Source organism: Microbacterium sp. ARD31 (assembly GCF_031844425.1).
This window is the reverse complement of record NZ_JAUZVE010000032.1, coordinates 1-57671: the sequence shown is the minus strand read 5'-3', so window position 1 is coordinate 57671 and position 57671 is coordinate 1. Positions and strand designations below refer to the sequence as shown.

Genomic DNA, 57671 nt, shown 5'->3' with positions numbered 1-57671 from the left:
CCGACGTTGTCGCCGCCCGCCAGGATCAGGCCCTCCCCGGGCAGTGCGTCGAGCTCCTCGTCGAACATCGTCGCGAGGAACGACGCCCCGCCGACGCGGGCGTTGATGCCGTTGTCGTAGGCCCGGGTGGTCGGGTCGAGCTGGCCGTGGAAGTCGTTGAGCCCGATGATCGGCACGGGCGTCCAGCTCCTGCCCCCGTCGACGACCTCGAGCATGACCGTGCCCTGGCTGTGCTGCGGCTCCGGGATGCCGAGCAGGAACGCCAGCGTCGGGGCGAGGTCGATGGAACGTGCCGTCACCCGGCGGTGCGCGATGCCCTCACCGCCGGCCAGGAACGTCGCGCGCATGTTGATGTTCGCGGCCAGGTCCTGGACGTCGGGGACGTAGCCGTGCTGCCCGAAGAAGTGCGACGGCGCCACGAGGGTGCCGGGGGTCGCCGCGTCGAACTGGTAGGGCGGGAACGAGAAGACGACGAGGTCGCCCGTCCGGGTCGGGTGCGCCATGTCTGCGGTGCTCCCCGGCCCGTTGGGGATGTGTCTCGCGTCGGCCTTGGTGAACGCGCGGTCGATCATCCGCCAGCCCTCGGGGCCGCCGTCGCGGGTCCAGTCGTTGGGGTCGGTCAGGCCGAGGTACGTCGCCCTGATGGCCGCGACCGTGGCCGCCTCGTCGGCGGCGGCCACCTGCTGGAAGCCCCCGCCGGCCGGGTCGCGCCCGGCGAGGTTGAGGTAGACCTGCAGCGTGCCGCCGGCCCAGCAGGCCTTGGCCTTGCCGATCGTCTCGCCCGCCGCGGTGCGGCAGTTCGAGGTCTGCGGCGTCGAGAGCAGGCCCATGTCGACGAGCGGCTTGCTCGCGTCGATCGCGAGGAACTGCGGGGCGAAGCCGTGGTCGGAGCCGACGAACGTCGTCGGGTCCTTGCCGAGCAACGACCGCGCCAGCCGCAGCGTGCGGTCCGACTCCTCGTAGGCCTCGCGGATGAACGCGGCCCGCTCCTTGACGCGGCCGTCCTTCACGCCGTCGAGGTCCACGTCGTCGTACGCCGGGTTGGGCGCGCCGCCCGGCAGCCGCTTGCTCACCAGGCCGAGGAACTGGTGCTGGAACTCGTCGGTGGTCGGCATGCCGACCATCAGCAGGTCGGGCTGGTAGGTCTCGGCGACGTACTCCAACATCGGCCAGTGACCGGTGGACCAGTACAGGCCCTGCTCGACGTAGGTCTCCTCGCTGGTGACACCGGCCTCGAGGATGGCGAAGTCGGCGGCGGTGGAGGTCGGGAACTCCGCGGCGAGGTACTCGTCGAACTCGGTGTAGCCCGGCTCACCGGGCCACGTGGGCCAGCTCGCGATCGCGCGGGTCACCGACGTGTGGAACAGCCGCACGCGCGACAGGTCGGGGGAGAGGGTCTCGACCTTGACCAGCATGCCGGCGGTCTTCCCGTCGAGCGCGCCGCCGTCGACGGTCACCTTCACGTCGGCCCACTCGCCCTGCCGCAGGTCGCCGACCGCGTCGGCACCGTCCTTGGTGGGGGAGAAGAGCACCCGGTCGTACCGCGTGCGGCCGTCGTCGCGGCTGTCGTAGAGGTAGGCGTTCAGGCCGTACTTGTCGACGCCGGCGTCGAGCACCCGCATGCGCATCTCCTGTGCCGGGCTGTACGACGTCGGCACGGCGGTCCAGCCGGTGGCGGGGGTGGGCGCCGCAGCGGCGAACGGGGCGCGTCCGGCGTACCCGGCGGGGTGGTCGAACTGGAGCCCGAAGGAGGCGATGAACGGGGCGTCGTCGAAGAGCGGCTCACCGTCCTGCCCGATGAAGTTGGTCGTCACGCCGCGACCGGAGAGGAAGCTCTGGTAGTCGATCGTGGGGCCCTGGATCGACGCGCCGCGCCCGCCGGCCCACTCGACCTGCGCGACCTTGAGGCCGCCGCGCTCGGCGGCCTGCGCGAGGGACTCGGCCTGCAGCACGCCGGGGTCGAACGCCGCGGTGCGGTTGGCGAAGGGGTCGCCGTTCTTGTGGAACGTGTTGTTGGTGCTGCCGGTCACGGCCGGCCACGCGCCGGTCGCCATCGTGTACCAGCCGGCGCCCGTGTTGGGCGGCGCCTGGGTCAGCATGCCGTTCCCGCGGGCCTTCACGCCGTTGCGGAGGAACTTCTTCATCGTCGGCATCACGCCCTGGTCGGCGTACTTCTCGACGAGGTCCTGCCGCAGGCCGTCGCTGGCGAAGAAGACCGCCTGGTCCGTCGGCGCGGAGTGCGACGGTGGATGGTGCCCGCCCCCGCCACCCTTGTGGGCGGATGCGGCCGTCGTGCCGACGGTGAGGGCTGCGACGGCGGCCGGGGCCACGAGGGCCAGGGCGGCGAGGACGACGACGGGTCGGCGGTCAGTGCGGTTCACGGCACCCTCCAGGACGGGGTGGGAGCCCGGTCCTGGAGGTCAGAGCGGCGCCCGGGCGCGGCTCCCCCGGGGATGGATCGAACCTCCACCCGTGCCCCGGCGGCGTCAAGGCCCCCGGTTGGGTATGTGCCCCGCTCAGGCGGGACGGGCCCGGCCCGGTCCAGACCGCGCGCACGAGCCCGGGCACCACCGGGCCCGGGCTCGTGCGCGCTGCGCGGGGACGACGCGCGTCAGGCGTTCTTGATGGCCGAGACGTCGAGCTCGAGCTTGATCTTCTCGGAGACCAGCACGCCGCCGGTCTCGAGGGCCGCGTTCCAGGAGAGGTCCCAGTCCTTGCGGTTGATCGTGGTCGCGCCCTCGAAGCCGACGCGGGTGTTGCCGAACGGGTCGACGGCGGTGCCGGTCTCCTCGAAGGGGATCGTGACAGACCTGGTCACGCCCTTGATGGTCAGGTCGCCGGTGATGGTCCACTCGGCACCGTCGCGCTCGACGCGGGTGGAGACGAAGGTGAGGGCGGGGTGGTTCTCGACGTCGAAGAAGTCGGCCGAGACCAGGTGGCCGTCGCGGTCGGCGGAGCCGGTGGCGATGCTGGCGGGACGGATGTCGATCGACACGGTCGAGGCGGCGGGGTTCTCCGCGTCGACGTGGGCGGAGCCCTCGAAGTCCTGGAACTGGCCGCGCACGGTGGTCACCATCGCGTGGCGGGCGGAGAAGCCGAGGCGGCTGTGGCTGGCGTCGACGACGTAGTCGCCGGTGATCGACTCGCGCTCGAGGACCGCGACGGGCGCGGGGGCGGCGACGGGTGCGGGGGCGGCGGTGCTCTTGGTGCGGCGGAAGAACGACATGGGGTGCTCCTGAGGGATCGGGTGACGTCAGGTAGTTGACGATTCAATCAGTCCAACGAGGTGGGGGCCGACTTCATTTCCGTTCGGGTGTGATCCAGGACTCACCGCAACGACCCGCCCTCCTGCAGCGGAGGACGGGTCGTGGCGAGGGACGTCCCTCAGGCGATGGACGAGGGGTGCTTCGCCAGTGGTGTGACCGAGATGTCCATGTAGGGGAAGAGCGGCAGGCCGGAGAGCAGCTCGTGGAGGGCGTCGTTGGACTCGACGTCGAAGACCGAGACGTTGGCGTACTCCCCGACGATGCGCCACAGGTGCGGCCAGCGGCCGGAGCGCTGCACGTCCTGGGCGTACGCCTTCTCGCGGGCGACGAGGTCGGCCCTGACCTCGGGATCCATGTCCTGCGGGATCCGGACGTCCATGCGCACGTGGTAGAGCACCGGCGCTCAGCCCTTCGCGGGGTCGAGCACGAAGCCGTAGGACACCGTGGCGGTGCCGTCGGCCTGCTGCTGCGGGTCGAGGATGAGCTCGGGCTTCACCGCCGAGGCGATGTCGTCGTCGTTGTGGGCGTCGCCGGGGAAGTAGAGCTGGGCGGTGAGCAGCTCGTGGCCCGGGGCCGAGACCTTGACGTGCAGGTGGGCCGGGCGCCACGCGTGCCAGCCGGCGGCGGCGATGAGCTTGCCGCAGGAGCCGTCGGTGGGGATCTGGTACGGCGCGGGCTGGACGGTGCTGATCTCGAAGCGGCCGTCGGCGCCGGTCGTGAAGGAGCCGCGCAGGTTCCACTCCGGGATGCCGGGGGCGAACTGCGAGTAGAAGCCGTCGGCGTCGGCGTGCCAGAGCTCGACCTTGGCGCCGGCGAGCGCGGAGCCGTCGGTCGAGGTGACCTGGCCGCTCCACACGAGCGGCGTGCCGCCCTCGTCCTCGCGCATCGGGATGGTGCCCTTCGCGCCCTGCTCCGGGGCGTCGGGGACGTAGTAGGGGCCCTCGATGGAGCCCTTGTTGCCCTCGCGGTGCTCGGTGGCGACCTCCTCGACCACGTGCTCGAGCCACACGTCGAGGAAGAGCGGCCACTCGCCGTCCTCGCCGACGTTGATCAGCCACGCCTTGAGGGCGTTGAACTCGTCGTAGGTGACCTTGTGCTTGCGCACGGTGGCGTGGACCGCCTCGAGCACCTCGCGGGCGAGGGTGTCGACGCGCTCGGCGGGGACGTCCTTGACGGCGTCGAAGGGCGACTTGTCGGCGTGGAAGCGCTCGGTGGCGCTGGCGCCGGAGGCGGCGGCAGAGGCCTGCGGGACCTCGATCTCGTTGATGGCGGTGCTCATGGTGGTGCTCCTTGCTGGCGGGTGTGCGGTGCGGTGGGTGCGGGATGGGTGGTGTACGACCGGGGTGGCGGCGGTGCCCTCCGGTCAGTCCTGGCGGTAGCGCGCGAGCTTGTCGGGGTCGATGACGGCGCCGAGGCCGGGACCGGACCGGGCGACGAGCTCGCCGCCACGGATCTCGAGCGGCTCGGCGAGGAGGTCGTCGGTCATGTCGAGGAAGTTGGACAGCTCGCCGGCGCGGCGTGACGTCAGCTCGAATGCCGACCCGAAGGCGACCGAGCAGAGGGAGCCGAGCTGGCCGTCGATCTGGTTGCCCATGACGAGCTCGACGCCGAGCCCCTCGGCGAGGTGGTGGACCCGGCGGCTGGTGGTGAAGCCGGTGCGGGCGGTCTTGATGCTGGCGGCGGTGGCCGATCCGCCGAGGATCTCGCGGGTGACCTCGGCGGGGGTCACCACGGACTCGTCGGCGATGAACGGTACGTCGAGCTGCTGGACGAGCCAGCGTCGTCCGACGACGTCGTCGGCCGGGCAGAGCTCCTCGGCGAAGGTCAGCCCGAGGTCGGCCATCTCCTTCATCGCCTGCGCGGACTCCGAGGCCGACCAGCCGCGGTTGCCGTCGACGTACAGCTCGACGTCGTCGCCCAGGCCGACGCGCAGGGCGCGGACGACCTCGGTGTCGAGGCGGACCGGGTGGCGCCCGACCTTCACCTTGAACGTGGTGATGCCGTAGGTGTCGCGCATCCGCTCGGCCTCCGCGACCATCGCGGCCGGCTCGTCGAAGCCGAGCATGTGGGACACGCGCATCCGGTCGGTGTAGCCGCCGAGCAGCTCGGTGACGCTGTAGCCCAACGACTGGCCGAGGGCGTCCCAGATCGCCATGTCGAGCGCGGACTTGGCGGTGGGGTTGCCGACGGTGCGGGACAGGCGGGCGTGGATCTGCTCGCGCTCCATCACGTCGAGGCCGACGACCTGGCCGGCGAAGATCGAGTCCACCACGGCCACGATCCCGGCCTGCGTCTCGCCGTAGGTGAAGGGGCGCGGCGGCGCCTCGGCGACGCCGACGACGCCCTCGTCGGTGGTGACGCGGACGAGCACGTGCTCGGCGACGTGCACCTCGCCGCTCGCGAACTTCAGCGGCTTGCGGTAGGGGATGGCGAACGGGATCGCCTCGACCTGGGTGATCTTCACGGGGTGACCTCGTCGAGCTCAGGGACAGGGGAGAAGAGGCCCGCGCGCTCGAGCACCTCGAGGACGGCGAGCAGGGCGGGGTCGGTGTCGTCGGTGCGCCACGCGAGGGCGAGGTCGAGCGACGCGGCGTCGGGGACGTCGCGGAAGACCACGCCGGCGAGCGGGGCCGCGCGGACGGAGGCGGGCACCAGCGCGACGCCGAGACCGGCCGCGACGAGCGGCAGCATGACCGCGGTGCCGGGCGCCTCGTGGGCGACCGTTGGGGTGAAGCCGGCCTCCCGGCAGCTGCGCAGCACCGCGTCGTTGACCACGGAGGCGGCGCCGGTGAAGACGATGAAGTCCTCGGTGCGCAGGTCGACCATGGAGACCACCGGCTCGCCCGCGAGGCGGTGGTCGGCGGCGGCCGCGAGGACGAGCGGTTCGCTGGCGATCGTGCGCACGGTGAGGGCGTCGCCGGTCGTGGGCGGGCGCAGCACGCCGAGGTCGAGGCTGCCGTCGGTGAGCCCGGCGACCTGGGCGGCGGTCAGCAGGTCGGCGTGGATCTCCAGGGCCAGGCCAGGGAGGTCGCGCTTGACGGCGCGGGCGATCCGCGGCAGCTGCGTGTGGGCGGCCGTGCCGGTGAAGGCGATGCGGAGCAGGCCCTGGCGACCCTCGGCGATCCGGCGTACGCCGCGGACGCTGTCGTCGATCGCGCCGAGGATGCGAGCAGTCTCCTCGCGGAGGAACTCCCCGGCGGGGGTGAGGTTGACCTGCCTGGTGGTGCGCACGAAGAGCGGCGTGCCGAGCTCGGCCTCGAGCTGGCGGATGGCCTGGGAGAGGGCGGGCTGGGCGAGGTGCAGCCGCTCGGCGGCGCGCCCGAAGTGCCTGGTCTCCGCGACGGCGGCGAAGTAGCGCAGGTGGCGCAGCTCCACGGGTCCCTCCTCTCTCGCGGCTGTGGTGACGACGCTCACGTCGTCGGCGATTGATTCACGGTAGGACTGGATATTCATCGAGGACAAGGACTTGTTTGGCGGCCATTGATACGTCGCGACGATCAATACCTGCCTAGGTCAGCCCTAGGCACTTGGCTCGTGTGACGGCCGACACGTCGTGGAACCGTCGGGGCACCACCCAGCGCAACCAGCTCCGAACCAGTTCCTGGAGGCCCCCATGACCGAGACGCTCTCCCACGTCGAGTCGGTGCTCGCCGACGCGGTGATCGACGACCGCGAGGCCGGCACCTACCGCGCCAACCGCCGGATCTTCACCGACGAGGAGGTCTTCGAGCTCGAGATGAAGCACATCTTCGAGGGCAACTGGATCTACCTCGCCCACGAGAGCCAGGTGCCCGAGAAGGGTGACTACGTCACGACCTACATGGGCCGGCAGCCCGTGGTGATCACCCGCGGCCAGGACGGTGAGCTCAACCTGCTGATCAACGCCTGCGCGCACCGCGGCGCGATGATCTGCCGCCGCAAGACCGACAACCGGACGACGCTGACGTGCCCCTTCCACGGCTGGACGTTCCGCAACGACGGCACGCTGCTCAAGGTCAAGGACCCCGACGGCGCCGGCTACCCCGCGACGTTCGACACCGACGGCTCGCACGACATGACCCGGGTCGCGCGGTTCGACAGCTACCGCGGCTTCCTCTTCGGGTCGCTCAACCCCGACGTGACCAGCCTCGAGGAGCACCTCGGCGACACCACGAAGGTCATCGACATGCTGGTCGACCAGTCGCCGGACGGGCTGGAGGTGCTGCGCGGCTCGTCGACGTACACCTATGACGGCAACTGGAAGGTCCAGGCCGAGAACGGGGCCGACGGCTACCACGTCACCGCGACGCACTGGAACTACGCCGCCACCACCTCGCGTCGCAGCACCGGCGACTCGGCCAACACCACCAAGACGCTCGACGCCGGGAGCTGGGGCAAGTCCGGCGGGGGCTACTGGTCCTACCCCAACGGCCACCTGTGCCTGTGGACCTGGGCCGGCAACCCCGAGGACCGCCCCCTGTGGGACCGCCTCGACGAGCTCAAGGAGGCCTACGGCGAGGCCAAGGGCGAGTTCATGGTCAAGGGCAGCCGGAACCTGTGCCTCTATCCCAACGTGTACGTGATGGACCAGTTCTCCACGCAGATCCGGCACTTCCGGCCGATCTCGCCGCACCAGACCGAGGTCACCATCTACTGCATCGCCCCCAAGGGCGAGTCGCCCGAGTCGCGCGCGTGGCGGATCCGCCAGTACGAGGACTTCTTCAACGCCTCCGGCATGGCCACCCCCGACGACCTGGAGGAGTTCCGCTCCTGCCAGCTCACCTTCCAGGCCACCGCGGCGCCGTGGAACGACATGAGCCGCGGCGCCGAGCACTGGCTCGACGGCCCGGACGAGGTGGCCCTCGCGCTCGACATGCCGGGGGTGATCTCGGCCGGGGTGAAGAACGAGGACGAGGGGCTCTACCCCGTCCAGCACGGCTACTGGCTGGAGACGATGCGCGCTGCGGTGGCCCGCGAGAACGGCACGACGAACGGCACGGAGGTCCAGGCATGAGCGCGACCAGGCAGACCAGTCCCGTCGAGGCGGGCACCCGCCTCATCACCCAGAACGACCTCGAGCAGTTCCTCTACCGCGAGGCGCGCTTCCTCGACGACCGCGAGTTCGAGAAGTGGCTGGAGTGCTACGCCGACGACTGCGAGTACTGGATGCCGGCGTGGACCGACGACGACGAGCTCGTCCAGGACCCGCAGACCGAGATCTCGCTCATCTACTACCCGAACAAGGGTGGCTTGGAGGACCGGGTCTTCCGGATCCGCACCGAGCGGTCGAGCGCGACGTCGATCCCCGAGCCGCGCACCAGCCACAACATCAGCAACGTCGAGGTCATCGAGCGCCGGGGCGACCTCGTGGACGTGCGCTTCAACTGGCACACCATGTACTTCCGCTACAAGACGATCGACCCCTACTACGGGACGTCCTTCTACACGATCGACTTCTCCGGCGAGAGCCCGCTGATCCGGCGCAAGACCGTGGTGCTGAAGAACGACTACATCCACCACGTGGTGGACGTCTACCACTTCTGAGCACCACGACCGAGCCCGGACCACGACCCCCACGACCCCCAGGAGCAGCCATGAGCAGCCACCAGGTCGCCCTCGCCTTCGAGGACGGTGTCACCCGCTTCATCACCTGCGCGGAGGACCAGACCGTCGCGGACGCGTCCTACCGCGCCCGCATCAACATCCCGCTCGACTGCCGTGACGGCGCCTGCGGCACGTGCAAGGCGCTGTGCGAGTCGGGAGACTACGACGGCGGCACCTACATCGAGGACGCGCTGTCCGCCGACGAGGCCGCGGCCGGCCTGGTCCTGCCCTGCAGCATGCGGCCACGCTCGGACCTGGTGCTCCAGATCGCCAGCACCTCGGCGGTCGCCAAGACCAGCGCGGCGACGTACAAGGCCACGGTGACCGGGATCGAGCGGCTCTCCCCGACGACGATGTCGCTCACCCTCGAGACCGAGGAGCGCGACCACCTCGCCTTCCTCCCCGGCCAGTACGTCAACATCGAGGTGCCGGGCACGGGGGAGAGCAGGTCGTACTCCTTCAGCACGGCCACCGACGACCGCTCGCTGGGCTTCCTCGTCAAGCTCACCCCCGGCGGCGTGATGTCGACCTGGCTGTCGGAGCAGGCGGCGATCGGGGACGAGGTCGGGTTCACCGGCCCGCACGGCAGCTTCTTCCTGCGCGAGGCCGAGCGTGCGCTGCTGCTCGTCGCCGGCGGCACCGGGCTCGCCCCGATCCTGTCGATCCTGCGCACCATGCGAGCCGGCGGCAGCACCCGGCAGGTCCACCTCGTGTACGGCGTGAGCACCGACGACGACCTCGTCGAGCTGGCCGCGCTCGAGGAGCTCGCCGCCGCGATGCCGTCGCTCACGTGGGACCACTGCGTGTCGGACCCGGCCACCACGGCCGCCCACCAGGGCTACGTCATGGGGCTGATCCGCGACGAGCACCTGTGCGACGGCGACGTCGCGGTCTACCTGTGCGGGCCGCCGCCGATGGTCGAGGCCGTCCGGGGCGACTTCGCCGAGCGGGGGGTCGAGCCGACCGGCTTCTACTACGAGAAGTTCGCGCTGTCCGGCACGGGCACCCCCGCCGCCGGAACGGTCGCGGGGCCGGTGCCGGAGGCCGCCGAGGAGGCGCCGCCCGCGGTCGAGGAGCAGGAGCACGAGGCGCCGCTCGCCGTGCCGGCGCCCCGGGTCGCGGAGGACGCGGACGAGCCGCTCTTCGTCGGGCACGCCGGCCGCGCCGTGGCCGGGCAGGAGCTGTTCCCTGCCCGGGAGCTGACCGGGCTCCGCGGCGGGGCCACCCCCGACCCCGCCGCGGTCGCCGCGACCGCCCGCACGCTCGCGGGCCGGGAGGCCTTCCCCTCGCGCGAGGTCGCCGCGCTGGTGGCACCCGAACCCACCCCGGTGTCCATCCCCGTTTCCAGCCCCGTGCCCGCGACCTCCGACGGCTACGAGATCGGCGAGGAGCACCCCTCGGTGCACGCCTCAGACGCGATCTTCGAGGCACGGATGGCGCTCGAGCTCGGTGCCCTCGACCTGGTCCTCGGCCGGATCAGCTCGCGCCAGGTCGCGGGCTACCGGCTGCTCGCGGAGGGATGCGTCCCCCACGTCGACGGCAGCCGCTTCGTGGACGCCGCGGCGTACACCGAGACCAATGCGGCCTTCCACGACTACCTCTTCACCCTCACCGGCAACGAGCACCTGCTGCGCGCCTACCAGGCCCTCGGGGTGAAGGGACGCATGGAGGAGGTGCTGCGCACCGCGACGTGGTGCCACCCGCTGTGCGCCCAGGACCACCTCGACATCGTCGACGCGATCGAGCGCGGCGACCGTGCCGCGGCGCGCGAGCTCGTGAGCGCGCACGCCGACCGCTCGAAGACCACCATGCGCCGGGCGATGGACGACAGCCGGACCGGCGAACGACCCCGGTTCACCACGCCCGGCCGGTTCGCCGGCACGGTCGTCGTCGTCACCGGCGCCGCCCAAGGTATCGGTGAGGCCGTCGCCCGGCGGGTCAGCGCCGAGGACGGCCTGCTCGTCCTGGCCGACCGCTCCGACCTGGTCCACGACCTGGCGTCCGAGCTCGCCGCCACCGGACGGGGCGCGCTGGCCGTGGTCGCCGACCTCGAGTCCTACGACGGCGCCGCGGCGGTCGTCGAGCAGGCCGTCGCCCGGTTCGGCCGGGTCGACGTGCTCGTCAACAACGTCGGTGGGGCGATCAACTTCAAGCCGTTCACCGAGTTCACCGATGCCGAGATCACGGCCGAGGTGCAGCGCTCGCTGATGACCACCCTGTTCGCCTGCCGGGCCGTGCTGCCCGGGATGGTGGAGCGCGGCCGCGGCGTCGTCGTCAACGTCTCGTCGGCAGCCACCCGTGGCATCCACCGGATTCCCTACTCCGCGGCCAAGGGCGGCATCAACGCGATCACCGCCTCGCTCGCGCTGGAGTACGCCGAGCACGGCATCCGCGTCGTCGCCACCGCCCCCGGCGGGACCGAGGCCCCGCCGCGGCGGATCTCCCGCGGCACCCCGGCACCGCGCGACGAGCGCGAGCAGCAGTGGTTCCAGGCGCACATCGACCAGACCCTCGCCCACTCCCTGATGCACCGCTACGGCTCGCTCGACGAGCAGGCGGCGGCGATCACCTTCCTCGCGAGCGAGGAAGCCTCCTACATCACCGGCACGGTCCTTCCCGTCGCCGGCGGTGACCTGGGCTGACGTCCCCGTCAGCCCGCACCACACCCACCTCACCTCTCGGAGCACCCTCATGCCCGACACACCCGCCTCGGCGACCCCAGAGCAGGACGCGCGACGCCGTCGCACGACCTCCTGGGTCGTCTTCCTCTCCGCCGCCGCACTCGTCTTCGACGGCTACGACCTCGTGGTCTACGGCACCGTGGTCCCGGTGCTGCTGGCCGATCCCTCCCACCTCGGCACCGTCACCCCCGGCCAGGCCGGCACGCTCGGCAGCTATGCGCTGGTCGGCGTCCTCGTGGGCGCCCTCGCCGCCGGTGCGGTCGGCGACCGCGTCGGGCGCCGCAAGGTGATGCTGGTCAACCTCGCCTGGTTCTCCATCGGCATGGCCGTCACCGCCACGACCCAGTCGGTCGCCGCCTTCGGCCTGTTCCGCTTCCTCACCGGCATCGGCGTCGGCGCGCTCGTCGCGACGGTCGGAGCGCTGGTCGCTGAGTTCGCGCCACCCGGCCAGCGCAACCGCTACAACGCGATCGTCTACAGCGGCGTCCCGGCCGGCGGCGTGCTCGCCGCCCTGACCGCGATCGCCCTCGGTGACAGCATCGGCTGGCGCGGCCTGTTCTGGATCGGCGCGCTGCCGATCGTGCTGCTCCTCCCGCTGGCGGTGTGGTTCCTCCCCGAGTCGCCGAAGTGGCTCGTCGCCCACGGCCGAACCGCCGAGGCCGAGGCCGTGTCCGTCCGCACCGGCATCCCGGTCCCCGCGCCCGAGCCGGAGGTCGCCGACAAGGTCGGCTTCCCGGCGCTGGCCAGCCGGCGCTTCGCCTACCCGACGGCGTTGCTCGGGCTGATGAGCTTCGCAGGGCTCCTGCTGACCTACGGCCTCAACACCTGGCTCCCGCAGATCATGGGGGAGCAGGGCTACGGCAAGAACCACGCGCTGACCTTCCTGCTGGTGCTCAACCTCGCGGCCATCGTCGGCGGGCTCGTGGCGTCGTACGTCGCCGACCGGGTCGGTGCCAAGCGCGTGGTCACGGCCACCTTCGTGCTCGCCGCCTTCTCCCTGGCGATCCTGCCGCTGTCCCTGCCGGCCGGCGTCCTGTTCCTGGCCGTCGGACTGGCCGGCGTCGGGACGATCGGCACCCAGGTGCTGATCTACGGGTTGGTCTCGAACTACTACCCGACCAGGGCCCGTGCCGCCGGTGTGGCGTGGTGCGCCGGCTTCGGCCGGCTCGGCGGCATCGTCGGACCGATCATCGGGGGTGTCCTCGTCGGGGCGGGCGTGGGCGGTTCGACCGCGTTCCAGCTCTTCGCGGTGGTCTCGCTGGCCGGAGCCGTGGTGGCGCTGGCCGTCCCCCGACCGGCGCACGCCGAGTCGCGACGTCGCGACCTCCGCCCGGGGGAGGTCGGGTCTACCGTGACTGCGTGACCCACGCCGACGCGACGCCCGCGCTCGTGGCTCGCGACGCCCACCTCGCCGACCTGCAGCAACGCCTGCTGCGGGTCGGCGAGGTCGGTCCCGGCCTCGTCCTCGTGACCGGGCCGGGCGGCACCGGCACCTCGGCGCTCGTACGCCGGTTCGCGGCGGGGCACGTCGCCGCGGGTGGTCGCTGCCTCCGCGCCGAGGGCGCCCCGTGGGAGCGCGACGTGGAGCTCGGGGTGCTCTCGCAGCTGATCGGTGCCCCGGTGACCGCACCGACGTCATCCGCTGCCGGCGACCAGCTCGCCGACACGGTCGCCGGGCTTCCCGGCGAGGGGGCCGCGCTCGTGCTCGTCGACGACGCCGGCCACGCCGACGCGGCCTCGCTGCAGGCGCTGTGGAGCGCCGTGCACCACCGTGCCGACGTCCCCGTGCTCGTGGTGCTGGCCGCGACGACCCCGGCGCCGTCGCCCGACGCGGCCGCGGTGCTCGACCGCGTGGCCGACCGGGTCGTGCTGCCGCCGCTCGGGCCCGGCGACGTGCAGCAGCTCGCCGCCCGGGCGGGGGTGGCGCTGCGGCCCACGCTGGCCGACCGGCTGTGCCGGTTCACCGCCGGGCGGCCGGGCCCGGTCCTCGCGCTGCTCGCCGAGCAGCCTCCGGAGCTGTGGTCCGACGTCGACCCCGCCCTCCCGGCGCCCGCCGCCGTGGCGGCCGACGTCGCCGGGAGGCTGGCCGCCGCGACGGCTCCCGCCAGGGCGCTGGCCGAGGCGGTCGCGGTGCTCGGCCGGGCGCCCGTGCCGCTGGCCGCCGCTCTCGCCGGCGTGCCCGACCCGCTCGGGCCGGCCGACGAGCTCCTCGGGGCGCGGCTGGTGCGGTGGGTCGAGCACCTCGGCGCCGTGCTGGTCGAGCCGAGCGACCCGATGGTGGCGGCCGCCGTCCTGGGCTCGGTGGGGCGGGTGCGCCTCGCCGACCTGCACCGCTCCGCAGCCAGCCTGGTCGACGACCCGGTGGTGCGCCTCGACCACCTGGTCAGCGCGAGTCCGATGGCCGACGCCGGTCTGGCCGACGAGCTCGAGGAGCTCGCCGCCGAACGGGCCGCGACGGGGGAGTGGGCGGCCGTCGCGCGCCTGCTGTCCCACGCCGCGCGGATCACCGCCGATCGTGGGCTCCGCGAGGACCGGCTGTCCCGGTCCTTCGACGCACTCGTCGGCTCCGGTGACACCCTCGGCGCCGCCGCGGCCGTGGCAGAGGTCGAGAGCCTGCGCGAGACGCCGCTGCGCAACGCCGCGCTCGGCTACCTCGCGATCGTGCGCGGCCGGTCGGCCGAGGCGGAGAGCCGGCTCGGGCGCGCGTGGGACCTGGTCAACGTCGAGCGCGATCCCGACGTCGCCGCCCTCGTCTGCCACCGCCGGGTGCTGCACAGCCTGGCCCGTTGCCGCGGCCGGGAGCTCGTCGAGTGGGCCGACCGCGCGCTCGCGCTCGCGGCGCCTGGCTCCCCGGCCGCGGTGGAGTCGTCGGCGATCCGCGGGCTCGGGGTCGCTGGCACGGGAGGTGGTCAGCAGGCCCTCGCCGACTACGCCGTCCTCGCCACGCAGGTCGGGCACGGCGCACAGGCGCAGCGGGTCGCGATGGGGCGCGGCTGGACCGCGCTCGCCCTCGACGAGGTCGACGTCGCCCGGGAGGCACTGTCGTCGGCCACCTCCACCGACTTCCTCGGCGGGTCGACACGGATCTCGCTGTGGGCGCACGCGTGGCTGGCCCGTGCCCACTTCGTGAGCGGTGAGTGGGACGACGCGCTCCGCACGGCCGAGGACGGCATGCGGCTGGCCGAGCGCACCGGCATGCGCCTGATCGAGCCGCTGCTGGCCTGGACCCGGGCGCAGGTGCACGGCCTGCGCGGCGAGTGGGAGCTGGCGGACCGCGCGGTCGGCGAGGCGGCGGCCGGGCCGCGCGACTACGAGATCATGCGCGTGGCCGGGGCGCTGGCCCGGGCGGGCGTCGCCGAGGCGCGCGCCGACTACGCCGGGGTGCTGCGCGCGCTCGAGCCGCTGCGCCAGCCGTGGGCCGGCGGGAGCATCGACGAGCCGGGTGCCTGGCCGTGGGCCGACGTGTGCGCCAACGCCCTGGTCGTCGAGGGGCGCCACGACGAGGCCGACGCGTTCCTGCGTCCCCACGAGGAGCGCGCAGCGGACCGCGGCCACCGGTCCGCGCAGGCCCGGCTGAGGTATGCCCGCGGCCGGCTGCTCGGCGCCACCGGCGACCTCGACGCGGCTCGCACCGCCTTCCAGGAGTCGGCGGACCTGCTCGAGGACCTGCCGCTGCCCTACGACCGGGCGCGCACCCACTTCGCGTGGGGGCAGACGCTGCGTCGCGCCGGCAAGCGGCGCGAGGCGGACCCGGTGCTGCAGACCGCCCGCGACCTCTACGCCCGCCTGGGCGCGACGACGTACGTCGAGCGCTGCGACCGCGAGCTGCGGGCGGGCGGGGTCCATGCCGGCCGCCCCGCCGGCGACCGCGACGCCGTGGCGCTGACGCCCCAGGAGGAGCTGGTCGCCGACCTCGTGGCGCGCGGGATGACCAACAAGGAGGTGGGCACCGAGCTGTTCGTCTCGACCAAGACCGTGCAGTACCACCTCACCCGGATCTACGCGAAGCTCGGCATCCGCTCGCGCGGCGAGCTCGCCGCGCTCCGGGCGGGTGCGGCCTCGGACGCTTGACGGGGCCTGACGGTCTTCCGTGCCGGCCGGGATCGGCGCATCCTGAGCCCATGGCCGACCACGCGGGATCACGCCCTCGGCGGAGCACGGCCGTCCCGCTCGCCGCGTTCGCTGCGGGTGCGGTGGTGGCGGTGCTGCTCGGCGTCGTCGGGCGGGTGCACGACCCGACCCTGGCCGGCACGACCGACCTCGGCTTCCGCACCGTCATCGAGATGAAGGTCGCGCTGTCGACGGTGATCGGCGTGCTGGTCGTGCTGCAGCTGGTGAGCACGCTGTGGCTCTACGGCCGCATCGGCCGCCGCGCGCCGCCCTGGCTCGGCACCGCCCACCGGGTCTCGGGCACCCTTGCGCTCCTGCTCGCGGTGTTCGTCGGCTACAGCTGCCTGTGGGCACTCGGCCTCGAGGTCGGCACCCTGCACACCGGCGAGGAGGTCCCGTTGCGCGCGGTCGTGCACGGCGTGCTCGGCTGCGCGGTCTTCGGCGCAGTGGTGGTCAAGCTGGTCGCCGTGCGCGCCCACCGGTCGCCCGGCTGGTTCCTCCCGGTGGCCGGCGGGGTGCTGTTCTCGCTGCTGCTCGCCGTCGTGCTGACGTCCGCCGGGTGGTACGTCGCCGCCCGGGGATGGCCCAGCCACCCCGGCTACTGACGCGGGCTGTCCGACAGGCTGCCGCGGAATGTCTCGGGGGCCAGCAACGCCGAGACGAAGGTGATGCCGGCCAGCACGACGACGTACAACCCCACGGGCCAGGAGGCGCCGTTCGCGGAGGCGGCCAGGCTCACCGCGATCAGTGGCGCGAAGCCGCCGAAGAGGATCGCGGCGAGCTCGCGGCTCACCGCAGCACCGCTGTAGCGGCTCGCGGTGCTGAAGAGCTCGGAGAGCACCACGCCCTGAACGCCGAACATGACGCCGACGCTGCCGCCTTGGGCGAGGGCGAGCGCGAGGACGGCGAGCAGCGGCCGGCCGCTGTCGACGAGCATGAAGAACGGGAACGCGAACGCGATGGCGTAGAGGGCGCCGAACATGAGCACCGGGCGGCGCCCGAACCGGTCGGAGGCGATGCCGGCGAGGGGTGCGGTGCCCATCACGACGAGCCCGGCGACGAGCAGGCCGGTCGTGCCGGTGACGCGGTCGTAGCCGTGGTCGGCCATGTAGGAGAGGGCGAAGACCTGGTAGAGGTGGCTGAACGAGAGCGGGGCCGCGACGAGGCCCATCACGAGCAGCAGGCTGCGCCACTGCGTCCGGACCAGCGTCAGCAGGGGCGCCTTGGTGGGTGCGGCGTCCTCGACGACCTCCTCGAAGGCGGGGGTCTCCTCCAGGCGCAGGCGGATCCAGAGGCCGAGGGCGATCAGCAGCAGGCTCGCCAGGAACGGCAGCCGCCAGCCCCACGAGGCGAACTGTGCGTCACTGGTGAGCGAGGTGGTCAGCAGCAGCGCACCGGACGACAGCACCAGCCCGAGGTAGACGCCGGCGGCGGAGAACGAGCCGAACAGGCCGCGACGTCCGGGCGGCGCGTACTCGACGGCGTACACCGAGGCGCCGCTGTACTCCGCGCCCGAGCCCATGCCCTGCAGCAGTCGCAGCACCACCAGCAGGACCGGTGCCGCGATGCCGATCATGGCGTGCGAGGGGATCAGGGCCATCGCCGTCGTCGAGAGACCCATCAGCATGAGGGTGGCGATGAGGGCCGGGCGGCGGCCGTGCTTGTCCCCGATGTGCCCGAAGACCATCGCCCCGACGGGGCGCGCGACGAAGCCGACGCCGAAGGTGGCCAGCGAGAGCAGCAGCGAGGTGGAGTCCGAGGCCGTGGGGAAGAAGACCTGGCCGAAGACGAGCGCGGCCGCGGCGCCGTAGAGGAAGTAGTCGTACCACTCGAGTGCCGAGCCGAGCAGCACGGCGGTGCAGACGCGGGTGAGCGTACGACGGTCGGCGACCGGGCCCGCCCCGGTCGGACCGGCGGGTGTCGGCGGCGAGGCAGGCGAGCTGAGGGTGTGCGTCATGGGGGTCTCCGGATCGGGTGTCGGGCGCACGGGGGCGCACTCGGGTGGCGCCGGCACGCCGTCGTGCCGGGCAGGGGTGGGACGTCGTCCGCGCGATGGGGTGCGGGCGTCAGGCGTCGGCGGGCAGCCGTTCGAGGGTGCGGGGATCAGCCGCGGCCCGGGCGGGCGCCCAGCCGTAGCGGCCGGGGGCCCAGTCCTCGTCCCCGGGCACCCAGAAGAAGAACGTCACGCGACGCTCGGCGAACCGCCACCGGCCGTCGTCACCTCGGACCATCCGGTCCTGGTAGCGGCCGGCGGCGACGTGGGCGCGACCGTCGACGACGCACGGCTGGTCGAGCCACGTCGTCCCGGTCGCGTGGCGGGCGGGTGTGCCCACCAGGTCGATGGTCTCGTTGGACGAGAAGTGCCACCAGGCCGACAGCGGGCCGTCCTGGAGGTCGGCGAAGAAGGTGCGCAGCTCGTCGTGGCCGCGCGCCGTCGAGAGCCCGACGAACGCGCCGTCGGGCGTGAAGAGGTCGACCAGGTCGTCCCAGCGGCCGTCGTCGAGGGCCTGGCAGTAGTGCGCGCGGAGCTGCCCGATGGCGTGCAGGTCCTCCAGGCGGCGCACGCGGGCGGCCAGGTCGTGCGCCAGGTCGTGCGCCAGGTCCTCGGCGACGGGCTGGACGGCCATGTCAGACGCCGACCGGCACCCGGACCGGCGCACCGGTCCGCTCGGTGATCTCCTCGACCGTGACGCCCGGCGCGAGCTCGACGAGCTCGAAGCTGTCGCCCGCGACGTCGAGGACGCCGAGGTCGCTGATGATGCGGTCCACCACGCGGCGACCGGTCAGCGGGAGGTCGCAGGCCGCGACGAGCTTGTGCCGGCCGTTGCGCGCGACGTGCTCCATCAGGACGATGACCCGGCGGGCGCCGCTGACGAGGTCCATCGCCCCGCCCATGCCCTTGACCATCGAGCCGGGCACCATCCAGTTGGCCAGGTCTCCGGTCATCGAGACCTGCATCCCGCCCAGGACGGCGGTGTCGATGTGGCTGCCGCGGATCATCGCGAAGCTGAGCGAGGAGTCGAAGAACGACGCGCCCGGCAGGACGGTGACGGTCTGCTTGCCGGCGTTGATCAGGTCGGGGTCGACCTCGTCCTCGTAGGGGAACGGTCCCACGCCGAGGATGCCGTTCTCGGCGTGCAGCGTGACCGTGGAGCCCGCCGGCAGGTGGTTGGGGATCATGGTCGGCAGTCCGATGCCGAGGTTGACGTACTCCCCGTCGTGCAGCTCGAGCGCCGCACGGGCGGCCATCTCGTCTCGGGTCCAGCTCATGCCGGCACCTCCTCGTGTGCGCCCCGGGGGCGGGTGGTGAGCTTCTCGATGTCCTTCTCGTGGGCCTGCTCGGGCGTCAGCTCGACGATGCGCTGGACGAAGACGCCGGGGAGGTGCACGTCGTCGGGCGCGATCTCGCCGATCTCGACGACCTGCTCCGCCTCGACGATCGTGAGGCGCCCGGCCATCGCGGCGGGGATGTTGAAGTTGCGCGCCGAGGCGTGGAAGACGCAGTTGCCGGCGCGGTCGACCTTCGCGGCGCGGACGAGGGCGACGTCGGTGACGATCGACTCCTCGAGCACCATGTCGACGCCGTGGAAGGTGCGCACCTCCTTGGGCTCGGACGCCAGGGCGACGGTGCCGTCGGGGTGGTAGCGCCAGGGCAGGCCGCCCTCGGACACCATGGTGCCGACGCCGGTCGGGGTGAAGAACGCCCCGATGCCCGCGCCGCCGGCGCGCATCCGCTCGGCGAGCGTGCCCTGCGGGGTGAGCTCCACGGTCAGCTCGCCGGCGAGGTACTGGCGGCCGAACTCCTTGTTCTCACCGACGTAGGACGCGATGACGCGGGTGATCCGCCGGGCCTCGAGCAGCAGCCCGAGCCCGGCGCCGTCGACGCCGCAGTTGTTGGAGACCACGGTGAGGTCGTCGGCGCCCTGGTCGAGGAGCGCGCCGATGAGGGTCCACGGGATGCCGACGAGACCGAACCCGCCGACCGCGAGGCTCGAGCCGGCCGCGACGTCGGCGACCGCGTGCTCGGCGCTCGGCACGACCTTGTCGATGCCCGTGGCAGGCGTGCCGGTGCTCATGCTGCTCCGTCCTTCAGGTGCGCGATGATCGCGGGGGTGATGGCCTGCGGTTGCTCGGCGTTGGCGAGGTGGGCCGACCCCGGCACGACCAGCAGACGGCCGTCCTGGACGCTGTCTGCGATCGCCTCGAGGTGCGGGGGAGGGGTCGCCGGGTCGTCGGCGCCGGCGATCGCCAGGGTCGGGGCGACGATGCCGGGCAGGTCGTCGCGCAGGTCCATCGCGGCGATGACCTCGCAGCACGAGGCGTAGCCCTCGGCCGGGGTCGCGGCCACGATGCGCTCGGACTCGGCCCGCACGTCGGGGTTCTCCGCCAGGAAGCGCGGGGTGAACCACCGTGCGACGACGGCCTCGGCCACGGCCCGGCTGCCGCCCTCGCGGACCGTCGCGGCCCGGTCGTGCCAGGCGCTCGACGGCTCGAGGCGCGCGCCGGTGCACAGCACCACGAGGCGGTCGACGCGCTCGGGGTCGCGGGCGGCGAGGCGCATGCCGGTCATGCCGCCCAGCGAGAGGCCGACGAAGTGGGCCTTCTCGATGCCGAGGCGGTCGAGCAGGGCGACGACGTCGTCGGCGAGGTCGTCGATGTCGTAGGGGCCCTCCGGCACGGGGGAGCCGCCGTGGCCGCGGGTGTCGTAGCGCACGACGCGGAAGTGCTCGGCGAGCTCGTCGGCCTGGGCGTCCCACATCGACGTCGTCGAGCCGAGGGAGTTGGAGAGGACGACGACGGGTGCGTCCTCGGGACCGCTGACGACGTGGTGGACCTCGACGGCACTCATGAAGGGACCCGCTCGAAGACCGCCGCGAGGCCTTGGCCACCGCCGATGCACATGGTCTCCAGGGCGTAGCGCGACTCGCGCCGCCGCAGCTCGTAGGCCATCGTCGCCAGGATGCGGGCGCCGGTGGCGCCGACGGGGTGGCCGAGCGAGATGCCCGAGCCGTTGGGGTTGAGCCGCTCGTCGGTCGGGTCGACCTTCCACTCGCGCAGGCAGGCGAGCACCTGCGCGGCGAAGGCCTCGTTGAGCTCGATCAGGTCGATCTCGTCGAGGGTCAGCCCGGCGCGGTCGAGGGCGGCCGCGGTCGCCGGGACCGGGCCGATGCCCATCACCTCCGGGCCGACGCCGGCGACGGCCCACGACCTCAGCGCGAGCAGCGGCCGCAGGCCGCGGCGCTCCGCCTCCTCGCGCGTGGTCACGACGCACATCGCGGCGCCGTCGTTCTGGCCGCTGGCGTTGCCGGCGGTCACGGTGGACGCGGGGTCGATCCTCTCGCGCACCGGTCGCAGGCCGGCCAGCTGCTCGAGGGTGGTGTCGGGGCGCGGGTGCTCGTCGCGGTCGACGACGACGTCGGGTCTGCCGCGACGACCCGGGACGGTGACCGGGACGAGCTCCTCGGCGAACCGGCCGGCATCGTGGGCGGCGCCGGCCCGCTGCTGCGAGCGGACGGACAGCTCGTCCTGCTCCTCGCGGGAGATGCCGTACTCCTTGCGGAGGTTCTCGGCCGTCTCGAGCATGCCGCCGGGGACGGGGTGGTCCCTGCCTCCGGCCGTCTCGCGGGCCCGCACCAGGCGGTCCATGAGCTCGACCGAGCCGCCCTTGACGCCGGTGCGCAGGCCGAGGGCGTAGTGCTCGACGTTGGACATCGACTCGGCGCCGCCCGCCACGATGAGCGTGCCGCCACCGCTCGCGATCTGCGCGGCGGCGTAGAGCACGGCCTGCAGGCCCGAGCCGCAGCGCCGGTCCAGCTGGAGCCCGGGCACGCCGGTGCCCAGTCCGGCGTCGAGCGCGGCGATGCGGCCGATGGCCGGGTTCTCGCCGCTGGGGTAGCAGTTGCCCAGGATCACGTCGTCGACGTCGCCCTCCTGCAGGCCGGTCCGGCGGACCAGCTCGGCGAGGGTGGTGGAGGCGAGGTCCACGGCGGACAGCGAGGCGAAGGCGCCGCCGTACCGGCCCACGGGGGTGCGCACGGGCTCACAGATCACGATGTCGGGCATGGATCGAACCTAATCGTGACGTTCGATACAGTGAAGTATCCGTTTGGCCACGACTGAGACGCCAGGCGTCCTAAACGTCGGACCGCTCGTCGAACCGCGGCAGCGTCGGCCACCGCTGGCTCGCCCAGTGGAGCCAGCTGTCGGATCCGGCCGGCGGGTCGGGCGGCGGCGCGTCGGCGAGCTCCTCGTCCGTGGGCGGGTGGTACGACGCCAGCCACCGGTCGTGGTCCTCGTCGGTCATCGGGAACGTCGTCTCCGGCGCCGTCTCCCACCGGGCTCCGGCCCGGGCGCGTCGCTCCTGCTCGTCGAGCGTGACGTGGTGCAGCACGAAGCGACCATCGGCCGACTCGGCGACCGCGCGGATGGCGTACCTCTCCTCGGGCGACCAGCACCCGAAGTCCAGCACCACTCCCGCCCCGCTGCGGAGCACCTCGTGGGCGACCCAGATCATCCGCCCCTCGAGGATGTCGCGACGTCCGCCCGCGTCGTTGTCTCCGAAGAGCGGCGCCATCCAGTCGTCCCCGGCGTGAGCCGCACGATCCGCTCGGCCTCGGCGATCCGCCGGGCGAGGGTGGTCTTGCCCACCCCTGGCAGGCCGACCGTCAGGTGGAGCACCGGCTGCGACGTCGCGCGCCGGATCACCTCGGTCGTCGACAGCCCGCTGGTGCGGGGGACGGCGACGTACCGGCCGGACGCCACCGCCGGTCCGTAGACGGCGGCGGCGCCCTCCGGCGACAGGTCGTCGCCATGGACCACCGTCGTGATGCCGTGCTCGTCGAGGAACTCCTCGGTCACCTCGAACGGGGCGTCCGCGACCACCTCGTCGACCCAGCGGCAGGCCTCGATCACTGCCACCCGCTCGGCGAGCGTCATGACCGGCCGCCGCTTGTACGACGCCGCGGTCTCGTCGGACAGCACGCCGACGACGAGCCGGTCGCCGTGGCGACGTGCCTCGCGGAGCAGCGCGACGTGACCGGCGTGGAACAGGTCGCCGACCATGTCGACGTACACGCGGGTGGTGGTCCGGTCGTCCGACATGGCGGCGAACCTACCGCCGACCCTTGCGGAGGGCGGCGACGCGGCGCGACCATGGGGGGAGGGGGAGGGAGCGTCATGGACGTACGCAGAGCAGGTGCTCGAGCACTCGTCGCGGGCGCGGTCGTCGCGGCGCTGGCGGTGCCGGGGACGGCGCACGCGGACACGGGGTCGATCGACGACCCGGCGGGCGACGCGACGTCCGTCGACATCACCCGGGTGCGGGTCGTCCACCGGGACGCGGTGAAGGTGACCGTGCGGTCCGACGTGCCGCTGGCCGTGTCCCAGGTCTACTCCTTCTGGATCGACACCGGACGCGGGCCCCGGCCGACCTTCCGCGTGTCCTTCGTCGCCAACGCCGGCTTCGACGACTCGCTCGGGGTCGTGGAGTCCTTCGGCCAGCGCCCGTCGCGGTTCGTGAGGTGCCCCGGCATGCGGGCACGCGCGGACATCTTCGAGGACGCGCCGGTGTCGCTCCGGGTCCCGCGTCGCTGTCTGGGCGACCCGAAGCGGGTGCGGGTGGCCGTGAAGTTCCTCGACGAGGCCACCGGCTCGGTGGACTGGGCGCCGGAGAGGCGCACGTTCGGCCCGTGGGTGGCCCGGTAGCACTGATACGCGATCGGCGTCGCGCCACGCTGACTGGGACTCTGCCAGTATGAGTGGATGGAACTGCGCCACCTCCGCTACTTCGTCGCCGTGGCCGAGCAGCGGCACTTCGGCCGGGCAGCCGAGCGCCTCCACATGGCGCAGCCGCCGCTCTCCCAGCAGATCCGGCAGCTCGAGACCGAGCTCGGCGTCACGTTGCTCACCCGCACCACCCGGCGCGTCGACCTGACGCCTGCCGGCGCCGCCTACCTCGACCGCGCCCGCGAGATCCTCGCCGCCGTCGACGAGGCCGGTGCCGCCGCGGCCAGCATCGCCGCGGGTCGCACCGGGCGCCTGATGGTGGGCTGCGTCGGGTCGGCGACGTACTCGCTGCTGCCCGCGCTGGCGAAGCGGATGCGCAGCGAGCTGCCCGACGTCGACTTCGGGTTCCGCGGCGAGATGCTCTCGCCCGACCAGGTGGCCGCCCTGCACGACGGGTCGCTCGACCTCGCCCTGCTGCGCCGGCTGCCCGACACCTCGGGCCTCACCGTGGCCGACGTGCGGCACGAGCGCCTGATCGTGGCGCTGCCGCAGGACCACCGGTACGCCGATCGCAGGCGGCTGCGGGTCGGCGACCTCGCGGAGGAGGGGCTGGTCGTCCACGCCGGCAACGGCCGCTCGGCGATGCACACGCTGGTCCACGACCTCTTCGCCGATGCCGGCCTGGAGCCCCACGTGGTGCACGAGGTGGCGGAGACCTCGACACTGGTCACCTTCGTGGCGGCGGGCCTGGGGGTCGCGATCGTCCCCGAGCCGACCTCGGACCTCAAGGTCCCCGGCGTGGTCCACGTGCCGCTCGTCGGCACCCCTGGGGTCGACCTCGTCGTGGCCACCCGTGAGGGTGACGCGAACCCGGTGCTGGCCCGGGCACTGGCCCGGTTGGCGGAGATCGCTGCCACCTGACGCGGACCCGACCGGTCCGGTCGACAACCAGGACGGCTCCGGCTGCGTCCCACCGCCGTCAGCACGACCCGTCCGAACCGAAGGTCCGCCATGCCAGCCCGTCCGCCAGCCCGCACGCACGCCCGCCGCCTCCTCCTGGGCGGCCTCGCCCTGCTCGTCCCCAGCGCCCTCCTCACCTGGCCGGTGCCCGGCGCCGCCGGCGACGAGGCGCAGGAGACGCCCCCGCACGTGTCGGTACGCGTCGTCGGGGGCCAGAAGATCCGCCTCGAGGCGCTGCCGCAGGTCGTGCAGTTCGGCGGGAAGGTCGCCGACCCCGACCACGCGGCCGCGGCCGTCGTGGCCACGATCCGCCCGGTCCGGGTGGGCCGCCGGGTGCAGCTGCAGGCCCGGACCGGCGAGGTGTGGGAGACCGTCGCCACCCGGCGGCAGGACGGGCGCGGGCGCGCCGAGTTCGCCGCCGCGGCCGCGGTCGACGGGAAGGCGGCGACCTACCGGGTCAAGGCGATGGCCTTCGGCGGCCTGAGGGCCCGGACCGGCACACCCGTGAGCACCGCACGGTGGCTCGAGCCGACGTGGACCGACGAGTTCTCCGGCGGCGAGCTCGGCCGTGCGTGGAGCACCCGCGGCCGCGAGCACGGCCACGGCAACCGCCGGACCTGCTCCAAGGGCGACCCGCGGGCCGTCAGCGTCGACGGGGGAGCGGTGCGCCTCAGCGTCGTCAAGGACCCGGACGCGACCACCCGGTGCCGCATCAAGGGCCGCGACGCGACCGGGGGGCGCTTCGCCTACCGGCTCAGCGGCCACATCGGCACGCAGGGCGAGTTCTCCTTCCGGTACGGCGTCGCCGCCGCGCGCGTGAAGTTCCACCGGCTGCGCGGCCAGCACGGCGCCTTCTGGCTGCAGCCCAGCGGCGGGATGTACCCCGGCGCGCTCGGCAGCGAGATCGACGTCGTGGAGTACTTCGGCGACCACCACCCGCAGGGCGGACTCGCCACGTTCATGCACCGCTACGACGGTCGCCGCAGGGTGTCCACCGGCGGCTGGGTCAGCAACTCGGCGTCGTACCTGCGCAGCCGCCGCGACGGCTGGTCGAGGAACTACCACGTCTTCTCGGTCGAGTGGACGCCGCGCCTGCTCGTGTTCCGCATCGACGGCCGCGAGACCGGACGGATGACCCGCGGCATCTCGGCCGAGCGGCAGTTCCCCATCCTCAGCCTGATCGCGGCCGACTACGAGGTCCCGAAGATCAAGGAGAAGCACCTGCCCCAGCACATGTACGTCGACTGGGTCCGGGTCTGGGAGACCGGCACCGACCTGCCCCAGGACTGAGGGGACGAGCCGCGGCGACCCGGGACCTGCGACCCCCGCAGGACCGGCAGGTCGGCCCTGCCGCGCGGGGCCGCGCCGGGCCACGCTGGAGCCAGTCGAGGGAGGTGGCGGCATGATCCCCGGTGGTGCACCAGGACGCAGGCGGAACGTCCCGCACCCTGCGCTGACGTTCCTCGGCGCGGTCGGCACCGTGACGGGCAGCCGTTTCGTCCTCGAGGGACCGGAGAGCACGGTGCTCGTCGACGCCGGGCTCTACCAGGGGCTCGCGGTCCACCGCCGCCGCAACTGGGACCCGTTCCCCGGCGACCCCGCCGGCCTCGACCACGTCGTCCTCACGCACGCGCACCTCGACCACGTCGGCTACTTGCCGCGCCTGGTCAAGGACGGCTACCGGGGCCCGGTGACCTGCACGCGCGAGACGGCCGAGCTGGCCGCGATCGTGCTGCGCGACAGCGCGCACCTGCAGGAGGAGGACGCGCGCTACGCCAACGCCGAGGGCTTCTCCAAGCACGACCCGGCCCTGCCGCTCTACGACAGCCGCGACGTCGAGCGGGCGCTCACGCTGCTCGAGCCGGTGGACTACGACCATCCCGTGCAGGTCGGGCCCGACGCCGTCGTCACGCTGCGCCCGGCCGGGCACATCCTGGGCTCGGCGACCGTCGAGGTCGCGATCCAGCGCCACCACGTGGCCTTCAGCGGCGACCTCGGCCGCGGACACCACCCGCTGCTCCGCCCGCCGGCCGACCCGCCGGGCGTGGACACGCTCGTCGTCGAGTCGACGTACGGCGACCGCACCCACCCGGCTCCCGACCCGCAGGTGCTCGCGGACGCGATCACCCGCACGGTGGAGCGCGGCGGCACCGTGCTGGTCCCGGCCTTCGCCGTCGACCGCACGGAGCTGGTGCTGCTGGAGATCCGGCGGCTCGTCGAGCAGGGGCTGGTGCCGGACGTCCCGGTGCACGTCGACAGCCCGATGGCGCTCGCGAGCCTGGACGTCTACCGCAGCGCCGCTGCCCGGGGCGGCACCCAGTTCCGCGACGGCGCCCGCCGCCTGATGGCCGACCTCGACGTGCGCAGCGTGCACGCGGTGCACGACGCCGCCGGCTCCGAGCGGCTCAACCGGCCCGGCCGGCCGTGCATCGTGATCTCCGCGTCGGGGATGGCCAGCGGCGGGCGCGTCGTGCACCACCTCGCCCACCAGCTGCCGGACCGGCGCAACTGCGTCGTGCTCACCGGCTACCAGGCCGAGGGCACCCGCGGTCGCGCGCTCGCCGAGGGGGCGCGCCAGGTCAAGATCCACGGCCGCTACGTGCCCGTGCGTGCCGAGGTCGTCGAGGTGCCCGACTTCTCCGTGCACTCCGACGCCGACGAGACACTGCAGTGGCTGGGCCGCGCACCGCACGCACCCCGGACGGTGTACGTCGTCCACGGCGAGCCGCGCTCCGCCGAGGCCCTCGCCGCGCGGGTCGCCGCCGAGCTGGGCTGGACCGCGGTCGTGCCGTCGTACGCCGAGCGGGTGCTGCTCGACTGAGGTGTCGCGGGTGGGCACTTGGTCCCGCCGGCCGGGTCCCTCCGACCCTGCCCCGCGCGCGCTCGCGGGCAGAGGGTGGAGGTGGGAAGAGAACCAGCAGGAGGTCAGTCAGATGTCCACCAACGCCCAGCCCGTCCGTCGTACCCGCGACGTGCTCGTCGGCGTGGACGGCTCGTCCGGCAGCGCCAACGCCATCCGCTACGCGACGGCCGAGGCGGCCCGCAGCGGCGGCGCCGTCGACGTGGTCCACGTGGTCCCCGACGTCGCGCCGGTGAGCGGCTTCTACCCGGTGCCGCCCGACCAGCTGATGGAGGCCGGCGCCGCAGCGCTGGAGGCCTCGCTCGCGACGGTCGAGCACGACGAGCCGGACGAGCAGCACGCCCGCGTCGTGCTCCGCCCGCACGTGCGCCGCGGCCACGTCGTGGCCACCCTGGCCGAGCTCGGGCGCAGGTCGCGGGTGGTCGTGGTCGGCAGCGACCGGCGCCCGGTCTCCATGCGCCTGCTCACCGGCAACGTGTCGACGGGCGTCTCCGCGCGCTCCGCCGTGCCGGCCGTCTCCGTCCCGGACACGTGGTCGCCCGAGCGCAGCACCGGCGTCGTCCTGGCGGGGGTCAAGCACCCCGACCACGCCGAGGCCGTGCTCGCGGAGGCCTTCGAGGTCGCCCGCCAGCGTCGCAGCCGGCTGGTCGTCCTGCACGCCTGGCGGCTCCCGATCGCCTACGACGACCTGCTCGTCGCCGACGCGGGCACCCTGCAGGACTGGGCCGCGCGCGCCGAGCGCGAGCTCGAGGAGGTCGTCGCCCCGTGGCGGGCGAGCCACCCCGACGTCGAGGTCGAGGTGCGCTGCGTGCACGACCAGGCGGCCCATGCACTGGTCCTCGCCTCGGAGGAGGCGGACGAGCTCGTCGTCGTACGTCGCAGCCACGGCGTGCCCGCGGCGGCGCACCTCGGCTCGACGGCTCGCTCGGTCCTGCTCTACGCCCACTGCCCGGTCCGCGTCGTGCCGGCGACGCCGGTGCCGATGGAGCTCGACCTGGAGCTCGAGTCGGCCGGCGCTCCCCTGGCCCGCGCGGGCTCGTGACCGCACCCGCCCGAAGGAGGACACGATGAACACCGAGACAGCTGCCGAGACCGGCACCGCGACAGTCACCGACACCAGCACGGAGCCCGGTCGACCGCGGATCGTCGTCGGCGTCACCGGGCCCGGGCACGAGCGCGCCGCCCTGCGGTACGCCGCCGAGTGCGCCCGCCGCGACGGCGCGGAGGTCGTGCTCGTGCACGCCGTCCACCCGCCCTACCCCGCCCCGCCGCCGAGCGTCCTGCTGACCCTCGACGCCGCCGCCGATGTGGGGCCCTGGGTGGCGCAGGAGGTGGGTCGCGAATTCAAGGAGCTGACGGACGGCGCGGTCGCGTTCCGCTCCGTCTGGCGCGAGGGACCGCCCGCACGGGTGCTGGCCGAGCTCAGCCACGACGCGCGCCTCGTCGTGGTCCAGCACCGGCACCCGCACGGGCTCGGCCGGCTGCTCACCTGGTCGACGGCGAACGGCCTGGCCGCGCACGCCCACTGCCCGGTGGTCTCGGTGCCCCCGTCGTGGGAGCCCGGGGCCGCGCCCAACGAGGTGGTGGTCGGCGTCCACGAGGAGGGCGGTCCGCGCGAGGTCCTCGAGGCGGCCTTCGCCTGGGCCGACGCCACCGGCGCCTCCCTGCGGGTGGTGCACGCCTGGCGGCTCGACGCCGTCTACGACGACATCATCACCCGACGGGTCACCGCCCAGTGGCGTGAGGAGGAGAAGACCCTCCTGGACGAGGCCGTCGCCGGACTGCGTGAGCGCCACCCGGAGGTGCACATCGTGCTGGAGGTCCGCCACCAGTGGCCGAGCGACGTGCTCGTCGACGACTCGCAGGCGGCAGCGCTCGTGGTCGTCGGCCGGCACGGACCGCGGCCGTGGGAGCCCCACCACCTCGGGTCGATCGCCCGGACGGTGCTGCGCGAGGCGAGGTCGCCGGTGATGGTGGTCCCGCTCGGCTGAGGTGCGGCAGCGCCGACGTCACACCTCGACGACGCTGGTCTCCGGCTCGAGCACCCGGTCGGGTCCGACCGCGCGCTCCGCGCCGGCGAGGTTCACCTCCAGCACCGCCTCGTGGTCGGCGCTGGACCGGCCGACCCGGAGCTCGACGCGGCCCGGCTCCACGATGCGGGCCAGCGCGCGCCCGGTGAACGCGGTCAGGTCCGCGTGCAGGCCGATGCGTGCCCGGCGGCGTGCGCCCGCGGGCAGGTCGACGCGTACGGCGGCCACCAGCCGCTGCTCGGGGCGGACCACCGAGGCGGCGCGGTCGTGGAGGTAGACCTGGACGACCTCGCTGACCTCGCGGCCGGACTCGTTGACGAGGTCGACCTCGACCTCGGCGACCCCGTCGGTCGGCCACGTGCCGCCCGACCGCAGCTCGACCCGCTCCCACGTCGCGCGGGCGTAGCCGAGCCCGTGGCCGAACGGGTAGAGCGCCGTCGGGTCGACGCTGGTGACGTCGGTGCGCTGGGCGAGGGGAGCGCCGAGGTAGGTGGCAGGCTGTGCGCCCCCGGAGCCGGGGAAGCTCACCGGCAGCCGGCCCGAGGGCTCGCACCGACCGAGCAGCACGTCGGCGACGGCGCCGGCACCCTCCTCGCCGAGGAAGAAGCCGCACACGACCGCGGCGAGCCGGTCGGCCTGGCGGCTGAGGTCGTAGGGACGACCCACCAGCAGCACCGCGACGACGGGGGTGCCGGTGGCCAGCAGGCGCTCGAGCAGCTCCTCCTGCCGTCCCGGCAGGCGGAGGTCGGCGACGTCGCAGCCCTCGCCGGAGGTGCCGCGGCCGAAGAGCCCGGCCCGGTCCCCGAGCACCGCGACGCACACGTCCGCCGCAGCGGCCGCGGCGACCGCGGCGTCGAGGGCCGCGTCGGCGTCCTCCGGCTCGGCCTCGCCGGGCACCCCGACGGCGCACCCGCGCTCGTGCACGAGGTCGACGTGGTCCGCGAGGACCTCCCGCAGGGTGGGGATCGCCAGGCCCGGGTCGTGCCCCGGGTGGTGGGCCAGGACGTGCATCGGGAAGGTGTAGCAGCCGAGCATCGCGTCGGCGGTGTCGGCGTTGGGACCGACGAGCGCCACGCGCCGCCCCGGCGCGAGCGGCAGGGTGCCGTCGTTGTCGAGGAGCACGACCGCCCGGCGCGCCAGGTCCCGGGCGAGGGACCGGGCCTCCGGCGGGTCGAGGTCGACCGGCGCGGGCTCGACGGGCGTCCAGCCGGGGTCGAGGAGCCCGAGCTCGCACTTGTGCTGCAGGACGCGGCGAAGGGCCCGGTCGACGACCTTCTCGTCGAGCCGGCCGCTGGTCACCTCCTCCAGCAGCGGGGCGCCGTACGCGTCCTCGGACGGGAGCTCGACGTCGATGCCCGCCTCCAGCGAGAGGCGCGCCGCCTCGCCGAGGTCGGCGGCCATGCGGTGCAGGCTGTGGAGGAAGGCGACGGAGAAGTAGTCGGCGACGACGGTCCCCTCGAAGCCGAGGGTGTCGCGCAGCAGCGTGGTGAGGAGCGCCTCGTCGGCGGCCGAGGGCACCCCGTCGATGTCGGTGTAGGCGTTCATCACCGACCGGGCGCCCGCGCGCAGCGCCATCTCGAACGGCGGCAGCATCACGTCGGCGAGCTCGCGGGTGCCCATGGAGACGGGCGCGAGGTTGCGGCCGGCGCGCGAGGCGGAGTAGCCGAGGAAGTGCTTGAGGGTCGCCGCGACGCCGCTCGCCTGGAGGCCGCGGACGTAGGCGGCGGCCATGGTGCCGACGACGTACGGGTCCTCGCCCAGGGTCTCCTCGACCCGGCCCCACCGCAGGTCGCGCGTCACGTCGAGGACCGGCGCGAGGCCCTGGTGGATGCCCAGGCGCGCCATCAGGTCGCCGATCTGGCGGCCCATCCGCTCGACGAGGTCGGGGTCGAACGTCGCCGCCCAGCTCACGGGCGTGGGGTAGATGGTGGCCCCCCACGCGTTGAGGCCGGTCAGGCACTCCTCGTGCACCTGGGCCGGGATGCCGAAGCGGTTGGCCGCGCGCACCTGCGCCTGCTGGTCGACGATGTTGCGCAGCCCGGTCTCGGCGTCGACGGGGGCGCTCCCGAAGGGGCGGGTGAGGTGGCCCAGGCCGTCGGCGATGGCGTCCTCCCACGACGGGACGGACGCGGCAGCGCCCTGCATCGGCGCCATCTCGCCCGCACCGTCGGGGACCAGCCAGATGCTGGCGAGCTGGCCGACCTTCTCGGCGAGGGTCATCCGCGCGACGAGGTCGTCGACGCGGTCGTCGACCGACGCGGTGAGGTCCTGCCAGAGGGGTGGCTGCTGCTGCTCGGTCATGCGGTGGGACTCCCGGGAGACGTGGTGGAACGGCGCAGCACCAGGTCGGTGCCGAGCGTGTGGTGGAGGTCGTCGGGTCGACGCCCCTCGATGAGATCGATGAGGATCGCCACGGCGTGGCGGCCCATCTCGCGGATGGGTTGCTGGACGGTCGTGAGCGGAGGCTCGGCCATCGCCGACTCGGGGATGTTGTCGAAGCCCACGAGCGAGAGGTCCGTGGGCACCACGAGGCCGAGGTCGGCGGCGACGTCGGCGACGGCGAGCGCCATCAGGTCGCTGGCCGCGAAGACCGCCGTCGGCCGGTCCGGGCGGTCGAGCAGGGCGCGGGCCGAGGCGCGGGCCACGTCGACCTCGAACTCGCCCGGCACGATGAGCGACTCGTCGACCGGCACCCCGGCCGACCGCAGTGCCTCACGGAAGCCCCGCTCGCGCAGCTGGGCGGACACCAGGTCGGCGCGGCCGGTGACCATGCCGATGCGGGTGTGGCCGAGGTCGAGGAGGTGCTGGACGCCCGCGCGGGCGCCCTGCAGGTTGTGCGCGGTGACGGTGGGCATGGTGGTGCTGCCGGTGTGCGGGTCGATCGCGACGACGGCGCCGTGGGTCTCCACGTCGGTCACCGTCGGGGTCACCAGGACGGCGCCGTCGACGAGCGTGCCCATCAGGCGCGAGAGGTAGCGGCGCTCCCACCCGACGTGCTCGCCCACGCGACCGCCGGCGGAGTAGGCGACGAGCTCGAAGTCGGTGTCCCGGATGGCGTCGGCGGCACCCTTGAGCACCTCGGTGCTGAACGGCTCGAAGTCGGCGACCAGCACCCCGATCACGTTGGTGCGCTGGTTGCGCAGGCTGCGGGCGACCAGGCTGGTCTCGTAGCCGAGCCGCGCGATCACGTCGTTCACGTGCGCGGAGGTGATGTCGGAGATGCCGTAGCGGCCGTTGATCACCTTGGAGACCGTGGAGACCGACACCCCGGCCTCGTGGGCGACCTGCTGCATGGTCACCCGGGTGCCCACTGTCCTCGTCATCGCTGCGTCATCCCTTCACCGCTCCTTGCAGGCCGTTCACGATGCGTCCCTGGAGGGCGAGGAAGAGCACCAGCGCCGGGATCATCGCGACCGAGGTGAACGCCAGCACTCCCGCAGTGTCGGCCGAGTGCTCGGTGGAGTAGTCCGCCACGCCGAGGGGCAGCGTCTTCATCTCGTCCTGGAGCAGCAGGAGCGGCAGCAGGTAGGAGTTCCACGACGTGACGAAGGCGAGGACGCCCACGGTGACCAGCGCAGGGGCGCTCAGCGGCAGCGCGATGCGCCAGAAGACCCCGATGCGCGAGGCGCCGTCGATGAGCGCGGCGTCCTCGATCTCCTGCGGGAGCGCCATGAGGAACGGCCGCAGGATGACCACCGTGACCGGCAGCGCGAAGGCCGCCTGGGGGAGGGCGACGCCCCACCAGCTGTTCGACATCTGCAGGTCGCGGCTGATGAAGATCGACAGGGGGATGATCGCGGTGGCCAGCGGGAAGAGCAGCCCCAGCACGAAGACCGTGAAGAGGGTCTCGCGGCCCCGGAACCGGTAGCGGGCGAGCGGGTACGCCGCCATCACGCCGGTCCCGACCGCGACGGCGGTCGTCAGCGCCGCGATGACGAGCGAGTTCACCGCGTAGTCCCAGAACTGCGGGTTGGTGAAGACCGACGTGTAGTTGCCGAACCGCCACGGGTCGGGGAGCCCGGCCGGGTCGCGCGCGATCTGCTCGTTGGAGCGGAAGCCGCCCAGGGCGCCGTAGACCACGGGTCCGACGCTGAGCGCGACCACCGCGAGCGCGATGACGTACACGGCGGGGTTCGCGCCGGATCGCGCCGGGCGCGTGCTGGTGGACGTGCTGCTCATGCCGGCCTCACCCCTCCGGCCTCGTGTCGCGGCGGAGCACGAAGCGCTGGTAGAGCGCGGCCATCACCACGCCGATGACGAACAGGACCACCGAGGCAGCGCCGGCGATGCCGTAGTTGCCGCGCTGGGTGCCCTGGGTGAGCAGGTAGGTGGCCATGGTGGTGGTGGCGTTGGCCGGGCCGCCGCCGGTGAGCACCCAGACGATGTCGAACTGCTGGATCGAGCCGATCATCGACAGGAAGCACCACGTGCGGATGGTCGGCCCGAGCAGGGGTACGACGACGCGCACCTGCGTCTGCCACCACGACGCGCCGTCGAGCGCGGCCGCCTCGTAGATCTCGTCGGGCACCGACTGGAGCCCGGCGAGGAAGAGCAGGATCGCCAGGCCGAGGTACTTCCAGGTGAGCACGCCGAACACCGCCCAGAGCGCGAGGCTCGGCGTGCCGAGGAATCCCTGGTCGGGCGGCGTCAGTCCGACCGAGCGGACCAGCCCGTCGGCGACACCTGTCTCGGGCAGCAGCAGCTGGAACCAGATCACCCCCGCGATCACCTCGGCGACGACGTACGGCACGAAGATCAGGGTCCGCACGAGGGCGCGGCCGCGCATGCGCCGGTTGAGCAGCAGCGCCACCGCCAGCCCCAGCGGCAGCTGGATGAGGATGCTCAGCACCACGATGACGAAGTTGTGGCCCACCGCCTGGGTGAACACCTCGTCGGTGAGCACCCGCTCGTAGTTGCGGAGCCCGACGAAGTCGTCCATCGGCCCGAAGCCGCGCCACCGGTAGAAGGACATCCGGACCGCCGACACCACGGGCCAGGCGATGAACAGCGCCATCAGCACCAGGGCGGGCGCGACGAAGACCAGGATCTCCAGGCGCGTGCGCCAGGAGCCGGCACCCGGCCCGGGACCACGGCGTGGGGGGCGCCGTGGTCCCGGCGGGGTGGCCACGGCGTCGTCCCGGTCGGGACCGGCCGTGGTGGGGGCGATGGAGGAGAGGCTCACGAGAGGTCGGTCAGCCCTGCTCGTCGGCGGCCTGCTGCATGGCGTCGACGACGTCCTGCGGCGTCGCCTTCCCGGCGAAGAGCAGCGCGATCTCGTCGTTCATGGCCCCGCCGATCGACTCGCCGAAGGCGGTGTCGAAGTAGAGCTGGACGTAGGGCGCCTCGTCGCGGACCTCGATGAGGTCGCCGAGCACGGGGTTGCTGACCGCGTCGGTGGCCGCCGGCACGGTGGGCAGGCCCATGTCGTTCTCGGCGAAGCCGCGCTGGACGTCCTCGCTCAGCAGGTAGGTGACGAGGTCGACCGCGGAGTCCGGGGCCTGCGCCGACACCGCCCAGGCGTCACCGCCGCCGAGTGCCGCGGCCGGGTCGCCCGCGCCGCCCTCGACGGCCGGGAACGGGAACCAGCCCGTCTTGTCGCCGAGCCCCTCGCCGTCGTCGGTGAGGCCCTGCATGACGCCGGGCTCCCAGTGGCCCTGCAGCTCGCTGGAGACCTTGCCGGTGGCCAGCAGGCCGGACGCCGAGGTGGCGCCCTCCTGGGCCGGGGTGGCCAGGAAGCCCTTGTTGAACGGCTCGGTCTCGACGAACTGCTGGACGACCTCGCCGGCCTGCACGAAGCACTCGTCGGAGAAGTCCAGGTCTGCGGTCGCCTGGGTCAGCACGTCCTCGGAGCAGGACCGGACCGCGGCGTAGTACCAGTAGTGGGCGGCCGGCCACTTGTCGCCGGCGCCCAGCGAGAGGGGGGTCTTGCCGGCGTCCTTGAGGGCCTCGTTGACGTCCTCCCACTCCTGCATCGTGGTGGGCGGGGTGACGCCCGCCTGCTCGAAGTCGTCGGTGTTGTACCAGACGCCGACCACGCCGAGGGAGAACGGCAGCCCGTAGGTCCGGTCGTCGACCTGCCACCCGGCCACCGAGCCGCCGATGGACTCGATGACGTCGGCCGCGTCGTCGGTGAGGTCGCGGGTCAGGCCGGCGTCCACGTGGGCGGCGAGCTCGCCGCCGCCGCGCTCCATGTAGACGTCCGGCATGTCGCCGCTCTGGAAGGCGGCGGTCAGCTTGTCGACCATGTCCTCGTGGGCCATGGCGGTCACCTCGACGGTCACGCCGGGGTTGTCCTTCTCGAAGTCGGCGGCCACCTGCTCGTAGAACCCCTTGCCGGGCTCGTTGTTCGAGTTGTGCCACCAGGTGATGGTCTTGTCGTCCCCGCCCGCCTCGGTGTCGTCGCCCCCGCACGCCGCCGCGGTGAGCGAGAGCCCCGCGACCGTGAGGGCCAGCGCTGCGCCGCGTAGTTGCTTCCGCATCTCGACCGTTCCTCTCCGCCCTCGTCCCGGTATGACGTGGGTCACACCACGGAACCCTCGCTGGCGGTCGGTGAGCGTGTCAATCGTTATCGATAACGTTTTCCATTTCGAAAATTCTGTGGGCCGGGAACGCGATCCGTCATGCGGACCCGAGGCCATGGCGTCAGGTGCGGATGACGGACCGGGGAGGGGGACCCGGCGCGTGCCTCAGTCGATGTACCAGCTGAACAGCTGACCGGCGAGCGGCGTCGTGAGCCATCCCAGGACGGTGAGGGCGAGGAAGAGCGTCGCGCCGACGACGACCTGCACCGGCGACGGGAGACGACCGTGGTGCACCCAGAGGGTGCGGGCCGACCACCAGAGCAGGCCGCCGGCGAGGAACGGGCCGATCGAGATCGCGAAGAGTGCCGCGAGCCCCAGAGGTACGTCCGCGGCGGTCCCGTAGGGCCAGGTCTCGGCGAGGTCGCTGGCCCACAGCTCCTCCTGCGAGGAGCCCTGGAGGCCGTTGGCGTAGTAGGGCAGCAGGAGCGAGACGGCGTACGTCGTGACGCAGGCGAGCGCGAGTCCCAGCCCCACCAGCGCCGACCCCAGCGACGGCGGTCGGCGCTCGGCGGCCACCCACCCGTCGACGTGCCCCACGTGCGCCATGCCACCAGTCTGCGCTCGCGCCGGGGCGTGGTCCCACCCCTGCAGGGACGTACCCCGAGCGGGGTAGCACCCGTGGCTCAGGCCGAGGCCTAGCGGAAGTCGCGCGACGACGCCCGCGCCTGGAGCACGGCCCCCGCCCCCGGCACGACGACGTCGATGGGCTCGACGCGGTCGGCGATCAGGTTGGTGACGCCCTCGTTGCGCTCGAGCCGGCCGCGGATGACCACCGCGACCCGGTTGCGGGCGGCCTGGCGGTGCGCCTTCATCACCCCGACGGAGCAGACGACGTTGAGCATGCCGGTCTCGTCCTCGAGGTTGAGGAAGGTGACGCCCATCGCGGTGCCCGGCCGCTGCCGGTGGGTGACCAGGCCGCCCACGTGCACTCGGCGACCGGGCTCGGTGGTGGCGAGGTCGGCGACGGAACGGACGCCGGCGCGGCGGAGGTCGTCGCGCAGGTGCTCGACCGGGTGGCGCTCAGGTGAGATGCCGGTGGCCCAGAGGTCGGCGAGGGTGATCTCCGGCTCGCTCATGCCCGGCAGGGTCGGCGCGGCGGGGGCGGGCGTCGTACCGGCGAGGTGACCGGACCCTTCGGCGAACCCAGCGGCCCACAGGGCCTCGCGTCGCTCCAGCCCCCAGGCGTCGAAGGCCCCGGCCGTGGCGAGCGCCTCGAGCTGGGCGGGGGTCAGGTCGGCGCGGCGGGAGAGGTCGGTGACGCCGGTGAAGGGCGCCTCGTCGCGGGCCGCGACGATGCGCCGCGCCACCTCGAGCCCGATGCCGCGCACGGAGTCGAGGCCGAGACGTACGGCGAGGCCGCCGTCGCGGCGGTGGGCCGGCACCGGGTCCGGGGTGCCCGGCACCCACTCCACCCGCTCGAACCGCGGCTGGCAGCACCCGTCGAGGCCCGTCGCCCGCACCGGGCCGGAGCCGACAGACTCGAGGTCGGCCTGGGCGGAGGAGAGGGTCACGTCGGGTCGGCGTACGTCGACGCCGTGGCGCCGCGCGTCGCCGACGAGCGACTGCGGGGAGTAGAACCCCATCGGCTGGTTGCGCAGCAGGCCGGCCAGGAACGCCGCGGGGTAGTGCAGCTTGAACCACGACGAGGCGTAGACCAGCAGTGCGAACGACAGGGCGTGCGACTCGGCGAAGCCGAAGTTGGCGAAGGACAGGATCTTGACGTAGATCGAGTCGGCGAGCTCGCCGGTGATGCCGCGCTTCTCCATGCCGGCGTAGAGCTTCTGCTTGACCGACTCGATGCGCTCCACACCGCGCTTGGAGCCCATCGCCCGGCGCAGCAGGTCGGCGTCGTCGCGGCTGCAGTCGCCGAGCGTCACCGCCATCGCCATCAGCTGCTCCTGGAACAGCGGCACCCCCTTGGTGCGCTCGAGCACGGGCACCAGCTCGGGGTGGTCGTAGGTGACCGGCTCCTGACCCGTCGCGCGGCGGACGTAGGGGTGGACCGCGCCGCCCTGGATGGGCCCGGGACGGATCAGCGCGATCTCGATGGCGAGGTCGTAGAACTCGCGCGGACGCAGCCTCGGCAGCGTGCCGATCTGGGCGCGGCTCTCCACCTGGAACACCCCGATCGAGTCGGCGCGGCACAGCATGTCGTAGACCGCGGGCTCCTCCTTGGGCATCGAGGCGAGGTCCCACTCCTCGCCGAGGTGCTCGGCGACCAGCCGCATCATGTGGTCGAGCGCCCCGAGCATGCCGAGGCCGAGCAGGTCGAACTTCACCAGGCCCATCGACTCGCAGGCGTCCTTGTCCCACTGGAGCACGGTGCGCCGGTCCATCCGCGCCCGCTCGATCGGACAGACCTCGCCGATGGGGCGCTCGGTCAGCACCATCCCGCCGGAGTGGATGCCGAGGTGGCGGGGCGCTCCCAGCAGCTCCTCGGCCAGCGCCACCACCTGCGGGGGCACGTCGTGGGCGGTGGGGTCGCCCTGGTCGCCGGCGACCACCGACTTCCAGCCGTCGATCTGCTTGGACCACGCGTCCTGCTGGCCGGGGGAGAAGCCGAGCGCCTTGGCGGCGTCGCGCACGGCCATCCGCGGCCGGTAGCCGATGACGTTGGCGACCTGGGCGGCGTTGCGCCGGCCGTAGGTGTCGTAGACCCACTGGATCACCTCCTCGCGCCGGTCGGAGTCGAAGTCGACGTCGATGTCGGGCTCCTCGTCGCGGTGGGCGGAGATGAAGCGCTCGAAGGGCAGCTTGTAGAAGACGGCGTCGACGGCCGTGATGCCCAGCGCGTAGCAGACCGCCGAGCTCGCGGCGGACCCGCGACCCTGGCACAGGATCTTCCGCTCCCGGGCGAAGGCGACGATGTCGTGCACGATGACGAAGTAGCCGGCGAAGTCCTTCTCGGCGATGATCCGCAGCTCGTGCTCGAGCCGCTCGCGCGCCTCGGCCTCGTGAGGGACGCCGGCGTACCGCTCCGCGAAGCCGCGCTCGGCGAGCACCCGCAGCCACGAGTCGGCCGTGTGCCCGGCGGGGATCTGGCGCTTCGGCAGCGCCGGGGAGGCCTTCCTGAGGTCGAAGGCGAGCTCGTCGGCGAGGGACACGGTGCGCGCGACCGCCCCCGGGTACGCCGCCAGGGCGGCCGCCGTCTCCGCGCCACTGCGCAGGTGGCCCGAGCCCGAGAGGTCGAGCCAGCCGTCGAGGTCGGCGAGGCTGCGGCGGGCCCGGACCGCGGCCATCGCGGACGCGAGCCGGTGGCGTTGCGGGGTGGCGTGGTGGACGTTGCCGGCGGCGACGAGGTCGAGGCCGTGGACCGCGGCCAGCCGGGCGAGCGCGGCGTTGGTCGTGCTGGCGCCCGGCCGCGGCGAGAGCTCGACGAGCACGTGCTCGAGGCCGAAGAGCGAGGTGAGCCGGTCGAGGGCCTCCGCGGCGGCCGGCTCGCCGCCGTGCGACAGCGCCTGCCGGACGGCGCCCTTGCGGCAGCCCGTCAGCACCACCCAGTGGCCGCGACCGTGCGCGGCCAGCTCGTCGAGGTCGTAGAGGGGGCGGCCCTTCTCGTCGCCGCGCAGGTGCGCGTCGGTCATCGCGGCGGCCAGGCGGTGGTAGCCCTCGACCCCGCGCGCCAGCACCAGCAGGTGGCTGCCCTCTGGGTCGGGCACTCCGTTCTGGGGACCGCTGAGGCCCAGCGACAGCTCGGCGCCGAAGACGGTCGGCAGGTCGTAGGCGGCCGCCGCCTCGGCCAGCATGGGTGCGCCGTAGAAGCCGTCGTGGTCGGTGACCGCGAGCGCGTGCAGCCCCAGGCGCACCGCCTCCTCGACCAGCTCCGCCGGCGAGCTGGCCCCGTCGAGGAAGCTGAAGTGGCTGTGGCAGTGGAGCTCGGCGTAGGGGGTGACGCTCGCGGGCCGCTCGATCGCGCGTGGCGTGGTGGCACCGCGCTTGGGTCGCGAGACGGGCGCGTCGTCGGCGCCAGGAAGGCCGCTCAGCCGGCGCTCGAGCTCCTTCCAGTGCATGGCGGGGTTGTTCCAGCCCATCAGTCGTACCCCGCTTCCAGCGACCAGCCCTCGGGAGCGTGCAGCAGCAGCCACGCGCGACCGTCGGCGCCGACGACCTGGAAGCGCGCGGAGGGCCCGGCCCCGCCCGACCACCACGCCTCGTCGGTGGGCCACGGGCCCGCCCATGCCGTCACCGGCTGCCACGGGAGCACCCCGCCGCCGACCCGGAAGCGGCGTGGCTCCCCGGTGACGACGCCGCGGTCGGTGACGCGCACCTCCCGCCCGGCGTCGTCGACGACCTCGGCGGCCGGCGGGGAGGCGAACACCCGCACGGGTGCCGGTCCGGGGACCCGGCCGGGCCACGGACGGTCGACCGGCCGCAGGTCGACCGCCCGCTCGCCCCACGGCACGAGCGACTGCCGGGCGGCGGGGCTGCGACCGCCCTGCAGCACCGGGCGGCGTACGGCGTCGAAGCCGACCATGCCCTGCACCCGGGCCACGCCGCGCTCGACCAGGTCGTCGGAGGCCGTGCCCCACAGGGCCTCGCCGTGCGCGGCCGCGGGCTCGACGACCTCGGGCAGGAACCTGACCCGCTCGATGGGCGCGCGGACCTCGCCGGCGTTCTTGCGCCCGCGCACCGCGGCGCCCGCCCCGCTGGTGGCCCCGGCCGACTGGAGCTGCCAGTGGACCCGGTCGACCAGGTCGCGGGCGGTGAAGTGGCGCGGGTGCAGCCACGTGCGGGAGGAGCAGACGACGCCCTCGGACTCGGCCTCGACCCGCACACCGGTGGCGACGAGCTGGTGGTGGGCGAGCTGGGAGACGAAGCGCTCGGCCGTGGTGCGCACGCTGAAGGTGATCGCCTCGACGGAGTCGAGCGGCGGCTCGAAGGGGACCTCGGCCTCCAGGTCCGGAGGCGGGGTCCGGGCCGCGAAGAGCGCCCGGTCCTCGCCCCGGGCACGGCGCCACACGGCCGCCCCGTGGGCGCCGAGGCGGTGCTCGACCGCCTCGCCCGGCAGGTCGGCCAGGTCGCCCAGGGTGTGCAGGCCGAGCCGCTGCAGCAGGCTGACCAGCTCGCGACCACGCGGCCCGTCGTCCTGCAGGACGTGCACGGGCAGGCCGCGCAGGAAGGCCGGGGACCCGCCCTCGGGGACCACTACCCACGACTGCACCTCGGCGGTGCGGGCGGCCTGCTCGGCGGTGAAGAGGTCGTCGGCGATGCCGACGCGCACGTCCCACACGTCGCCGTCGACCAGCGCCTGGCAGGCGGTCGCGGCCGCGGCGGTCTCGGTGCCGTACCAGCTGCCGGGAGCGCGTACGGCGAGCAGGCCGGGGCGCAGCGCGGCCACACCGGGGCGCAGGTCCTCGATGATCGCCAGGACCGGGTCGAAGGCGCGCGCGTCGCGGTCCGGGTTGGCCGGGAGCACCAGCAGCTCGGGGCACCGGGACTGCGCGTCGCGGCGGCGCTGGCCACGGCGCACGCCCTCGGCCCGGGCCGGCCCGTTGCACACCTCGACGACGTTGGCGGACAGGACGGCTGCAGGGGAGCGGCGCGAGCGGCCGGCCTCGTCGAGCGCGGCGACGACCGACCAGTCGGGACACCACACGACCATCACCCTCATCGGGGACTCACGGGGATCCTCACCCCGCCCTGTCGTCCGCCGGTCGCCGGATCTCGCGCACCTCCCGGTCGGTGCGTGCCTCCACCCGGTGGACACCCGGCCAGGACAGGTCGGCGCGCACCGGCGGTCGGGCCCCGCGGCGCACGACGACGCGCGCGCGGCGCTCGGCCAGCTCGCCACCGCCGGAGACGGGGCCGGACCACAGGGACTCCTCGACGCTCAGCCGGGCCTCGGCGCGGGGCCACTCGCCGTGCACCACCAGCACGGCCGACCGGGTGCGCAGCCGCGAGTCGAGGACCCCGGCGGCACGCTCGGTGACCGGGGCGGGCGGACGGAGCACCACCACCCGGAGCACGTCGACCAGGGCGGCGGTCACCTCCAGCCAGTGCTCGCCGGGGTCGGGGACCAGGACCGTGCGGGACAGCTCGATGCCGAGCTCGGCAGCGGCCTCGGCGCCGAAGTCGGACCACCCTGCGAAGCCGACCCACTCGCCGGCACGCGAGGCGCCAGCTGCGAGGGCGAGGCCCAGCGCGGCCGAGTCGACGGCGTAGGTCCCGCCGGCGTGGAGCGGGACCAGGTCGGCCAGGCCGGGCAGCGTGGGCACCGGCTCGCCCGCGGGCTTGCGCTCCATGGCGGCCACCCGCTCGCGCAGCTGCTCGACCACCGATCGCGCCGGGTCGAGCGCGGTGATCGAGCGGGCGGAGGACATGTGCCCATGATCGAACACCTGTTCGAACGAGTCAAGCGGAACGATGTGACCCGCACATTGGACCACAGGGGTCCCGAGCGCCGGGCGAGTCGGTGGGAGCGGGCCGCAGGGGTGCTTATGCTGACCCTGCGAAGTACGCCGATGTGGGGGTTTGGTCGTGTCGAAGCTGTCGAGGCTCGTGGGGAGCCTCTGCCTGGTGCTGGTCGCGTCGATGGGGGTCACTGCCCCGGGCTCCGCGCTCGCGGACGCGTCCGCGGGTGCCGACGGTGCCGAGGGACGGGCCGCCGCGGCCCCGTCAGAGCCCGCCCGGTCCAAGCCCGGCAAGCCCAAGCCGAGCAAGTGGACGGCTCCCCGGGGTCCGTTCTTCAACGACCCGCACCTGAGGAAGGGCTGGTTCAACATCGAGCGCCGGGTCGTCGACACGATCCGCCACACACCCAAGGGATCGACGATCCGGATCGCGATCTACTCCCTCGACCGGATGCCCGTGGCCCAGGCCCTCGTCGCCGCCCACCGGCGCGGCGTCAAGGTGCAGATGCTCCTCAACGACCACTGGGAGAACCGCGCGATGAAGGTGATCCGCGCGGAGATCGGCACGAACCGCCGCAAGGACAGCTTCATCTACAAGTGCCGGGCCAGCTGCCGCGGCACCCAGAACGAGTTCAACAACCTGCACACGAAGTTCTACCTGTTCTCCCAGGCGGGCAGGTCCGAGGACGTCATCGCCGTCGGGTCGGCCAACATGACGCTCAACGCCGACCGGCACCAGTGGAACGACCTCTACTTCTCCGACGGCAACCACGTGCTGTTCCGCCAGTTCGTGTCGCTGTTCAACGACATGAAGAAGGACTACTCCACGCGCCAGCCGCCGCGGTTCTTCTGCGGCACGCCGCTCACCACCTACTGCGACGACACCGTCGACAAGAACACCGTGTGGGTGTTCCCCAAGAACTCCGGGCCCAAGAACGACCTCGTGATCGACATGCTCAAGAAGGTCCAGTGCCTGACGCCCGACGGCAGTGGCGGCGTCACCCGCACCCGGCTGGCGCTGTCCATGCACACGATGCGCGGCTCCCGCGGTGACTACCTCGCCGCCGCGATCCGCCGCAAGTGGGCCGAGGGGTGCGACTTCCGCGTCAGCTACGGCCTCATCGGCTTCCACACCAAGGGCATCCTCGGCGCCCCCACGAGGCGCGGCCGGATCCCGCTGCGCTCGACGGGGCTGGACTACAACACCGACGACAACTTCGACCTCAACAACGACGGCATCGACGACCTGATCCTCGACTACTACACCCACCAGAAGTACCTGGTGGTGCAGGGCACCTACAACGGCGTCCCCGACACGAGCATGGTCCTCACCGGGTCGGTGAACTGGTCGAGCCTGAGCACCGCCAACGACGAGGTGTGGTTCACCGTCCGCGGTGAGAAGGTCGCGAACAAGTACCTCAAGAACTTCAACTACCAGTGGAACAGCCCGCGCAACTCGCGCAACGCCTACACCACGACCTACGCCAACTTCCGGGTCGCGCGCTGGGTGGAGGGTCCCGACGGGACCAGGCGCAAGGTCTGGCGCACCGTCCGCCGCCCGGTGACCACGGTCGAGCCCGACCACTACGTCGAGGGTCCCTACTGGGAGGACGACTGATCCTCCCGGCACATGGCCGGGCGACGCGGGGGTACGACATCGCATGACACACGACCCGAGCGACCCCGCACAGGTGGAACGAGAGTCCACGCCGAACGCGTCGGGACCGGAGGCGGCCGCCGGCGGCATGGGCTCGAGCAGCGAGCGCGTCGGCCACGCCGGGCCGGGGCAGGTGGCCACGGACGGCCTCCGCGACACCTCGCCGGTGGAGCCCGACGCCGACGCCCCGCCGGAGCAGAGCGCCGGGGGTGAGGAGCCGAACCCGGACGGCATCGACCCCAAGGCGGGCTACCCAGCGCTCGACCCGCGCAGCGAGGACACGCCCTACCGGCCCTGACGCGGCGTCAGCTGCGCAGCAGCTGCGAGAGGGGCGTGCGTCGTAGGCGACGCCACTCGAGCAGGGCCAGCGCGGCCGCCCCACCGACGAGGACGACCACGGGCAGCACGGCCCACCACGGCACGACGGGGTCGGTCGCTCCCGGTGCGAGGGTGAGGCGCTGCAACGAGAGCGAGCCCAGTGCCGCGTGGGCGCACCCGACCCCGACGGCCAGGCCCACGACGGCCGACGCGAGCACCGGCGTCGCGAGCTCGCCGAGGAGGGTGAGCCGCAGGTCGCGGTCGGACGTGCCCAGAGCGCGCAGCCTGCCCAGCGCCGTCGCCCGACCGGGTGCGTCCGCGGCCACCGCCAGCGCCACCCCCAGCAGCCCGGCCACCGCGAGCAGGACGCAGGACACCCACGCGAGGGCCAGCACCGCCGACGGGAGGGCAGCACCGCGTCGCTGCGCGAGCTCGTCGGCGTACGTCACGACCGCGCCGCCGGGCACCGCCTCCCCGACCGCGTGGAGCGCCGCCGCGGCGCCGGGCCCGACGGCCCAGACCGAGTCGGGCGGCACCGAGGCCCCGGCCGCGGTGAGAGCCTCCACGTCCACCACCACGACAGGGTCCGCGGCCCCGACGGCCGGTGCGGCGCCGACCACCTGCAGGGGGACGCGTGCGTCCTGCCAGCGCAGGCTCGGGTCGTCGCGCAGGCCCTCCGGGCCGCCCAGGACGAGCGCGGGGACCGGGCCGTCGGCGGACCGCAGCCGGGCCAGACGGGGTGCGTCGGGGAGGTCGCTGGCGGCGAGCACCTGCTCGTAGGCGGGGGCGTCGACCACGACGAGCCGCACGAACGCCGACCCACCCCGCGCCGAGACACGCACGCCGTCCTCGACCCGCGCGGCCGCAGCAGCCCGGACGCCGGCGGCACGGGCGACCTCGGACGCCGCCTCCGCCACGGTCGGGTCGGGGCGGGCGTCGAGGCGCGCGTCCCCGCCGACGACCGACAGCGCCCCCGCCGCCTGGCCGTCGCGCAGCGTGGCCGCGAGGGCGGCGCCGAAGGTGGCCGCCGAGACGGCCACCACGACGACCACGGTGGCGACCACCTGCGGCAGCGCACTAGGGCCCGAGCGGGCGAGGCGGGCCGCCACGAAGAGCGGGACGCCGCTGGTGGTCTGTCCCGTCCTCCGCAGCGCCGCTTGCACCGCGACCGGCACGAGCCGGACCAGCAGCACGGCTGCCGACACGGCGATCCAGGTCACGGCGCTCGTGCCCGTGAGGTCGCCGCCGTCGGCCACCCCGCGCTGGCGCAGCGCGACGAGGGAGAGGACGGCAGCCACCAGCACGGCGAGCTCGAGGACGACACGCTGCAGCTGCGCCGCGCGCACCCGCGCCCGGCGGGTCGAGCGGTTGGCCGGAGCGCGAGCCACCCGCCCGCGTGCGGTCGCGACGCCGAGCGCGACGGGGGCCAGGACGGCCACGACGAGCACCGGGGCCGACCACGCCCACCCCACCGACCCGGCGGCGAGCCGTACGGCGGCCAGGCCAGCCGCGGCACCGACCAGGGCGACGAGCAGCGACTCGACCCCGAGCTCGACGCCGATGCCGGACAGGCCGGCGCCGCGCTCCCGCGCTCCCGTCAGCGTGGCCGCGCGTCGCTGGGCCAGCAGCTGGGCGGCCAGCACGAGCACGAGCAGCACCACGGCGAGCAGCCCGACCAGCACCACCTCCGCCTGGCCGCGGGCCGCGGCGACCCGGGCGCGTCCGTCCCGGAGCACCGTCGCGAGCAGGCTGTCCCACGTGGTCTCCCCGAACCCTGTGCCGGCGCGTGACTGCAGCGCCGCGATCGTCTGCTCGACCCCGGCCGCGTGACGCCACCTGACCGCCTCGGGGACGGGCGCCAGCACCAGGCGGCGGCTGAGCGCGTCACCGGGCACGGCGAGCCGGAGGACGGGCAGCGACTCCGCAGTGACGAGCGCCGCGCCGGCGGTGCGCGGCTCGTCGCCTGCGGTGCTCGACGCCGGGTGCAGCAGCTGCGGCTCCACCTGCCAGGCCTCCTCGCCGGGGTCCTCGGGAGCGAAGACCCCGCTGACCGCGACCTCGACGGACCGCCCGTGCTCGTCGCGAGCCGGGATGCGGTCGTCGACCTCCAGGTCGAGTGTCGTGGCCACGGCAGCGGAGACGGCGACCTCCACCGCCACTCGCCGGCCCGGCGCGCCGCTCGGTGGGCCACCGCGGGTGTACGTCACGGCGGGGCCGCCGTGTGCGGTGTCGAGGAAGGCGAGCCGGAGGTAGCGGCCGGGACCTGCGTCCAGCAGCTGCAGCGGGGGCGTGGTCACGGTCGTGACGCCGGGACCGAGCACCGCCGCGAGCTCCCGCGGCATCGTGCTCCGGGCGAGGTCGGCGTCCTGCCGGACCTGCGTGGCGGTGCTGGGGTCGAGCACCTTGCCCGCCGGGTCGTCGTACCACTCGGGGAGGGTCGCCACGACCGTCCCGCGTGGGCCGGCGTCCGCCACCGCCGCGGCCATGGCCCGGTCGGCGGACCGCTCGGTGACCGGCGACACCGCCCCCACGAGGGCGACGGTGAGCGCGACCACGGTCGTGACCAGGAGCAGCAGCCCACGGTCGGCGAGCAGGCGGCCCCGGACCGTCGGCCAGTGGGGGCGAGGCAGGGCCATCAGGGCTCACCGTCCCGGAGCTGCGACGGCCCGGACCGCCGTACGACGAGCGCGCTGAGGAGCCACGTGACGGCCAGCGCGCACGCCACCATCGCGCCGACGACGGCCAGCTCGGCGCGCCAGGGCCACGCCACGACCGCCGCCGGCACAGGAGCAGCGCCCACGTCGGAGCGGACGAGGTGCGGGCCGACCAGCACGGCCGCCACCGCGCCCACGAGCGTCCCGACCAGGGTGAGCGGCAGGAGGACCAGGAGGTGCTCGGCGCGCTGCAGGCGCCCGGCGTCGCGGCGGGACAGGCCCAGCGCGCGCAGGCGCGCGACCGCCGCCGACGCGCGTGGCACGTCACCACCGACGACGAGGACCACGGCAGCCAGGTGCAGCGCCACGGCCAGGACCAGCAGGACCAGGAGCGTCGTGGGCAGCGCCACGCGCAGCGGACCCCGCGCCAGCTCGGCGGCCGCGCCGTCGCGGGTGGTGACTGCGCCGAGGCCGGCGTCCCGCAGCGCCTCCACGCTCGCGTCCGACGGGCGCGACACCCACCACCCGTCGACCACGGGCTCGAGGCGCCCGGCGTCGACCAGGGCGCGCGTCACGGTGTCGACGTCGGCGAGCACGGAGACCTCGGCGGGCGCCGACGGCACCTCGGGCACCAGCGCCATCACCTCCAGCTGCAGGGCGGTGCCGCCGACGATGGCCGAGAGCCGGTCGCCGACCTCCGCTCCGACGGCCTCGACGAGCCCGTGTGAGACCGCCACGGGCACGACCGCGGGCGCGGGCAGGACCGTCGTGAGGACGTCGGCACCGGTGTAGTCGAAGTACGCGAGGTCGACGTCGACCGAGGTCCGCAGCGTCGTGCTGCCGCCACGTGACCGCAGCTCCGCCGTCGCCCCGCCCACCGGGCTCTGCTCCTGCAGGGGTCGGACCTGCCAGGTCGGTCCGCTCCCGGCGTCCGGCCGGGCTCCGGGGACCACCAGGGAGGCGGTCACGGTCGACCTCGTCGCCGTCGGCCGTCCCGGCGCACGCCCGGTCGCCCCGTCGAGCTCGAGCCGTACGGCGACCAGCCGCAGGTCGTCGCCCGGCGCGGTCGACCACGTGAGGGGATGGGCGTCGCCGTCCAGGGGGATCTCGCCGCCGGCGACGGAGGCGCGGAAGCCGGTCGGGTCCTCCAGCACCGCGGTCACGCGTGCCGTGAGGTCGGTGCCCCCCGGCCCCCGCCCGCGCAGCACGACACCGGCGCCGTCGTCGGGGAGGGGGATTCCCGCCGCAGGTGCCGCGGGAGCCAGCGCGCGCCCGACGTCGGCCCACGACTGCCCGCCGTCGAGGCGTCCGCGCAGCAGCGCTCCGATCTGCCGTGAGTCGACCGCGACGAGGACCGGCCGAGCCCCCTGCTGCCCGACGAAGCGGCCCAGTGCCAGTGGGCGGTGCACGACGGGGGAGATGACCGGCGCGGGTCCACGACCGGCGGCGGCGCGGACCTCCCGCGCCTCGGCGAGGCCGGCGGGAGCGCGGAGCGCCAGGGCGAGGTCGGCCCCCACCCGCAGTGCTGCCTGGTCCTGCTGCGACCGCTCCCACGTCGTCCGCAGGGCCAGGGCGAAGACCGCGGCGGCGACCGACGCGGCGACCAGCACCATCGCCGTCGCCGCGTGCGCGCGACGCGCGGCCTGGTGGGTGGCGAGCGGCAGCACCAGCCCGCGGGACCGGCGTGCCGCGCCGGCGGCCCGAGCCAGCAGCAGCGGCACGACGCGGACGCCCAGGACCGTGAGCACCGCGAGGCAGAGGACCGGGGCGGCGGTGAGGACCACGTCACCGGCCCGAGCCGACGCGGACGGCTGGTCGCGCAGCTGCCACCACGCGAGCGCGGCGGCCGCGACGAGGACGAGGTCGGTGGCTCGGCGCGCGAGGCCGGTGCGCGGCGACGGGTCGGCCGGAGGTCGCGGCCGCAGTGCGGCGGCCACGAGCGTCGTGGTGAGCAGCGCCGCGGTCGCCAGGACGGCCGCCGTCAGCGGCCACGTGAGGTCCGGCGCCTGCCGGAGCCCCGCAGCCGAGAGGTCGTCGCTCCGGGTGAGGACGGCATGGAGCAGGGCCGCAGCAGGGACCGCCAGGGCACTCGCGAGCACGGCCAGGAGGGCGGCCTCCGCGGCGGCGGCGCCGGTGCGCTGGCGGCCGCTGGTCCCCATCGCCCCGAGCAGCTCGCGCTCGTCCTCGCGCACCGACCCGACGAGACGCCCGGCCAGGACGGCCGCCGCCAGCGACAGCGCCGTACCGAGCAGGAGGACGACCAGCACCATGGACCGGGTGCTCGCCTGCTGGGCGTGCAGGCGCGCGAGGGTGCGGGGGAGGTCGGACGCCAGGCGCGTCAGCCGGGCCCGCTCGCCGACACGTGCGGCCAGCAGTCCGGGCGCGTCGTCGAGCCGTCGGTTCGCACCCCGGAGCTCGGGATCGCCGGCGAGGGCGCGGGTGGGGTGGGCGGTCACGCGCAGCGCGTTGACCGACGAGCCGGTGTCGCGGAGGGCGGCCCCGTCGACGACGAAGGGTCCGTAGGTCGGCGCGGCCTCCAGCCCGTCGCTGTAGGCGGGGGAGAAGCCGGCGCCGCCGAGCGGGTCGCGCTCCCACTCGGGGTCGGCACGCGGGAGGAAGGTGCCGACGACCACGAGCCGTACGGGCGCGTCGACACCGCCCAGGCCGCGCTCCCTGCCGAGCACCACGCGGTCGCCGGGCCCGAGACCGAGCAGGCGCGCCGTGGCGTCGGGCACGACGGCCTCGGCGCGGCCGCCGGTCGCGGCCGGCCACCGCCCCGACGTCAGCTGTGCGCGGGTGGCCAGCGCGTCGGTCGCGACGAGGTACGACTGGCTGCCCGGACGCGCTCCGTCCGCCTCGAGCTCCCGCAGTCGCGACGTCGCCGTGGTCTCGAGCGTCGGCCGCATCGGGGTGAGGACGTCCTCGACCACGCTCGCCGCCGCGTCCCGCGCCGCCGTCGCGTCCTGGCCGGTGAGCTCGACGACGTACGCCGTCACGCCGAGCCCGGCGGGGTCGGAGCGGCGGACCGCCTCGCGGAACGCGCGGTCCTGGGTGACGTCGAGCACGAGGGTGCACGTCCCGACCAGCGTGCAGGCGGTCGCGACCAGCGCGACGACCGCGCCCAGCAGCCGTCGCTGCACGAGCGCTCGCCGCAGCACCAGGGGAAGCACGGGTCCGCCTCAGCCGTCGAGCCGGCCGTCCGCGATCGGGAGGACCCGATCCGCGAGGGACATCAGCACCGGGTCGTGCGTGGCCACGACCGCGGTGACCCCCTCGGACTCCACGACGGCCCGCAGGAGCGCCATCACCCCCAGGCCGGTCTCGGTGTCGAGCTGCCCGGTGGGCTCGTCGGCGAGCAGGACGCTGGGCGACCCGGCCAGTGCCCGCGCGATGGCGACACGCTGCTGCTGGCCGCCGGAGAGCTCGCCGGGTCGCTGCGCGGCGTGGTCGGCCAGGCCCACCAGGTCGAGCAGCAGGGCCACCCGCTGCTCGCGGTCGGCCACGGGCGTGCGCCGCAGCCGCAGGGGGACCCCGACGTTCTCCGCTGCGGTGAGCCCGGGGACCAGGCCGAAGGTCTGGAAGACGTAGGACACCGTGTCGCGCCGCAGGGCGCTGAGGCCCTCGTCGTCGAGGCCGGTGACCTCGGTCCGGTCGACGCGGACCGTCCCGGCGTCCGGACGGTCGAGCCCGCCCAGCAGGTTGAGCAGCGTGGTCTTGCCGGAGCCCGAGCGGCCGACGACGGCGAGCAGCTCGCCGGGGGCGACGTCGAGGGAGACGTCGTGCACGGCGTGCCGCGGGGCTGCGGCGGTGCCGAAGGTGCGGGTCAGTCCCCGCGCCGCGACCATCGGACCCGGCGACTGCTCACGGGTCTGGTCGGTCGAGGTGCTCACGCGCCCTCGCCGCGGTCGGAGCGGATCTGGACGTGGTCCTCCGCGAGCGCGAGCCGGACCCGGCGGGTGAGGTCCAGCGCCTCGCGGTACTCGCGGGGCAGCTGGACCCGCCCGGCCCGGTCCATCACCGCGAACTCGACGGCCGTGCCCGGGCCTCCGGCTCCCGCGTGGTCGCGGAGCACCTCGCTGCTCGTCCGTCCGTCCCGGATCGCGACGGTGCGTGCCACCTGCCCGCTCACCTCGGCGTCGTGGGTCACCACGACCACGGTGGTCCCGAGCTCGTGGTTGACCGTCCGCAGGGCTGCGAACACCTCGGCCGCGGTCTCGCTGTCCAGCTCGCCGGTCGGCTCGTCGGCGAGCAGCAGGCGGGGGGCGTTGGCCAGCGCGACCGCGATGGCCACGCGCTGCTGCTCGCCGCCCGACATCTCGTGGGGCCGCCGGTCGGCGCAGTGCCCCACTCCGAGGAGGCCGAGCAGCTCGTCGGCCCGTCCGCGGCGCTCGTGGCGTGGCCGACCGGCGATGGACAGCGGGAGGTCGACGATCTGCCGCGCGGAGAGGTACGGCACCAGGTTGCGCGCCGTCTGCTGGCGCACGAAGCCGACGACGTGGCGCCGGTAGTGCACCTGCTCGCGGCGTGGCATGTCGACGAGGTCATGACCGGCGACGCGGGCACGACCGGCGGTGGGGGAGTCGACGGCGGCGAGGACGTTGAGCAGCGTCGACTTGCCCGACCCGGAGGCGCCGACGAGGGCGACCATCTCCCCCTCGTGCACCAGCAGGTCGAGGCCCTGCAACGCCTGCACCTCGACGCCCTCGGACTGGTAGATGCGCACGAGGTTGTCGCACACCACCAGGGCGTCGTGCCCGAACTCCGGCTGGTGCTGCGGGGGAGCAGGGAGCCTCAGCACCGCTCCACCCCGTTCCCCCTGACCTCCAGCGCCGGTCGATGCTAGCAGTGAGCCGGGTCACACCGGGGCGGCTCGCGTTCCCACCCCTTCGAGGCACGATCCGCGCGAACAGCGGACGCTGCAAGGGCCCGACGGATAGCGTGGGAACCGGGTCATGCGACGTCGCGTGGCCGGAGCACGATCTCGGAGGGGGCCCGGGTGCTGACCCTGTTCGCGACCCTCATGGCCGGTGCCGGACTGGTGCTGGCCGCGCTGGCGGCGTACGTCGCCTGGCGCCGGGGCACGCGCATGGGCTGGAGCCTGGCGGTGATGCTGGTCGCGGTGGCGTGGTGGGGCACGGCGTACGCCGTCGAGCTCTCCGTCGACGAGATCGCGGACAAGGGCACCTGGGGCGACCTCAAGTACGTCGGTGTGGTGACGCTCGCGCCCGCCTGGCTGGTCTTCGTGCTGCAGTACACCGGGCGGGGCCAGCGGGTGACCCGCCGCCTCGTCGGGCTCCTGGCCGTCCCCCCGGTCGTGGCGCTGACCGTGCTGGCGGTGCCGGCGACCCACGACCTGGTGCGGTCCTACCCCGCGACGGCAGCGACCGACGAGCTGCCCATCGTCGAGTCCGGTCCCGCGTTCTGGGCGATCTTCGCCTACAACAACCTGCTGCTCGTCGGCGCGACCGTGCTCTTCCTCGCGAGCATGGTGCGGCTGGCTCGCACCTACCGCCGCATGGCGCTGGTGCTCCTGTCCTCGGCGCTGCTGCCGTGGGCGGCGAACCTGCTGCACAACCTGGAGGTGGGCCCGTTCGCCCGCATCGACCTGACGCCGTTCGCGTTCATCCTCACCGGCGGGCTGCTGGTGTGGGGGCTGTTCGAGGAGCGGCTGGTCGACCTGGCCCCGCTGGCGCGCAGCGCCGTGGTCGAGAGCATGGCCGACGCCGTGTTCGTGCTCGACGCCTTCGGCCGCATCGTCGACGTCAACCCGGCCGCCGTCTCGCTGGCGGACCGACCGCGCCGCGAGCTCGTCGGTCGACGCCTGCGCGACCTGGTCGACATCTCCGCGACCGCCGAGGTCGGCCCCGGTGGGCTGGTGCTGGGTGAGCCCGGGGCCGGCAACGTGCGGACCTTCGACGTCAGCCAGCAGCCCCTCAAGGACATCTCGGACCGCACGGCCGGCGAGCTCGTCGTGCTGCGCGAGGTGACCGAGCGGGTGCGCGACCAGCAGCGCCTCGAGCAGGTGCTGGAGGACCGGTCCCGCGTCGCCGCCACCCTGCAGGCCAGCATGGTGCCGACCCGGCTGCCGGCCGTCCCGCGCTGCGAGCTCGCCAGCCGCTACGTCCCGGCGGGGGACGGTGGCGAGATCGGGGGCGACTTCCTCGACGTCTTCCCGCTCGACGAGGAGACGTGGGCCTTCGTGCTCGGCGACGTCAGTGGCAAGGGCGCCGAGGCAGCGGCCGTGAGCGCGGCCGCCCGCTACACGCTGCGTGCCCTCGCGAGCCCCGACTCCTCACCCGCCACGACCCTGCACGCGGTCAACGACGTGCTCAGCGCCCAGACCGAGTCCGAACGGCACTGCACGCTCGTGCTCGGTCACCTGCGACCACCGGGTGACGACGAGGGTCCCGAGGCACCGGTGCGGATCACCCTGTCCCTCGCGGGGCACCACTGGCCGCTGGTGCTGCGCGCCGACGGCAAGGTGGTGGAGGTCGGCCTGCTCGGCACCGCGCTGGCGCTGTTCGACGACCCCGAGCTGCACGACGCAGGTGTCGAGCTCGCACCGGGTGAGGTGCTGTGCGTCTTCACCGACGGGCTGCTGGAGGCCCGCCGCGGGCGCGAGCAGTTCGGCTCCGAGCGGATCGCCGAGCTGATGCGCGAGCACCCGGACCTCACCGCCGACGACCTGGCGGGCACCGTGCTCGACGCCGTCCGCGCCTTCCACGGCGACGAGCTCGGCGACGACCTCGCGATGCTCGTGGTCCGGCACGTCGGCTGACCCCGCCGCCTTGCCCAGCGCGTAGGCTGGCGGAGAGCATCCGGCGACGGGGCCTCCGCCCGGAGGTCCCTGCCGGTCGAGAGGCGGACGTCATGACGACGTCGAACGGCCCCACCCATCCCTCCGACGAACCCCGAGGCGGTCCGGCAGCGGACGTCGCGCCGACCCGGGGGCCACTGCGACTCGCGCTGGCCGAGACCGCCGGGAGCAACCGCCTGGACGGCGCCTGGTGGCCCTGGTCCCGTGACCCCGAAGTCGAGGTGCCCGACCTGGTGGACCACTTCCCGTCGCAGTCCGGCCGGGTCGTGCGCGTCCTGATCTCTCCGCCGGACTGGGGGTCCGCACCCCGCCAGGTCCGCGTCGCCCAGGGCTTCGTGAAGATCGGCTCGTTCCCCCGCGACGACACGCACCTGGTCCACCTGACGTTGTCCGACCGGTCGGTGCTCCACCTGCTCGTGGTGCCGCCCGGTTTCACCGACGATCAGGGCGGCGAGGCGCTGATGGCTGCCGCCACCGCCGGCAACGCGCACTCCGCCGCGGCGCTTCTCGAGGAGGTCATGGACTCACCCGACCACGACCCGCGGGACCAGTGGACCGATCACGGCGACACGTTCTGGACCCATTCCGAGGGGCCGCCGTCGTTCCGGACGGGCGGCTGACATGGCGGGCCCCTCGGGCCCCGGGCGCGGCCGGACCGATCGTCGCGAGCGGCTCGTCGTACGCACCGGCCGGGTGCCGTGACGATGGCCGGCCTGGTGCTCCGGGTCCGGCTGGTCAGCGGTGACAGCACGGACGTCACCTACGAGGACCCCGAGGAGCGGACCGACGCCGAGGTCATCGACCACGTCGTCACCACGTTGTCGCGCGAGGACGGCGTCCTGCGCTGCCGTCACGGCGACCGGCTCGTGGTGCTCTACGGGCGGGGCGTCGCAGCCGTCGAGGTCGGTCCGCGCGGCCCCGTCCTCTGATCCCGGGCGCCGCCCAACGGCGTCGGGGATCGTCGGCCCTGCGTCCTGGCACCCCACGGCCTGCGTGGCGACGCCCCGCCGGTGCGGGCGGGTCAGGACCCGAGGAGGTCCTCCATCGTGGCGATCTCCCGGTTCTGCGCCTCGATGATCTGGCCCGCGAGGTCGACGGCGTCCTTGAACCGGCCGTCCTCCTGCTCGGTCTCGGACATCTCGACCGCGCCCTCGTGGTGCTCGATCATCATCTCGAGCCACAGGTCCTGGAACTCGGCGTCGCCGGCGTTCTCCAGCTCGTCCATGTCGTCCGCGCTCATCATCCCGGGCATGTCGTCGTGGCCCATGTCGTCCATCGTGTCGGACATGTCGCCCATGTCGTGGCCGGCGTGGGCGTGGTCGCGCATCGTGTCGGGGACCTCCTCGCCCCACGAGGTGAGCCAGTCGGCCATGGTCTCGATCTCGGGCGCCTGGGCCGCGCGGATGTCCTCGGCCAGTGCCTGGACCTCGGGGTCCAGGGGACGCTCGAGGGTCAGGTCGACCATCGACAGCGCTTGCGCGTGGTGGGTGATCATGTCGCTGGCGAAGGCGACGTCGGCGTCGTTGTGCTCGGTGGTGCTGACCTCGGCCTTGGTCCCGGCAGTGTCGGAGTCGTCACCGCACGCGATGAGCCCGGAGCCGAGGGCGAGGGTGAGGGCGACGGCGCCGAGCGCGCGCGTGCGACGGGTCGTGGTGTGCGTGCTGAGGTGCATGAGGGTTCTCCTGGAGTCAGGTCGGTGGTGTGTGGACGCTCGCGCGGCCTGTCAGCACCTGACGACGGAGAAGGCCCACTCGTGTGGCGGGCCCGTGCTACGCACCCACCGGGGAGCCCGCGCCGGCACCGGCGCGGGCTCGAACGCGCCGGGCAGCAGCGGACCACGGGAGCCGCCGACGAGCAGCACGAGCAGCGTCACCGCGGCCGCGGCGAGCATCGCCACGCAGAGCATCACCATGCTGCCCATGTCGTGGTTGCCCGTCGTCGTACCTTCGTGGTCCCGGTGCGCCTCGCCGTGCAGCTCGGCGGCGTGCCCGGCAACCGGCACGGCCACGTTGCCACTGCTCGCGGTCACGGCCGCAGGGGTGCCGTGCGTGGCGAGGGCGTGCATCCCCAGGATCCCGGCCACCAGGAGCCCGACCAGGGCGGCCAGGGGGAGGCGGCCGCTGCCCCGCACGCCCGTCAGCACACGCACGCGTCTGCGGCGGCGCACGGAGGGAGACGGCACGGACCTCATCCCTGACGATGCTACGGGGGACAAACTGACGTCCCGCTCGGGCCGTTCGACTCCGGCGCAACCGCGATCCGCGACCTAGCGTGGAGGCATGAGGACGGCTTCGGCTGGGCGCGCGTCGCCACTGCCGGTGGCGGTGGTCGCGCTCAAGGCCGTGCTCGTGGTCATGCTCGTGCTGGTGGTGCTCGATCCCAGCTGGGGGAACCTCGAGGGCAAGGCCCCCGTCGCCCGCGCGCTGATCTACCCGGTGGTCGCGCTCGTGGTGCCGGTCCATCGGCTGCTGCGGCCGTCCGACCGGCCCTACCCGTGGCTGGCCGACCTCCTGTTCACCCTGTCGGGGTTCACCGACGTCCTGGGCAACAGGCTCGACCTCTACGACCGGGTGTGGTGGTTCGACGACGTCGTCCACGCTGCGGTGACCATGTGCGTCTCGGCAGCCTTCGTGCTGCTCACCCTGGAGCGCACGACCAGCGCGGCCGCGGTCTGGGACCGCGCCATGTCCTTCGGGATGACCGCTGCCCTCGGGTGGGAGGGCTTCGAGCTCGTCTCGTTCGTCACCCGGTCGGCGGAGGTGTCGACCGCCTACGCCGACACCGTGGGGGACCTGACCATGGACTGGCTGGGCGCCGCCCTGGCCGCCTGGCTGGTCCACAGCCAGTGGCGCCACCACCTCCCCGACGAGGCGTACGACGGCTCGCCCACGCCGGTCAGCGGGCGGGCGGGGCGGCTCAGCCGAACGCGCATCCCGAGGTGACGCCGCCCCCACCCGGTCAGGGGTCAGCGGCCGAAGAGCCGGGACAGGAAGCCGCCGTTGCCGGCCCTGTCAGCCTTGGCGGCCTTCGCGGCTGCGACTTCGGCGGGGGTGTGCTGCCCGTTGCACCACTGGTTGCTGGGCACCATCGCCTTGACGTCGGCGACGTGCTGGCCGCAGCCGGCCCAGGTGGTCTTGCCGCAGGTCTTGCAGGTGGTCGGTCGGCACATGAGGTGACTCCGTTCGTTGTCGGGGTTGTGGGTCGTCAGAGGTGGTCGAGCCGGGTGGCTCAGCCGTGGGAGAACGTGATGTCGGGCAGGACCCGGGTGAGCCAACGGGGGGTCCACCAGGCCGCCTTGCCGGTGAGGCGGAGCATCACAGGCAGCAGGACGAGCCGGACCAGGAACGCGTCGAGGAGCACGGCGACGCCGAGGACGATGCCCATCTCCTTGGGCGGGAGCGGGCCGGACAGGGCGAAGGTGAAGAACACCGCGACCATGACCGCGCCGGCCGCGAAGATCACCCGGCCGGAGTGGGCCAGCGAGCCGACCATGGCCTCCCGGGGGTCTCCGGACTTCTCGTAGTGCTCCTTGGCGGAGGCGAGGAGGAAGACGGTGTAGTCCATGGCGATGGCGAAGATCATCGCGAAGAAGAACACCGGTGCCCAGGCGTCGAGGAAGCCCTGGGACTCGAAGCCGAGGAGGTCGGCACCGATGCCGTCCTGGAACACCAGGCGGGCGACGCCGAAGGCGGCGGCGGTGGAGAGCAGGCTGGCCAGCGTGCCGAGCAGCGAGATGAGCGGCGCCTGCAGAGCGATGAGCAGCAGCAGGAACCCGAGGCCGAGGACGACGCCGATGACGAGCGGGGTGGAGTCGTCCAGCTGGGTCTTGAGGTCGAGGTTCTCCACCGCGGCGCCGCCGACGGTGGCGGAGTCGGGGAGGTCGGCACGCAGGCGGTCGACGGTGTCGGAGAGCTCGGGGTCGGAGGGGTCGACGGTCGGCACGGCCTGGATGAGCACCAGGCCGGGGTCGGCCGCGTCGTCAGCAGCGGGCTGGGCGGGCATGGCGCCGGCGATGCCGGGGTCGTCGCCCAGGACCTTCGCGGTGGCCTTCGCGTCGTCGGCGTCGGCGATGACCTGCA

General features: G+C 73.8%; 49 protein-coding genes (1 of these 49 running past the window's edge). 18 read left to right on the top strand and 31 right to left on the bottom strand.

Annotation, left to right across the window (positions count from 1 at the left end):
- From Q9S36_RS37940 to Q9S36_RS37915, 6 genes are all read right to left on the bottom strand, one after another.
- Positions 1–2381 carry the 5' portion of a 5'-nucleotidase C-terminal domain-containing protein gene (locus Q9S36_RS37940; protein ID WP_311289940.1) on the bottom strand. The gene continues 1369 nt to the left of window position 1, outside the view, so 2381 of the gene's 3750 nt are visible here — the first part of the coding sequence; its start codon is at positions 2379–2381; the stop codon falls past the left edge of the window.
- Between the two features lie 230 nt (positions 2382–2611).
- A complete protein-coding gene (locus tag Q9S36_RS37935; RefSeq protein WP_311289939.1) occupies positions 2612–3226 on the bottom strand; it encodes a YceI family protein in 615 nt (204 codons plus the stop codon).
- Positions 3227–3384: 158 nt separating this feature from the next.
- Positions 3385–3663, bottom strand: a complete 279-nt coding sequence (gene catC / locus Q9S36_RS37930; RefSeq protein WP_311289938.1) for a muconolactone Delta-isomerase — start codon at positions 3661–3663, stop codon at positions 3385–3387.
- Between the two features lie 6 nt (positions 3664–3669).
- Positions 3670–4545 carry a catechol 1,2-dioxygenase gene (gene catA / locus Q9S36_RS37925; protein WP_311289937.1) on the bottom strand — a complete coding sequence of 292 codons (876 nt, stop codon included), beginning with the start codon at positions 4543–4545 and terminating at the stop codon, positions 3670–3672.
- Between the two features lie 84 nt (positions 4546–4629).
- The gene (locus tag Q9S36_RS37920; RefSeq protein WP_311289936.1) at positions 4630–5730 is read right to left on the bottom strand and encodes an enolase C-terminal domain-like protein; all 1101 of its coding nucleotides are present in this window, start codon (positions 5728–5730) and stop codon (positions 4630–4632) included.
- Positions 5727–6641 (bottom strand): LysR substrate-binding domain-containing protein, encoded by a 915-nt coding sequence (locus Q9S36_RS37915; RefSeq protein ID WP_311289935.1) that lies wholly within the window; start codon positions 6639–6641, stop codon positions 5727–5729. Before Q9S36_RS37915 ends, Q9S36_RS37920 begins: the two co-directional genes overlap by 4 nt.
- A gap of 238 nt (positions 6642–6879) precedes the next feature.
- Between Q9S36_RS37915 and benA the strand changes: the two genes are divergently transcribed.
- From benA to Q9S36_RS37885, 6 genes are read left to right on the top strand one after another with little or no spacing between them, the layout of a single operon-like run.
- A complete protein-coding gene (gene benA / locus Q9S36_RS37910; RefSeq protein WP_311289934.1) occupies positions 6880–8259 on the top strand; it encodes a benzoate 1,2-dioxygenase large subunit in 1380 nt (459 codons plus the stop codon).
- Positions 8256–8789 (top strand): benzoate 1,2-dioxygenase small subunit, encoded by a 534-nt coding sequence (gene benB / locus Q9S36_RS37905; RefSeq protein ID WP_311289933.1) that lies wholly within the window; start codon positions 8256–8258, stop codon positions 8787–8789. The genes benA and benB overlap by 4 nt, the downstream gene beginning before the upstream one ends.
- A gap of 50 nt (positions 8790–8839) precedes the next feature.
- On the top strand, positions 8840–11491 hold the full coding sequence (gene benC, locus Q9S36_RS37900; protein WP_311289932.1) for a benzoate 1,2-dioxygenase electron transfer component BenC: 2652 nt from the start codon (positions 8840–8842) through the stop codon (positions 11489–11491).
- A 49-nt stretch (positions 11492–11540) separates the two neighbouring features.
- Positions 11541–12893 (top strand): aromatic acid/H+ symport family MFS transporter, encoded by a 1353-nt coding sequence (locus Q9S36_RS37895; RefSeq protein WP_311289931.1) that lies wholly within the window; start codon positions 11541–11543, stop codon positions 12891–12893.
- Complete coding sequence (locus Q9S36_RS37890; protein ID WP_311289930.1) at positions 12890–15601, top strand: LuxR C-terminal-related transcriptional regulator; 2712 nt, start codon at positions 12890–12892, stop codon at positions 15599–15601. Before Q9S36_RS37895 ends, Q9S36_RS37890 begins: the two co-directional genes overlap by 4 nt.
- 50 nt (positions 15602–15651) lie before the next feature.
- Positions 15652–16245: a DUF6529 family protein gene (locus tag Q9S36_RS37885; protein WP_311289929.1), complete on the top strand. Its 594-nt coding sequence runs from the start codon at positions 15652–15654 to the stop codon at positions 16243–16245.
- Here Q9S36_RS37885 and Q9S36_RS37880 read toward each other — a convergent pair.
- The 8 genes from Q9S36_RS37880 to Q9S36_RS37845 all read right to left on the bottom strand — a co-directional run bounded on the left by Q9S36_RS37880 (position 16239) and on the right by Q9S36_RS37845 (position 22741).
- A complete protein-coding gene (locus tag Q9S36_RS37880; RefSeq protein ID WP_311289928.1) occupies positions 16239–17597 on the bottom strand; it encodes an MFS transporter in 1359 nt (452 codons plus the stop codon). The genes Q9S36_RS37885 and Q9S36_RS37880 overlap by 7 nt on opposite strands.
- Before the next feature lie 109 nt (positions 17598–17706).
- Positions 17707–18267 (bottom strand): nuclear transport factor 2 family protein, encoded by a 561-nt coding sequence (locus tag Q9S36_RS37875; RefSeq protein WP_311289927.1) that lies wholly within the window; start codon positions 18265–18267, stop codon positions 17707–17709.
- A gap of 1 nt (position 18268) precedes the next feature.
- Positions 18269–18910, bottom strand: coding sequence for a CoA transferase subunit B (locus Q9S36_RS37870; RefSeq protein ID WP_311289926.1), 642 nt, complete (start codon positions 18908–18910; stop codon positions 18269–18271).
- Entirely contained in the window at positions 18907–19689 is a 783-nt protein-coding gene (locus Q9S36_RS37865) for a CoA transferase subunit A (RefSeq protein ID WP_396653925.1), read from the bottom strand. The genes Q9S36_RS37870 and Q9S36_RS37865 overlap by 4 nt, the downstream gene beginning before the upstream one ends.
- Positions 19690–19712: 23 nt before the next feature.
- On the bottom strand, positions 19713–20489 hold the full coding sequence (pcaD, locus tag Q9S36_RS37860; protein WP_311289924.1) for a 3-oxoadipate enol-lactonase: 777 nt from the start codon (positions 20487–20489) through the stop codon (positions 19713–19715).
- A complete protein-coding gene (locus Q9S36_RS37855) occupies positions 20486–21703 on the bottom strand; it encodes an acetyl-CoA C-acetyltransferase (protein WP_311289923.1) in 1218 nt (405 codons plus the stop codon). The genes pcaD and Q9S36_RS37855 overlap by 4 nt, the downstream gene beginning before the upstream one ends.
- A 70-nt stretch (positions 21704–21773) precedes the next feature.
- On the bottom strand, positions 21774–22214 hold the full coding sequence (locus Q9S36_RS37850) for an AAA family ATPase (RefSeq protein ID WP_396653922.1): 441 nt from the start codon (positions 22212–22214) through the stop codon (positions 21774–21776).
- Entirely contained in the window at positions 22151–22741 is a 591-nt protein-coding gene (locus Q9S36_RS37845) for an adenylyltransferase/cytidyltransferase family protein (protein WP_311289921.1), read from the bottom strand. Before Q9S36_RS37845 ends, Q9S36_RS37850 begins: the two co-directional genes overlap by 64 nt.
- 75 nt (positions 22742–22816) lie before the next feature.
- Here Q9S36_RS37845 and Q9S36_RS37840 point away from each other — a divergent pair, with 75 nt between their 5' ends.
- From Q9S36_RS37840 to Q9S36_RS37815, 6 genes are all read left to right on the top strand, one after another.
- Positions 22817–23344, top strand: a complete 528-nt coding sequence (locus Q9S36_RS37840; RefSeq protein WP_311289920.1) for a hypothetical protein — start codon at positions 22817–22819, stop codon at positions 23342–23344.
- Positions 23345–23401: 57 nt separating this feature from the next.
- Positions 23402–24286 (top strand): LysR substrate-binding domain-containing protein, encoded by an 885-nt coding sequence (locus Q9S36_RS37835; protein WP_311289919.1) that lies wholly within the window; start codon positions 23402–23404, stop codon positions 24284–24286.
- A 90-nt stretch (positions 24287–24376) separates the two neighbouring features.
- On the top strand, positions 24377–25615 hold the full coding sequence (locus tag Q9S36_RS37830; RefSeq protein WP_311289918.1) for a glycoside hydrolase family 16 protein: 1239 nt from the start codon (positions 24377–24379) through the stop codon (positions 25613–25615).
- A 112-nt stretch (positions 25616–25727) separates the two neighbouring features.
- A complete protein-coding gene (locus Q9S36_RS37825; RefSeq protein WP_311289917.1) occupies positions 25728–27146 on the top strand; it encodes an MBL fold metallo-hydrolase in 1419 nt (472 codons plus the stop codon).
- A gap of 112 nt (positions 27147–27258) precedes the next feature.
- Positions 27259–28227, top strand: a complete 969-nt coding sequence (locus Q9S36_RS37820) for a universal stress protein (protein WP_311289916.1) — start codon at positions 27259–27261, stop codon at positions 28225–28227.
- A 25-nt stretch (positions 28228–28252) separates the two neighbouring features.
- Entirely contained in the window at positions 28253–29176 is a 924-nt protein-coding gene (locus Q9S36_RS37815; protein WP_311289915.1) for a universal stress protein, read from the top strand.
- Between the two features lie 18 nt (positions 29177–29194).
- On the opposite strand, the gene Q9S36_RS37810 is transcribed toward Q9S36_RS37815, so the two are convergent.
- The 9 genes from Q9S36_RS37810 to Q9S36_RS37770 form a co-directional block, all read right to left on the bottom strand.
- Entirely contained in the window at positions 29195–31516 is a 2322-nt protein-coding gene (locus Q9S36_RS37810; RefSeq protein WP_311289914.1) for a glycoside hydrolase family 3 N-terminal domain-containing protein, read from the bottom strand.
- Positions 31513–32538 (bottom strand): LacI family DNA-binding transcriptional regulator, encoded by a 1026-nt coding sequence (locus tag Q9S36_RS37805; RefSeq protein WP_311289913.1) that lies wholly within the window; start codon positions 32536–32538, stop codon positions 31513–31515. The genes Q9S36_RS37810 and Q9S36_RS37805 overlap by 4 nt, the downstream gene beginning before the upstream one ends.
- A 7-nt stretch (positions 32539–32545) precedes the next feature.
- Entirely contained in the window at positions 32546–33394 is an 849-nt protein-coding gene (locus tag Q9S36_RS37800; protein WP_311289912.1) for a carbohydrate ABC transporter permease, read from the bottom strand.
- A gap of 7 nt (positions 33395–33401) precedes the next feature.
- Positions 33402–34397: a sugar ABC transporter permease gene (locus tag Q9S36_RS37795; RefSeq protein WP_311289911.1), complete on the bottom strand. Its 996-nt coding sequence runs from the start codon at positions 34395–34397 to the stop codon at positions 33402–33404.
- A gap of 10 nt (positions 34398–34407) precedes the next feature.
- Positions 34408–35694: an extracellular solute-binding protein gene (locus tag Q9S36_RS37790; RefSeq protein WP_311289910.1), complete on the bottom strand. Its 1287-nt coding sequence runs from the start codon at positions 35692–35694 to the stop codon at positions 34408–34410.
- A 207-nt stretch (positions 35695–35901) separates the two neighbouring features.
- Positions 35902–36342 carry a hypothetical protein gene (locus Q9S36_RS37785; RefSeq protein WP_311289909.1) on the bottom strand — a complete coding sequence of 147 codons (441 nt, stop codon included), beginning with the start codon at positions 36340–36342 and terminating at the stop codon, positions 35902–35904.
- An 89-nt stretch (positions 36343–36431) separates the two neighbouring features.
- Positions 36432–39827: an error-prone DNA polymerase gene (locus tag Q9S36_RS37780; RefSeq protein WP_311289962.1), complete on the bottom strand. Its 3396-nt coding sequence runs from the start codon at positions 39825–39827 to the stop codon at positions 36432–36434.
- Positions 39827–41392 (bottom strand): DNA polymerase Y family protein, encoded by a 1566-nt coding sequence (locus Q9S36_RS37775; protein ID WP_311289908.1) that lies wholly within the window; start codon positions 41390–41392, stop codon positions 39827–39829. The genes Q9S36_RS37780 and Q9S36_RS37775 overlap by 1 nt, the downstream gene beginning before the upstream one ends.
- A gap of 34 nt (positions 41393–41426) precedes the next feature.
- Positions 41427–42116 carry a hypothetical protein gene (locus Q9S36_RS37770; protein WP_311289907.1) on the bottom strand — a complete coding sequence of 230 codons (690 nt, stop codon included), beginning with the start codon at positions 42114–42116 and terminating at the stop codon, positions 41427–41429.
- A 157-nt stretch (positions 42117–42273) separates the two neighbouring features.
- Here Q9S36_RS37770 and Q9S36_RS37765 point away from each other — a divergent pair, with 157 nt between their 5' ends.
- Both Q9S36_RS37765 and Q9S36_RS37760 read left to right on the top strand, forming a co-directional pair.
- The gene (locus Q9S36_RS37765) at positions 42274–43764 is read left to right on the top strand and encodes a phospholipase D-like domain-containing protein (protein ID WP_311289906.1); all 1491 of its coding nucleotides are present in this window, start codon (positions 42274–42276) and stop codon (positions 43762–43764) included.
- Between the two features lie 43 nt (positions 43765–43807).
- The gene (locus tag Q9S36_RS37760; RefSeq protein ID WP_311289905.1) at positions 43808–44101 is read left to right on the top strand and encodes a hypothetical protein; all 294 of its coding nucleotides are present in this window, start codon (positions 43808–43810) and stop codon (positions 44099–44101) included.
- A gap of 7 nt (positions 44102–44108) precedes the next feature.
- On the opposite strand, the gene Q9S36_RS37755 is transcribed toward Q9S36_RS37760, so the two are convergent.
- The 4 genes from Q9S36_RS37755 to Q9S36_RS37740 are packed head-to-tail and all read right to left on the bottom strand — an operon-like array spanning position 44109 to position 51570.
- The gene (locus tag Q9S36_RS37755) at positions 44109–46757 is read right to left on the bottom strand and encodes an FtsX-like permease family protein (RefSeq protein ID WP_311289904.1); all 2649 of its coding nucleotides are present in this window, start codon (positions 46755–46757) and stop codon (positions 44109–44111) included.
- Complete coding sequence (locus Q9S36_RS37750) at positions 46757–49945, bottom strand: hypothetical protein (RefSeq protein WP_311289903.1); 3189 nt, start codon at positions 49943–49945, stop codon at positions 46757–46759. The genes Q9S36_RS37755 and Q9S36_RS37750 overlap by 1 nt, the downstream gene beginning before the upstream one ends.
- A 9-nt stretch (positions 49946–49954) precedes the next feature.
- Positions 49955–50620 carry an ABC transporter ATP-binding protein gene (locus tag Q9S36_RS37745; protein ID WP_311289961.1) on the bottom strand — a complete coding sequence of 222 codons (666 nt, stop codon included), beginning with the start codon at positions 50618–50620 and terminating at the stop codon, positions 49955–49957.
- 41 nt (positions 50621–50661) lie between these two features.
- Entirely contained in the window at positions 50662–51570 is a 909-nt protein-coding gene (locus Q9S36_RS37740; protein ID WP_396653924.1) for an ABC transporter ATP-binding protein, read from the bottom strand.
- Positions 51571–51771: 201 nt separating this feature from the next.
- Here Q9S36_RS37740 and Q9S36_RS37735 point away from each other — a divergent pair, with 201 nt between their 5' ends.
- The 3 genes from Q9S36_RS37735 (at position 51772) to Q9S36_RS37725 (ending at position 54521) form a co-directional block, all read left to right on the top strand.
- A complete protein-coding gene (locus Q9S36_RS37735; protein ID WP_311289901.1) occupies positions 51772–53553 on the top strand; it encodes a histidine kinase N-terminal 7TM domain-containing protein in 1782 nt (593 codons plus the stop codon).
- 92 nt (positions 53554–53645) lie between these two features.
- Positions 53646–54212, top strand: a complete 567-nt coding sequence (locus Q9S36_RS37730; protein ID WP_311289900.1) for a DUF5994 family protein — start codon at positions 53646–53648, stop codon at positions 54210–54212.
- 78 nt (positions 54213–54290) lie between these two features.
- Entirely contained in the window at positions 54291–54521 is a 231-nt protein-coding gene (locus Q9S36_RS37725) for a hypothetical protein (protein ID WP_311289899.1), read from the top strand.
- 92 nt (positions 54522–54613) lie between these two features.
- Here Q9S36_RS37725 and Q9S36_RS37720 read toward each other — a convergent pair whose 3' ends face one another.
- On the bottom strand, positions 54614–55264 hold the full coding sequence (locus tag Q9S36_RS37720) for a DUF305 domain-containing protein (RefSeq protein WP_311289898.1): 651 nt from the start codon (positions 55262–55264) through the stop codon (positions 54614–54616).
- 51 nt (positions 55265–55315) lie between these two features.
- The gene (locus Q9S36_RS37715; RefSeq protein WP_311289897.1) at positions 55316–55774 is read right to left on the bottom strand and encodes a DUF6153 family protein; all 459 of its coding nucleotides are present in this window, start codon (positions 55772–55774) and stop codon (positions 55316–55318) included.
- 97 nt (positions 55775–55871) lie between these two features.
- Here Q9S36_RS37715 and Q9S36_RS37710 point away from each other — a divergent pair, with 97 nt between their 5' ends.
- Entirely contained in the window at positions 55872–56534 is a 663-nt protein-coding gene (locus Q9S36_RS37710) for a hypothetical protein (RefSeq protein ID WP_311289896.1), read from the top strand.
- A gap of 23 nt (positions 56535–56557) precedes the next feature.
- Here the strand turns inward: Q9S36_RS37710 and Q9S36_RS37705 are convergent, their stop codons facing one another.
- Positions 56558–56761 (bottom strand): hypothetical protein, encoded by a 204-nt coding sequence (locus Q9S36_RS37705; RefSeq protein WP_311289895.1) that lies wholly within the window; start codon positions 56759–56761, stop codon positions 56558–56560.
- 59 nt (positions 56762–56820) lie between these two features.
- Positions 56821–57671: MMPL family transporter (locus Q9S36_RS37700; RefSeq protein WP_311289894.1), on the bottom strand; the 851-nt coding region annotated here is incomplete at its 5' end.

Excerpts from the sequence above, each read along its gene's own strand:
- Q9S36_RS37935 (WP_311289939.1), bottom strand. The coding sequence starts at position 3,226 with ATGTCGTTCTTCCGCCGCACCAAGAGCACCGCCGCCCCCGCACCCGTC.
- catA (WP_311289937.1), bottom strand. The coding sequence starts at position 4,545 with ATGAGCACCGCCATCAACGAGATCGAGGTCCCGCAGGCCTCTGCCGCC.
- benA (WP_311289934.1), top strand. The coding sequence starts at position 6,880 with ATGACCGAGACGCTCTCCCACGTCGAGTCGGTGCTCGCCGACGCGGTG.
- benB (WP_311289933.1), top strand. The coding sequence starts at position 8,256 with ATGAGCGCGACCAGGCAGACCAGTCCCGTCGAGGCGGGCACCCGCCTC.
- benC (WP_311289932.1), top strand. The coding sequence starts at position 8,840 with ATGAGCAGCCACCAGGTCGCCCTCGCCTTCGAGGACGGTGTCACCCGC.
- Q9S36_RS37895 (WP_311289931.1), top strand. The coding sequence starts at position 11,541 with ATGCCCGACACACCCGCCTCGGCGACCCCAGAGCAGGACGCGCGACGC.
- Q9S36_RS37885 (WP_311289929.1), top strand. The coding sequence starts at position 15,652 with ATGGCCGACCACGCGGGATCACGCCCTCGGCGGAGCACGGCCGTCCCG.
- Q9S36_RS37880 (WP_311289928.1), bottom strand. The coding sequence starts at position 17,597 with ATGACGCACACCCTCAGCTCGCCTGCCTCGCCGCCGACACCCGCCGGT.
- Q9S36_RS37875 (WP_311289927.1), bottom strand. The coding sequence starts at position 18,267 with ATGGCCGTCCAGCCCGTCGCCGAGGACCTGGCGCACGACCTGGCGCAC.
- Q9S36_RS37870 (WP_311289926.1), bottom strand. The coding sequence starts at position 18,910 with ATGAGCTGGACCCGAGACGAGATGGCCGCCCGTGCGGCGCTCGAGCTG.
- pcaD (WP_311289924.1), bottom strand. The coding sequence starts at position 20,489 with ATGAGTGCCGTCGAGGTCCACCACGTCGTCAGCGGTCCCGAGGACGCA.
- Q9S36_RS37855 (WP_311289923.1), bottom strand. The coding sequence starts at position 21,703 with ATGCCCGACATCGTGATCTGTGAGCCCGTGCGCACCCCCGTGGGCCGG.
- Q9S36_RS37850 (WP_396653922.1), bottom strand. The coding sequence starts at position 22,214 with ATGGCGCCGCTCTTCGGAGACAACGACGCGGGCGGACGTCGCGACATC.
- Q9S36_RS37845 (WP_311289921.1), bottom strand. The coding sequence starts at position 22,741 with ATGTCGGACGACCGGACCACCACCCGCGTGTACGTCGACATGGTCGGC.
- Q9S36_RS37840 (WP_311289920.1), top strand. The coding sequence starts at position 22,817 with ATGGACGTACGCAGAGCAGGTGCTCGAGCACTCGTCGCGGGCGCGGTC.
- Q9S36_RS37835 (WP_311289919.1), top strand. The coding sequence starts at position 23,402 with ATGGAACTGCGCCACCTCCGCTACTTCGTCGCCGTGGCCGAGCAGCGG.
- Q9S36_RS37830 (WP_311289918.1), top strand. The coding sequence starts at position 24,377 with ATGCCAGCCCGTCCGCCAGCCCGCACGCACGCCCGCCGCCTCCTCCTG.
- Q9S36_RS37825 (WP_311289917.1), top strand. The coding sequence starts at position 25,728 with ATGATCCCCGGTGGTGCACCAGGACGCAGGCGGAACGTCCCGCACCCT.
- Q9S36_RS37820 (WP_311289916.1), top strand. The coding sequence starts at position 27,259 with ATGTCCACCAACGCCCAGCCCGTCCGTCGTACCCGCGACGTGCTCGTC.
- Q9S36_RS37815 (WP_311289915.1), top strand. The coding sequence starts at position 28,253 with ATGAACACCGAGACAGCTGCCGAGACCGGCACCGCGACAGTCACCGAC.
- Q9S36_RS37810 (WP_311289914.1), bottom strand. The coding sequence starts at position 31,516 with ATGACCGAGCAGCAGCAGCCACCCCTCTGGCAGGACCTCACCGCGTCG.
- Q9S36_RS37805 (WP_311289913.1), bottom strand. The coding sequence starts at position 32,538 with ATGACGAGGACAGTGGGCACCCGGGTGACCATGCAGCAGGTCGCCCAC.
- Q9S36_RS37800 (WP_311289912.1), bottom strand. The coding sequence starts at position 33,394 with ATGAGCAGCACGTCCACCAGCACGCGCCCGGCGCGATCCGGCGCGAAC.
- Q9S36_RS37790 (WP_311289910.1), bottom strand. The coding sequence starts at position 35,694 with ATGCGGAAGCAACTACGCGGCGCAGCGCTGGCCCTCACGGTCGCGGGG.
- Q9S36_RS37785 (WP_311289909.1), bottom strand. The coding sequence starts at position 36,342 with ATGGCGCACGTGGGGCACGTCGACGGGTGGGTGGCCGCCGAGCGCCGA.
- Q9S36_RS37780 (WP_311289962.1), bottom strand. The coding sequence starts at position 39,827 with ATGGGCTGGAACAACCCCGCCATGCACTGGAAGGAGCTCGAGCGCCGG.
- Q9S36_RS37770 (WP_311289907.1), bottom strand. The coding sequence starts at position 42,116 with ATGTCCTCCGCCCGCTCGATCACCGCGCTCGACCCGGCGCGATCGGTG.
- Q9S36_RS37760 (WP_311289905.1), top strand. The coding sequence starts at position 43,808 with ATGACACACGACCCGAGCGACCCCGCACAGGTGGAACGAGAGTCCACG.
- Q9S36_RS37755 (WP_311289904.1), bottom strand. The coding sequence starts at position 46,757 with ATGGCCCTGCCTCGCCCCCACTGGCCGACGGTCCGGGGCCGCCTGCTC.
- Q9S36_RS37745 (WP_311289961.1), bottom strand. The coding sequence starts at position 50,620 with ATGGTCGCGGCGCGGGGACTGACCCGCACCTTCGGCACCGCCGCAGCC.
- Q9S36_RS37730 (WP_311289900.1), top strand. The coding sequence starts at position 53,646 with ATGACGACGTCGAACGGCCCCACCCATCCCTCCGACGAACCCCGAGGC.
- Q9S36_RS37720 (WP_311289898.1), bottom strand. The coding sequence starts at position 55,264 with ATGCACCTCAGCACGCACACCACGACCCGTCGCACGCGCGCGCTCGGC.
- Q9S36_RS37710 (WP_311289896.1), top strand. The coding sequence starts at position 55,872 with ATGAGGACGGCTTCGGCTGGGCGCGCGTCGCCACTGCCGGTGGCGGTG.
- Q9S36_RS37705 (WP_311289895.1), bottom strand. The coding sequence starts at position 56,761 with ATGTGCCGACCGACCACCTGCAAGACCTGCGGCAAGACCACCTGGGCC.